This is a genomic window from Streptomyces cyslabdanicus (assembly GCF_052663305.1).
Window position 1 is genome coordinate 1 of sequence record NZ_JBQRUW010000012.1, and the last position, 55,354, is coordinate 55,354.

Here is a 55,354-nt window from a genome sequence, read left to right on the forward strand (position 1 = left end):
CCACGGCCCGGCCGACCTGACCGACCCCGACCGGCGCCGCCCCGCCGGAGCCGGCAAGGCGCCGGCCACCGCACGCCCCGCGCACGGCAACGGAGCCGGCGCCCGCACCACCCGGACGCGCCCGCAAGACGGACATGCCCAGCACACCGTTCCTGGGCAGTGAGCGGGAGTGAGTCCGCTTACTGGCACGCCCCGAACGGTTTTGGGCGCACTGGTCGTCCGCTTTCGCGTCCCGGGCGGCGACATGGATCGTGTCCGTGGTCCGAGCCGGGCGGGCGGAGTCCCTCGTGACCTGGCCTGTGGGAACGGTCAAAGGCGACGGGGAGGCCCTGAACCATCTCGCTGGTGGAGCAGGGGCCCCGCTCGCTGGCACCGCACCCGGCGTCCCAGATCGCACGGCAACGCTACCCCGACCGGCCCAACGCAGCGCAAGGCCGCAAGTCGACGATCACACGATCGAGCTAAAACGACCTCACATATGCTCCCTGACCAGCAGTTGCGAACCCCCGAACCCGTCACCGGTCCCGCCCGCGGCCGTCGACGACGACGTCATCAAGGTGGCCCTGTTCGACTTCGGGTCCGCCGAGCGGACCACCGCCCCGGCGCTGGCGCCGTTCGCCGCCACCCACCAGGTCGTCGTCTCGGGCGAGCACTGGGTCGACGTCATGAACCGCACCGCCGACAAGGGCGCCGCGCTGCGCCGGCTCCAGCGGGACCTGGGGATCACGCCCGCACAGACCTTGGTGTTCGGCGACTACCTCAACGACCTGGAGATGCTGGACGCCGCCGAGTGGTCCTTCGCCATGGCCAACGCCCACCCCGAGGTCATCGGCCGGGCCCGCCACCTGGCCCCCTCGAACAACGACAACGGCGTGCTGCGCACCATCGCGCGCCTGTTGCACCTGCCTCCTGCCCTCGGGGGCTGACCCGCCGGGTGCCAGGAGCCGCGGGAGTCCGGGCCGTCAGCCGGGAGTCGTCTCCTCGACCCGGGTGTCCGGGTCGTCCCGGTCCCCGCGGTCACGGTCGTCCCGGCCGCGCCCGCCGCCGACCCGGCCGCGCAGCCGCCGCCACGCGTCGCCGCAGCGATCGGCGAACTCCACGTAGCGCGCGCCGCAGCCGGGAGGCGGGAACCCCAGACGGTCCTGGAGGCGGTGGAACAGACGGCCGACGTCAGGCACCAGCTCGGGGCGGGGTTCGCCGGCCGCCGCCGCGTCGTCGGCCAGTGTCAGGTGGACACCCCCGGCGTACTGCGAGGACATGTTGTAGAGCAACGCGCCCAGGGTCGCCAGGGCCGTACCCAGGACGACCTCCAGGGTGACGACACCGGTGGCGATGACGAGGGTCCAGCCGAAGGAGGGCCACGCCTCGGGGTCCATCGCGGTCAGCATGGCCCACACGAGCACCGTGCAGACGAGCACGCAGATCCCGAGTCCCAGCAGCACCAGGCAGCTCGTCGCCATCACCGACCAGGGATCGGCCCGCGAGACGCGCATGCGTATCGCGGACGGCCGCGGCTGCGACGCCTGGTGCCGCACGGGCCCGTCCGGGTCCTCGCACTGCTGCGGGGCGGGCTCCTGTCCAGGGGTCTCGGCGCCGCGCTCCTGGTGCTCGGCTGGGCTCATGCCTTGCTCCTCACGGTGGGTGCGACCGCCCGCGCGGCGTGCGTGCGGGGGCCGGGCCGTGGGGCCGTGGTGGCCGGGCCGGCCGTGCGGGGGCGGTGCGGGAATCAGGCTGTGGTGCCGTGGCGCGTGGCCGCGGCGACGATGTGGTGCCGGGTGATACGGCCGATCTCGTGCCAGAACGGCTTCGCCGTCAGGTAGGCGCCCAGCACGGAGAGCACCCCGAGGGAGACGTCGACGCTGATCCGGCCCTGCTTGGCCCAGTAGACGTCCTGGAGGTCCAGCAGGAGGGCGAACTCGTCGCAGATGAGGGCCGTGCCGCAGCCGTAGGCGGCCGCGACGGCGGGGTGCCCGACCGCGCGTTCGTCACCGCGTACGGCGATCAGGCCCACGCCCGCGAGGGTGGCGATGCCGAAGTTGTAGTGGTGCACGTGCTCGCCACCGGCGGAGATGTTGCCCCAGGGCAGCCAGCCACCCCGGATACCGTGCGTGATGAAGCGGACGGTGCCGAAGGTGGTCCCGAAGGAGAACCACGTGATCAGCAACGACCGTTGCAGCGGGGTCAGACGCCGGTCCGCCGTCTCACGCCACCTGCTGACGAGCAGGGGCCGGTCCCGGTCGCGGTGGCCTGCTTCGGTGAGTCTCATGGCTGACCGGCCTCCCACGCCGAACCGGCGCCCTCGACCGGCGTTCGAGCCGTTCCGGACACCGTCACTGGTGTGCGATGTCGACGTTAGGCGCGGGGATCGGGTCCCGCATGCCCGCCGCCGCGGGGCGGGGCCGCTCGGGTGACGGCGGTGCGGACGCCGGCCCGACCGGTGGCCCGCCGCAGCGCGGTGCTCAGCCGCGCTCGTTCACGTTCTCGGCGGCGAACATCCAGCGCTGCTTCTCCAGTTCGGCCGTGATCGAGATCAGCAGGTCCTGGGTGACCGGGTCCGGCTTCTCCGTCGCGTCGATGCGCTCGCGCAGCCGCCTGATGGCCGCCTCCAGGGACTCGACCATGACCTCGACGGCCTCCGCGTCGCGCACCCAGCCGTCCTTCGGGCCGGGCAGGGTGAAGGCCGAGGCGATCGTCTCCGGGCGTCCGTCCGGGGGCACGCCGAGCGCCGCCGCGCGCTCCGCGACGGTGTCGGCGAACTCGCGGGCCGCCGCCACCACTTCGTCGAGCTGGAGGTGGATGGACCGGAACCGCGGTCCCACGATGTTCCAGTGCGCCTGCTTCCCGATCAGGGAGAGCCCGAGAAGTTCCACGAGCGTGCTCTGCAGCGCGTCCCCGGTGACCTGACGGGCCGCGTCGGGGATCGTGCTCTTCACGACAGTCATACGGTGGTTCTCCTTGTGGAGTCGTCGGAGTCGTCGGAGTCGTCGGAGTCGTCCTCGCCGGTCCCGCCCCCGGCCATGCCGCGCAACCGCTCCATGCGGGCGCGAGTGCCCTCGTCGAAAGGAAGCAAACAGCCGCTTGCCCGGGTCGGACGCCCGTGGTCAGCGACCCGGAGACGGCGCTCAGCGCGGTCCGTACGTGCTCGCGGACGCCGGCCCTGGTTTCTCCAGGTGAGACGGGCCTTACGCCCCGCGTTGTCAGGACATAACATCGGTCACCGCATGAACACGATGACGTTCTGGAACATGTCCGGGTGGGGATTCACCGCGCTGGCCCTCGCGTCCCTGCTCGTCGGGTTCTCCAAGACCGCCGTCAGCGGGGCCAACACGGTCAGCCTCGCCGTCTTCGCGGCCGTCCTGCCCGCCCGCGCCTCCACCGGGGTGCTGCTGCCGGTCCTGATCGCCGGCGACGTCCTCGCGGTCCTCACCTACCGGCGGCACGCCCACTGGCCCACGCTGTGGCGGCTGTTCCCGGCGGTCGCGGTGGGGGTGGTCGTCGGCACCCTGTTCCTGGTGTGGGCGGACGACGGGATCGTAGGGACGTCGATTGGGGCGATCCTGCTGCTGATGGCGTCCGTGACGGTGTGGCGGCGGCGCACCGCCGACCGGGGGGAGGAACCGGACCCGGTCGTCGCCCGCCCGGGCCGACTCAGAGCCCGCTCCTACGGCGTCCTCGGCGGCTTCACGACCATGGTCGCCAACGCGGGCGGCCCGGTGATGTCGCTGTACCTGCTGTCGGCGGGCTTCCGCAAGCTGGGCTTCCTCGGCACGTCGTCCTTCTTCTTCCTCGTCGTCAACGTCTCGAAGGTGCCCTTCAGCGTCGGTCTCGGCCTCATCGACGGCCGCTCCCTCCTGCTGGACGCCGCGCTGGTGGTCTTCGTCGTGCCCGGGGCGCTGCTCGGCAAGTGGGCGGTGCACCGCATCAACCAGCGGCTGTTCGAACAGCTGGTGATCGCGGCCACCGTCGTGGGCGGGCTTCAGCTGCTGCTGCGGTAGCCGGTCCCGCGGTCCGGCCGGTCCCTGCGGTCGGCAGGCCGCCCGGTCAGTCGGGTGCGCGGCCCAGCGCCGCGCGGAAGCGGTCGTAGCGTTCCACGTCCGCCACGTCGTCGGAGCGCCGCGGTCGTCCCGCGAACAGGCCCCAGACGCTCGCCATGAACACCGTCGCCAGCGGAATGAGCAGCCATGTCAGAGGGGCCATGGTGCGTCCTCTCCTTCCCGAGTGGATCAGCCGGGTAGGGCGACGATGACATAGATGATCAGCTCTACATATTTACATGACGGACGACTCCGAGCTTTTCGCCGCTTTTCACTCGGAGGGCCCCGCGTCCAGAAAACGGAAGTCCGGAACCCGGAAGGTTTCTTGTCCGGACAATCCGCCCGGGAGGGCCGGGCATGGGTCGGGAGACCCCTGAGTGATCGTTAAGATGAACCGCGGTTGCCGCGATCCGTAAGCGCTGCCCGGCTGCTGCCGCGCCCGCTGCGGGGAGCGGTCGTGAGGGCGGGACTTCGGGGATGTTGAGGGCGGGGCTACAGGTGCTGGTGGCGGGGCGGTACCGGCTGGACACGGTCATCGGACGCGGCGGGATGGGCGAGGTCTGGAGAGGCCTCGACGAGGTGCTCGGCAGACAGATCGCGGTCAAGCTGCTGCTGAACGACGGGTCGGACGCCTCGGCCGAGGCCCGGTTCAGACTGGAGGCGCAGACCTCGGCCCGGCTGAACCATCCGCACGTGGTCGGGACGCTCGACTTCGGGGCCTGGGAGGACCGCTGCTTCCTGGTGATGGAACTCATCGAGGGCGACAGCCTGGCCGGTGAACTGACCGCCGGTGGCCCGCTCACCCCGGAACGGCTGGCCCAGGTGGCCCAGCACTCCGCCGAGGGCCTCGCCGCCGCGCACGCCCAGGGCATCGTCCACCGGGACGTCAAGCCCGGCAACCTGCTCAGCGACCAGCAGGGCACCGTCCGCATCGCCGACTTCGGCATCGCCCGCTTCGTCGACGACCCCTCCGGCGCACTCACCACCACCGGACAGATCGTCGGCACCGGCCTCTACCTGGCACCCGAACGCGCCATCGGCACCCCGGCGAGCGCGGCCTCCGACATGTACTCACTGGGCTGCGTCCTGTACCACCTGGCCGTCGGCTCCCCGCCCTTCGAGGCGTCGACCGCGACCGCCCTGCTCTACCAGCACGTCGACTCCGCGCCCGTACCGCCGCACCAGCGGGGCGCCGCGCTGCCGCCCGCCTTCGAGGCGTACCTGCTCAGCATGCTGGTCAAACGGCCGGAGGAGCGGCCCACGGCCCGGCAGGCCGCGGACTGGTTCGCGGGCGGCGCGTGGCGCGGCGTGCCCGAGCCGCTTCCCCCGGAGCAGTGGGGCGGGGGAAGCGGGCAGCGTCGCGCTCCGAGCCAGCGCGGCACCGCTCCCGGGCACCGTCGTGGCGCCTCCGCACCCGCACCCGCACCCCGACCCGCCCGCGCCGGGGCCGCGCCGGGGACCTCGGGCAGGGACTCCGAATGGAACACCAGCGTGCACCGGGTGCCCGCGCGCCGACCCGGCCTGCGTTCCTCGCTGCGCCGCCACTCCCGTACCGCCGCCCTGGTGGGCGGCACCGTCCTGTTCGTCTCCGCACTGCTCGTCGGGAAGGCGTGGTTCTAGACCGCGCCCGCGCCCGTGGCCACGGTGGCCGGCCCGGGCGGACGGGTGCCCCTGGAGTCCGGACGGCGCGCTGAGTAGCCTCCGGCACATGCGGATCTCCGTCTCCTCGGACATGGCCGAACCCGTCGCCCGCTCGCTGGTCGCCCTGCTGCGCGAGCGCGGGCACGAGGTGGTGACGCACGGTGCGCTGCGTTCCGGGGACGACCCCCAGTGGGCGGCCTGCTCGGCCGCCGCGGCCCGTGACGTCGCCGAGGGACGGGCCGACCAGGCCGTCGTGTGCTGTTGGACCGGCACCGGCGCGTCCATCGCCGCGAACAAGGTGCCGGGCGTACGGGCCGCCCTGTGCACCGACGCCTACACGGCGGACGGCGCCCGCCGCTGGAACGACGCCAACGTGCTGGCGCTCGGCCTGCGGCTGACCTCCGAACCGCTGCTGGAGGAGATCCTCGACGCCTGGTTCGCCGCCGCGCCGAGCGAGGACGCCGAGGACCGCGAGAACGTCGCCCGCGTCGGACGCCTGGACCTGAGGCGGGAGGAGACCGGCGCGGCGGCGAACCAGGGAGACAGGCCCTGAGAAGCCCCACGGGCAACGCCATGCGGACAGCCCCGACGAGATCCGCGAGGAGATCCGCGAGGACAGGCCCCGGCGCGGTCACTGGGCAGGACGGCTCGCCCCGGCAGCTCGTACGACCAGGTCGAGCGGGTCCTGCCGGAAGAGGGCGCGCCCGGCGGCGATCCGTGCCTCGCGTGGCGCGCCCGGCGCCGTGAGGCGGGTCAGGGAGCGCAGCAGGGCGTCTGAGTCGGGCGCGTGGTCGCAGACGCCCAGGGCCGCCATGCGGCGCACGCCCTCCGCCCCGTGTCCGGGCAGCGGGCGGTGGCCGACGACGGGCAGTCCCGCGGCGAGCGCCTGCACGGCGGTCTGCCCGGCCGCGTTGTCCACCAGGGCGGCACACGCGTGCAGCAGTTCCGGCATGTCCGTCACCCAACCAGGGGTGAGGACCCCCGGTGTTCCGGACAGGGCGCGCCGCAGCCGCTCGTTGCGTCCGCAGAGCACGACCGGCAGGAAGCCGTGCGCGGCGAGCAGCCGGGCCGTGCCGGCCAGGCGGCTGCCTGCTCCCCAGGCACCCGCCGAGACCAGCACCGGGGGCCGCCCGCCGCCGTACCGCTCCAGCCGGCGCCGCCACACGGCGGTCCCCGGCCCCGCGGTGAAGAACTCCGGTGCCACGACCGGACCGGCTGCCTCCGCCGCCCGGCCGGTGCCCCGCCGCACCTCCCGGGCGGTCTCCTCCGTGAGGCACACATGCAGGTCGTTGCCCGGGTGCAGCCACTGCCGGTGCGCCGTGAAGTCGACGACGACCACCGCGCTGGGCACCCGCAGCGCCCCGCGCTCCCGGAGATGGCCGGTCAGCTGGGCAGCCAGGTGGAAGACCGGCACCACGACATCGGGCCGCCACTCACCCACCAGGCCCAGCAGCCGCCCGCCGGCCAGCCGTGCCAGCGGGGTGCCGCTCGGGCGCGGCCGGGGGCCGGGCGCGAGGAACAGGTCGTAGATCCCGGCGTAGACCCAGGGGGCTCCGCGGACGACGGCCCGGTAGCAGCCGCGCAGGCCGCTTCCCAAGCCGCCGGGCAGCAGGGCCAGCACGTCGACGACACGGACCTGCTTGCCGGTGGCGCGGGCGCGGCGGGCCAGCTCGGCGGCCACCGTGTCATGGCCCGCCCCCATGCTCGCGGTCACCACGAGCAACCGCTCCGTCTCCGGCGCGGACGTCGGGGCCGGCCGGGCGGGCGCACGGCGCGTCACGGGCTCACGGGCGGCGGGCAGCGGTGGCGGCACTGGCGATTCGGACGACACTGGAAGTGAGTAACCCTCACCCACCGCAGTCAAACGAACGGGCACACCCTTCCGCCCGTCCCACGTTTCGGGAACGGCCCCCGGGATACTTCACCACCCCGGAGGCCGTCCCGTACCGCCGGGGCCGCACCGGCGGCCCTCGGTCCGTCCGATCCTCGAGGTGCGTCCCGATGTCCCACGCCCCCTCCCGCGTACGGTCCGGCTCCGGCACGCCGGTCGAGGCCCCGGTGGCGCCGAGCGCCGCACCCGGCCGGACCGGTGGTGCCGCGGTGCCGGGCGGGGGCGCGCTGGTGACCGGCGCCTCGTCCGGGATCGGCGCGGCCGTGGCACGGCGGCTGGCCGCGGAGGGCGGCTGGCGCCTGGTGCTCAACGGGCGCGACCGCGCACGCCTCGAGGAGGTCGCCCGGGGCACCTCGGCCGTGGCCTTCCCGGCGGACCTGTCCGGCCCGGGCGCCGAGCGGCGGCTGGCGGAGTTCGCGCTCGACAGCGTCGGCCGTGTCGACCTGCTGGTGGCGGGTGCGGGCATCGGGTGGGCGGGGCCCTTCAGCACCATGCCGCAGCCCGCCATCGACGAGGTGTTCGACGTCAACGTGCTGGCGACGCTGCGCCTGGTCCGGCTGCTGCTGCCCCAGATGATCAGTCAGGGCACGGGCCGCGTGGTCATCATCGGCTCCCTGGCCGGCACGGTCGGTGTCCGTGACGAGGCCGTCTACTCCGCTGCCAAGGCCGCGCTGGGCGCCTTCGCCGACGCCGTCCGCTACGAGCTGCGCGGCACGGGGGTCGGCATCAGCCATGTGGTGCCCGGGGTGGTCGACACACCGTTCTTCGACCGCCGCGGAGTGCCCTACCGACGGTCCTGGCCCCGGCCCGTCCCGGCGAGCCGGGTCGCCGACGCGGTGTGGGAGGCGGTGTCGCGGGGCCGGGACGAGGTGTACGTCCCCGGCTGGACCCGGCTGCCCGGCCGGGTACGCGGGGCCGCTCCCGCCCTGTACCGCCGCCTTGCCGCACGATTCGGGTGACGCACGGTGTGAACGCGCTCACCATCGTCCTGGCACTGTTCTCCGCGTGCGCCAACGCTGCGGCCTCGGTACTGATGAGGCGCGCGGCGACGGAGATCCCGGACGGCGGGGGAGGCGGCGACCGGCGCACCGGCCCCGCGGTGGACGAGACGCCGCACGGGCGCGGGAAGGACGGGCCTGCCACCCGGACGGCGGACGGCGAAGGCGGGACGGTCGCCGTGCGCACCCCGCACGCCGTCAAGGTCAGGCGGCGGTTCTGGGTGGCCGGCGCGGCCATGCTGGCCGTGTCCGCGGTGCTGCAGGCCTCGGCGCTGGCCGTCGGGAGCCTGTCGCTCGTCCAGCCCCTGCTGGCGACCGAACTGCTGTTCACGCTGGCGATGGTCAGCATCGTCTTCCGTCGGCGGCCGGCCCGGATCACCTGCTTGTCCTTCCTGGCCCTGGCCGTCGGACTGGCCGTCTTCCTCGGCGCCGCCGCGCCGTCCGCCGGACGCGCCACGGCCGAGGGGGCGCGCTGGATCCCGGTCGGCATCGCCCTGGCCTGCCTGGTGCTCGTCCTGGTCGGGCTTGCGCGGCTGGTCAGGGGCGCACCCCGGGCCGCCGTGCTCGGTCTGGCCTCGGCGGTGCTGTTCGCGGCGACAGCCGCCCTCCTCAAGGAGGTGACGGGCCTCTACCAGCAGGGCCTGGGCGCGCTGGCGTCGAACTGGACACCGTACGCCACGGCGGTCACCGGGCTCGCCGCCTTCGGACTGCTCCAGTGCGCCTTCCGGGCGGGCACGCTCGTCGCCTCCCAGCCCGCCCTCACCCTCGGCGACGCCCTGACGAGTGTGGCGCTGGGATGGGCGCTGTTCGGGGAACACATCGCCCTGGGCGTGCGCCTGGTGCCGGAGGCGATCGGTATCGGACTCCTCGCGGCCGGCACGATCGGCCTGTCCCGTTCCCCCGCCGTGTCGGGTAAGTGGGACGCGGAATCGGCGCCCGACGCGTCCCGCGATCCGGGGAAGGCACAGGCGGAACGCCCGTGAGAAGGGTCGGCGGGTGGCAGGTGGGGCGGCGGCGAGAAGGGCCGGCGGGTGGCAGGGGAAGCACCCGTGAGCAGGGCCGGCAGGTGGCTGGCGGAGTAACGGAGAGGAGAGGTCGGCAGATGGCAGGCGGAGCGTCGGTAAGGCGGATCGGGCAGGTGGCGGGGCCGGGCAGCCGTCCGGCGCGCACCGCGGTGGCGGCCCTCGCGCCGGTGGCCGCCGTCGCGGCCGCCCACATCGTCCCGGCGGCCACCTGGCTGCCCCGCTTCCGGGCCCTGTGCTTCCCCGGCCTCGCCGGGACCGGCCGCCCGGACCACGTCGCACTGACCTTCGACGACGGCCCGGACCCGGCCTCCACGCCGCACTTCCTGGACGAGCTGGACCGGCTCGCCGTACGGGCCACGTTCTTCGTCCTGGGCGAGAGGGTCGCCCGCTTCCCCGGCCTCACCCGGCACATCGCGGACCGGGGACACGAACTCGCCGTGCACGGATGGACCCACAGCCGCCCCTGGCTGCCGACTCCGGCCCGGGACGTACGGGAGACCGTGCGGGCGGCGCTCGTCGTGCGGGACACCACGGGCTGGCGGCCGCGGTGGTACCGGCCGCCCTACGGCATCCTCACCGCGGGCCGCTGGGCCGCCGCCCGGCGCGCCGGTCTGCGCCCCGTGCTGTGGACCGCCTGGGGCCGCGACTGGACGGCGGACGCGACCCCCGCCTCCGTCCGCACGACCGTCGCCGCGGACCTGCGCGGCGGCGGCACGATCCTCCTGCACGACACCGACCACGCCTGCGCCCCCGACTCCTGGCGGACCACCCTCGCCGCCCTGCCCGACCTGATCCGCATCTGCCACCACACCGGCTGGTCGGTCGGCCCTCTGTCCGCACACGACCTGCGCCGATCCGTACGACGCTGAGCCCACCGGGGGCCCCACGCCTCCACGGCGACCAGACACCGGACCCGGCCCGGACGCCTCGTACCCGTTGTCGCCCCTCTACGCTCAATGTCATGTCCTCACACATCCTGGTTCTCGGTGGTACCGCCGAGGCACGTGAGCTGGCCGCGGTGCTCGCGGCGCGGGACGGCGTGCGGGTGACCAGTTCGCTGGCGGGGCGGGTGACGAGGCCGGGGGCGCTGGCCGGGTACGTGCGGGTCGGCGGGTTCGGCGGGGTGGACGGACTGGCCTCCTGGCTGCGTGAGCACCGCGTGGACGCCGTCGTCGACGCCACTCACCCCTTCGCCGAGGGGATCACGCGGAACGCGGCGCTGGCCGCGACGGCGACCGGCGTACCCATGGTGGTGCTGCGCCGACCCGGATGGCGGCCCGGCCCCGGGGACCGCTGGCACCCGGTCGCCTCGCTGCCCGCCGCGGCGGAGCTGCTGCCGCGGCTCGGGTGCCGGGTGTTCCTGACCACGGGACGGCTGGGCCTCGCCGCCTTCGCCCACCTGGCCGAGGCGCACTTCGTCGTACGGTCGGTCGAGCCGCCCGAGCCTCCGATGCCCCCGGACACACACCTGCTGCTTGCCCGCGGGCCGTTCACCGTGGCCGGTGAGAAGGAGCTGCTCAGGGCACACCGCATCGACGTGCTGGTGTCCAAGGACAGCGGGGGAGCGGCCACCGCGGCCAAACTCTCGGCCGCCCGGGAACTCGGGCTGCCGGTCGTCGTCGTACGCCGTCCGCCGCTGCCGCCGGAACTGACCGCCGTGCCGGACGGCACCGTCGTACCGGACGTCACGGCCGTGCTGGAACGCCTCGACCGGGCCGCCCGGCCGGCTTCGCCTACTCCGCCTGCTCCGCCCGGTCCTGCCGCTTCCGGCGCAGCAGATACGTGTCCATGATCCAGCCCTTGCGCTCACGGGCCTCGGCCCGCAGCCGCTCGATGCGCGGCGCGGCCTCGGCGATCGGGCCGGAGACGAGGATCTCGTCCGGGGTGCCTATGTAGGCGCCCCAGTAGATGTCGATGTCCTGGTCGGCGCAGTGCCGGAAGGCCTGGTGGGCGTCGAGCATCACCACCACGTCGTCCACGCCCTCCGGGAACCCTTCGGCCAGCCGCCGCCCGGTGGTGATCTGCACGGGCCGGGCGACCCGGTTGAGCCCCGTGCGGTGCCGGGCCACCAGGGCCGAGACACTGCTGATGCCCGGCACCACGTCGTACGCGAAGTCCACCGCGCCCCGCGCCAGCACCTCCTCGAGGATGGCCAGCGTGCTGTCGTACAGCGCCGGATCGCCCCACACCAGGAACGCGCCGGTCTCGTCCTCGCCCAGGTCCCCCGCGATCATCCGCTCGTAGACGTCCGCGCGTGCGCTGCGCCAGTCGCCGACAGCGGGGGAGTAGGCGGCACCGCCCGCCGCACGGTCCCGCTCCGGGTCGCGCGCCTCCACCACGCGGTACGTCCCCTCCGGTATGTGCGTGCGCAGCATGTCCCGGCGCAGCCGTACGAGGTCCGACTTCGCCTCGCCCTTGTCGAGGACGAAGAACACGTCCGTGTCGCGCAGCGCCCTGACCGCCTGGAGGGTGAGCTGGTCGGGGTCGCCCGCGCCGATGCCGATCACATGAATCTTTCGCACGCACCGAGTCTGCCGTACGGCACTGACAACGCGTCCACGGGTGCCACACCGACCGCTACCGCCACCGCGTACGCCGCGCTCGCCGGCTACCCCTTGCCCCGCCCGCCGGCTACGCCCCTCCGGTGTTCGCGCCGCCCGCCGGCAGTGCCCCCTCCCCACGCAGCCGAGGTGCCCGCTCCGCCGCATCCACGCCACCTGCCCTCCCGCTGTCCACGGCGTCCGCCAGCTCCCGCGCCCACGCCACCACCCCGGGCGCGTCCATGCCGTACGGAGTCCGCTCCCCGGTGTCCGCCACCCACTCCTCCACGGCCCCTGCCCCGCGCCGCAGCAGCCGGGCGCCGCCGATGACGTTGCCCCGGGCCGCGTGGGTGAGCCCCACCGCGAGCTGGGCCAGCCCCCGCCACAGGGCGCGCTCCGCCGGCGGCCCCGACTTCCAGGCGTCCTCGAAGACCTCGTGCGCGTGGAAGGGCCTGCCCGCGTCCAGCAGCGCCTGAGCCTTGGTCACCGTCTCCAGCGGGGTGCGCACCACGCCCTCGGGCTGCCGCGGCACCCCGTCGGCGCCGTACGGCAGGGGCCGCCCGAGCCCGTCCCGGGGCCGCGCGTTGCGCGCCCGCCCCTCGCTGTCCCGGTCCCGCGCGCCGGCCGGCCTGTCGGAGGAAGTGCCGCTCATACGCCGATTGTCCCCGACCCCGTGGCCGTTTTCGGCTTGGCCGCCGAGGTGCGGTAAAGTGACGTTCGCGCGATCACGCGGTTCACCGCAGGAACGCGCACCGGGACGTGGCGCAGCTTGGTAGCGCACTTGACTGGGGGTCAAGGGGTCGCAGGTTCAAATCCTGTCGTCCCGACTGGAGACAGTTGCAGGTCAGGGCCGGGTTCGGAGACATCCGAACCCGGCCCTCGATCATTCTTGGGGACCAGTTGGGGACCGGCGTCCTTGACCGGGGTCAGCGGGTCATGACGATCGGGCTCGGCAGGGAGCGCGGCGCGCGCAGCGCGCTGAGGTGGGCGGAGAGTGCTGCCCCGGCGGCCGTGATCTTGTGGATGTCCGGGTGGAGGTAGCGCTGGGCGGTGGTCAGGGAGCCGTGGCCGGCGATCCTGCGGAGGACGTGCACTTGGACTCCTGCGTCGGCGAACCAGGTCAGTCCGGTGTGCCGGAGGTCGTGGCGGCGCAGGTGTTGGTAGCCGAGTTTGGTGACCACGTCGTCCCAGTGGGTGGCGTCGCGCAGGACGGCGGTGGAGATGCGCCCGCCGCGCGGGCCGGTGAACAGGCGGGCGTCGGGGCCGGCGGACAGGATGCGCTGGGCGACGAGGGGGCGGACCTCCTCGACGATGGGAACCTTGCGGGCCCGCTTGCCTTTGGTGCCCTTGTCGGTCAGCCCGCCGGGTGCGGGTGTGGTCTGGCGCCGCACGGTCCAGATCCACTGGGTGGTGTCGATGTCGTCGACGCGGCAGCCTGAGACCTCGCCGATCCGTGCGGTAGTGCATGCGGCGAAGGTGACCACGTCTCCCCAGCCGCGGTAGTGGTCGTGGGAGGCGGCCATGAGCGCGTCGGCCAGTGCGGCGAGGGTGTCCCAGTCGGGCAGGGCCAGCGCGCGGGTCGAGGAGTTCGTCCTCGGCCTACTTGTAGAGTTTCTGCCAGCCGGTCACCCGGGCGGGGTTGACGTTGATGATGCCGTCTCGGACTGCCTGCTCCATGGCGCGGACCAGGACGGCGATGGTGTTCTTCACGGTCGATCGGCTGTGCTCGTCGGCGATCCAGTTCTGCACGGTGCGGTCGACGACGCCGTTGGTGATCATTCGCACCGCGAGGTGACCCAGGGCCGGGACCACGCGCATCCGCCACCCCGACAGGTAGGGGTCCAGCGTTTTCAACTCGAGGCCGCGCAGGGCGAGGTCCATGTTTGCTTCGCCGTATTCGGCGAGCTTCATGGTGGCCAGCGATGGGCTCAGGCACCGCAGTCCGACTGAGGACCGATCGGACACAGAAGGAAGCGGGGCCCTGATCCACCGACGGTGGATCAGGGCCCCGTGGTCTGTTTCGGCGGCACTCGGTGCGACATGCGACCGGCACCCGGCTGCTGCTGGTGAACGTCCTGTGCCCGTGCGCGATGGCGACGTTGTCGACGAGCAGGGCGTCGCCCCGCTGTCGATCGACGTTCATGGCCAGCGCCAGCCCCATCTGAAACGGGTAGGGGTCGATGACGGCTTCGTCGGCCCGGGCGGGCATCCGTTGCTGGGGGAGTACCTGCTGGTGCGAGGTGGTTGGTGTCGGTACGGGTGCCTGAGTTCTCAATGGATGCACTCCTGCATCCTCGACCTTCGGCGGCACGACCTATGCAGCCGGTGCCTTGAGAACCGCGTGATCACCGATCGCGACAGGGCTGACGATCAGCTCCCCAGGCCCCGGCGGGCCAGCAGCGGCGCGATGTCCGGGGCCCGGCCGCGGACATCACGGAAGGCGTCGAGCGCATCGACGCTGCCCCCTCGTGCCAGCAGATTGTGGCGGAAGCGCTCGCCCTTCTCCCGCAGCGTGAGCCCGTCGTCCTCCTTGAACCACTCGACCGTGTCGGCGTCCAGCACCTCGCTCCAGATGTAGGAGTAGTACCCAGCGCTGTAGTTGCCGCTGAAGATGTGCTGGAAGTAACCCGTGCGGTAGCGCGGCGGGACCGCGTCCATCGCAACGCCGGCCGCGCTCAGCGCTCGGGCCTCGAAGTCCTCGACGCCGCCCGGGTCGGCGCCGACGGCCAGCGAGTGCCAGGCCCAGTCCAGCAGCGCCGCGCCCAGGTACTCGACGGTGCGGAAGCCCTCCCCGAACCGCTGCGCGGCCAGGACCCGCTCGGCCAGTTCGGGCGGCATGGGCTCGCCGGTCTCCCGGTGCCGGGCATAGTTGGCCAGGACCTCGGGCCACACCATCCACATCTCGTTGACCTGCGAGGGGAACTCTACGAAGTCCTGCGGGACCGCGGTGCCCGAGAAGTAGGGGTAGCTCACGTCCGAGAACAGGCCGTGCAGCGCGTGCCCGAACTCGTGGAACATGGTGCGTACCTCGTCGAAGGTGAGCAGCACCGGCTCCCCGGCCGGCGGGCGCGCGATGTTGAGGTTGTTCACCACCACCGGTTGGGTGCCCGCCAGCGTGGACTGGCTGACCAGCTCGTTCATCCACGCGCCGCCGCGCTTGGAGGGCCGGGCGAAGAAGTCGGCGAGGAACAGGCCGAGCGCCCTGCCGTCGGCGTCGGACACCTCGAAGACCCGCACGTCGGGGTGGTAGCCGACCAGATCGTCGCGCTCGGTGAGGGTGATCCCGTATACGAGCCCCGCGGCGTGGAAGACGCCGTCGAAGAGCACCCGGTCCAGTTCGAGGTAGGGCCGCAGTGCGGCGGAGTCCACGTCGTACTCGGCCTTGCGGACCCGTTCCGCGTAGTACCGCCAGTCGGCGGGGTGCAGCGCGGCATGCGGATCGCCTGTGTCCTCGCGCAGCGCCGCGGTCAGCGCCTCGGCCTCCCGCGTGGCGTTGGTGACGGCGGGCTCGACCAGCCGGCCGAGCATGTCGGCGACCGCGTCGGGGGTGCGCGCGGTCCGGTCGGCCACCACGTACGCGGCGTGGCTCTCGTACCCGAAGAGCGCGGCCCGCTCGGCGCGCAGCCGGGCCATCCGGCGCACCAGCGCGGCGTTGGTCTCCAGGCCGCGGCCGAGGGAGGCGGCGAGCAGGCGGCGGCGCACTTCCCGGTCGTTGAGGGTGGCGAGCAGCGGCTGATTGGAGAAGTTCTGCAGCGCGAGTACGTACCCGCCCGAGCCGTCGGCGCGCTCGGCCGCGGCGGCGACCTCGTCGGCGGAGAGCCCGTCCAGCTCGTCGGCGTCGGCCATCGCCGGCGCAGCGGCGTTGGTGTCGGCGAGCACGTTCTGTCCGAACGCGGAGGCGTCGGCGGCGAGTTGCTTATTGATCTCCCGCAGCCGGTCCCGCTCGGCGCCGGTGAGGCGGGCGCCGGCCCGGACGAACCGGGTGTGGTAGCGCCCTAGCAGGCGGTGTGACTCGGAGTCGAAGCCCAGCTCGTCCCGTCGGCTGTACAGGTCCTCAAGGCGGGCGAACAGGCCCGCGTTGAGGTGGATCGCGTCGGCGTGCGCGGCGAGCCGGGGGCTGATCTCCGCCTCGATCGCCTCCAGCTCTGCGTTGCCGTCGGAGGGCACCAGGTTGAAGAACACCTTCGACACCCGGTCGAGCACCGCGCCGGACCGCTCCAGGGCCACGACGGTGTTCTCGAACGTGGGCGGCTCCGCGGCGCCGGCGATCGCGTCGATCTCGGCCAGCTGCTCGGCCATGCCGTGCTCGAACGCCGGCAGGTAGTGCTCGGTGCGGATCGCCGCGAACGGCGGCAGCTGGTAGGGCAGGGTGCTGGGCGCAAGGAATGGGTTATCCGCAATCCCCGCCGTGTCGTCACGCATCGCCATGTGGGGACCCTACGCTCCCCGGCGAGCCGTAATCTACGCGGTTCCGTCCGTTCACCGCCGGCCGTCGCCCAACCCCGCATTGAGCACGGGGGGATGGCCGGCCCGCGGTCTGACGTGTAGGGGCCTGCGCTGCTGCCAAGTGCGTGATCGCGCTTGGCAGCAGCGTCGTTCGTCGGACCAGTGGTATCCCGAGGGGTGTTGTCACAGCGGAGTGGTAGCTATGCCGCATGAACATTGATCACGCTGACCCTGCTGAGCTGGCGGCGCTTCGTGCGGCGTTCGACATCGATGACGGAGGTGAGTCGGCTCTTGGCTGGGAGGCAGTCCATGCCTTCGAGGCGGAACACGGGATCGTGTTGCCTGAGCCGTATCGGACTTTCGTCGCGGAGATAACGGACGGTTCGTACTCCGGGCCGCCAGATTATGGACTGCTGTCGGTAGCGGAGCTGCCAGACGACTGGGGCGATGACGGGCAGGAACGTGACCTGGGCAAGCCCTTTCCACTGACGGAGGCGTGGGTGTGGGAGGATGAATCGGATCCGTCCGAAGATGCCGACGAGATCCTTGAGCAGGTCTACAACCACGGCTCGATCGTGCTGGGCACCGATGGGTGCGCGATGTACTGGCATCTCATCGTGACTGGCCCTCATCGAGGTCACGTCTGGCTCATCACCGACGTCGGGGCTGTACCCTTCGGCGCGCAGTTCGGTCATACCACCGCCGAGTCGGGGTTTGTCGGCTGGGTCCGGCACTGGGCGGCTAACAAGCCCTGGTGCGACGCCACGTGACTCCCTGGGAATGCGGTGGACTGGATGCCTGCCGTGTTCGATCGGGCGGAGTTCGGTGTCCTGCCGCGCCGGTTCGCCGAGGACCTCGCCTTCCTCATCAAGGAAGTCGCCGGATCCCAGGCCACGACGACGACCGAGGTCCGTAACCTAACCGGCCATCCGCCGCGCACGTTCGACGACTTCTGGGCAGACAACCTGCAACCCCTGAGGGCCGTCGCATCACTGGCATCCTGAACACCCTGGACCCCGGGGCGGAGTGACAACCGGCTGTGGAGCCGTACTGTCGTCGAGTGCATTGAACGAGCCCCTGCCGGGGCAGAGAGGGCGCCAACGCGCGTGAACCGTCAATGACTGCGCTCGCGGGCGCGCAACGGCGGTACAAGCCTTCAAACCAAGATCGACCGCATTGCTGGGGGTCAAGGGGTCGCAGGTTCAAATCCTGTCGTCCCGACAGTGATGTCGGATGTTTGCGCAGATCAGGGGCTCTCTTCGGAGGGCCCCTGATGCGTTTGTGCGGCGCGGGACGTGTGCGGAGTATCGTGAGTGACCGCGTGGAAGCAGAGCGTCACCGGCCGAGTGTGGGATTGATCGGCAGTTGCGCGGGCATGGGGGTGTTCTGAACAGCGACCTCATCGAACAGGAATGAGGCCAGGAGCTGTCCCGTAACGGGACCCTGGGTGCAGGAGACGGCGCACGGAGCGGGGGGAGTTTCGATGGGTGAGGTGTGGATCGGCGTCGGAAGGGCCGGGAGTGCCGGTTCGCTGGCCGGATGGCTGCGGCGCGACCCCGGGGTGGCCCGCTCCGGAGTCGAGATCGCCCCAGTCGGCGCGTTACAGCCTCAGGCACCGGCGGGTTCCATGGGCGCCGTGGACACGGTCACCGCACTCGTGGACAGCACCGTCGGACTGGTCGGCCTGCTGGTCGCCGTCGCTGCCTGGCGGCGACCGCACGGGACGCCTCCCCCCACGGTGCGGGTCACCGAGAGCGACGGGACCCTCCTGGAGGGCACCCCCGAGGACGTGCTCAGGGTACTGCGGGCACGCCGGGAGCAAGGCCAGGCCCAGGCCCACGACCTGGACGACAGGCGGGCACCCGAACAGGGCGACGTATGACCACCCGGCTGTCCGACCGTGCGGCCTCCCGGGCGGTCCTGATCGGCGTCGACAGGTACGCCGAGGAGGCCGGTCTTGCCCAACTCCCCGCAGTGGAGCGGAACGTTGCCGCGCTACGGGACGCGCTGTGCGACAACGAGGTGTGGGGCCTGGCGGGCCCGGCGTGCCAGGTGCTCGGCCCGAGATCCGACCTCGGATCCGTTATGCAGGCCATCGACAGCGCCGCGCAGCAGGCCACGGACACCCTGCTGATCTACTACGCGGGACACGGGCTGCTGCATCCCGACCGGCTGACCGAACTGCACCTCGCCCTGCACGACTCCAATGACCACCAGATGTGGCGCTCGCTTCCGTACGCCCATATTCGCGACGAGGTGCGGGCGGCGCACCGGCGACGGGGACTGAAGTGCGCGGTCATCCTGGACTGCTGCTTCAGCGGTGCCGCTGTCGAGGGCGGCATGGGTCAGCGCGAGACGCTGCTCCAACGGGTCTCCGACATCGACGGCGTCTGCGTGCTCACCTCCAGCGCGGCCACCGAGCTCGCCTTCTCGTTGCCCGACGAGGAGCTGTCCGCCTTCACCGGGGCCCTTCTCGGCCTCGTGCGCGCGGGATTACCCGAGGCCGGCCCGGTGCTCGATTTCGGCACCCTGCACGGCTGGCTGCAACGGGAACTGGGCGCGCGCGACCAGCCCCAGCACCCACAGCTCGGTGCGCACAACTCGGGTGAGCGCATCGCCATCTTCCACAATCCCGCGCACCTGCCCCACACCTCGCCGGACGAGGTGCACAGCCCCCACCTCCCGGTGCCGCCCGAGCGGCTGTTCGGCCGCGACCGCGAGCTGCGGGAACTGGCTGCCGAGGCTGCTCGTGGTTCCGGCGCGCTGGTGGTACACGGGCCGCCGGGCGTGGGCAAGTCGGCGCTGGCGGCCGAGCTGCACCGGCGGCTCATGGCAGACCCGTCCCCCAGGCCCGCTGTCGGCGCCGTCGCACCAACCGCCGGACCTCCCCGGCCCCGTGACGCTCCGGTCGTGCTGCTCGACAACGTCACCGACGCCACCCAGGTCGCCCGGGCCATGGGGGCAGCGCCGCACGCGCTGGTCCTGGCCACCAGCCGCTCCTCGCTCACCGAAGTCGCCGCCCGCCGGTACGCGCTGGCCCCACTGGAACCGGGTCACGCGGTGGCGATGCTGCAGGACCTCAGCGGGCTCACCGGACACGACGCGGAACTCACCGAGATCGCCCGGCTCCTGAGCTGCTTCCCGCTCGCCCTGCGCCCCATCGCCGCCCGGCTGCGCCGCACCCCGCCCGACCTTCTCCTGGACGCCATGCGGGAGTCGGAGCGGCCGTTGCAGTACCTGCACTCCGACGACGACCAGGTACGTACGGCATTCACGGTGTCCTACAACGCGCTCACCGCACCCCAGAAACAGGTGCTGCACGACTGCGCCGACCATCCCGGCCCCGACTTCGACCGCTATTCGGCGGCCGCGATGAGCCAGATGCCGCCGGGTATCTGCGGGCTGATGCTGGAGGAGCTGGTGGACGCGGGCCTGCTGCAGCGCACGGACGGGCGCTACGCCTTCCACGATCTCTATCGCAGCTACTCGCACACAGGAGCGGACACGGAGGCCCTGCGGCGCACCTGGCTCTATCTGCACCTGTGCCGTTTCCTGCGGGAGGCACGCGAGAGCGGCGCCACCCGCAAGGCCTGGCGCAGAGCCGCGCTGGCCGAGCTGCGGGCGGCGGCCCGGGCGGCACGCGAGGACAACTGGCACCTGGCGACCGAACTGAGCTGCCAGGTCGCCGACGCCCTGCGTGAGGAGCAGCGGCTCGCAGAGGCGAAGGAGGAGGCGGACGCCGCCTACAGGCATGCGACAGGCCTGCATGACGGCCGGGCCATAGCGCGGGCCCGCGGCTGCCTGGCCGTGCTGGGCGAACGGACCGGCTTCGCGCAACGACCACCGGAATTCGACGTCCCAGCCGCGCGGAAAGGGCTGGCCGGGGAACTCCGCCGCGCCGCCCAGGCGTCCCGCACCTCATCCGAACGCGCAGCCGAACGCGGGCGCCGACTGATGTCCTTGGCCGAGCGCGCGCTGGCCGCCCGCCTGGTCGACGAGGCCCTGCAGTTCCAGGCCGAGGCGTACGACCACCTGGCCCAGGCGGGCGACGCGCGGCTGCTCGCCGAATGCCTGGTCGGTCAAGCCGCGCTGCACTTGTACGTCGGCCAGTACCCGAAGGCGTCTCAGTTCGCTCAGGAAGCCGCCGGACTCCTCGACGAGCAGGGCGACCAGGAGGGAGCCGCACATGCGTACGCGTCTGCCGCCGAAGCGCTGCGCAGGTCCAGCGCTCTGGATGAGGCCGCCCACATGGCCCAACAGGCACTGGACCGCTTCGCCGCACTCGCCGATTCCGCCGACCTCGGCTACGCCTACCGCCTCACGGCCAAGATCGCCTGGGCGCGGGGGCACCACGATCAGGCGCGTCAACTGATGCGAAAGGCCCAGGAAGTGAACCGCGTCTCTCGCGCCGAGGAAGGTCCCTCAACCCACGCCATCGCCCACCCGTCACGCTCCCTGCGCGCCGATCGGTCCGAGCCTGAACCATCGATGCCGCTGCGTCCCTAGGGAATGGGACAACGGACTTCGATGAGCCAGGTCCAGCGGCCCGCTGCTGCCAACCGCGCCTGCCCACACGGCAGTTGACCATCGGCAAAGGATAATGTCCGTTCAGGGCAGGGTTCATGGGATCGTAGGGCGAGGGGGACATGATGCTGGAAGAACTGATCCTGGCCGGGGGAACCACCGTGGTCGGGGCCATGGCCACGGACTCCTGGGCGGTCGCGCGTGGTGGGATCGCGAGGCTGTTCCGCCGCCGGGGAGAGGGCCGGCAGACGGTCATCGAGGCCCAACTGGACAACAACGCGGCCCTCGTCGCGCGGGCCCGCGATGCCGAGCGGGTGCGTCAGAGCCTGCTTCCCGTATGGCAGCTGGAGCTGGAATCGCTGCTGGACGAACACCCGGACGCCGCCGACGAGTTGCGGGAGCTGATCAGCGAGATCCGGGACCGCCTGCCCGACGACCAGCGCGCCTGGGTGCAGAACAACGTCGCCAAGGACGGCGGTCAGGTCTTCGCGGTCCAAGGGGGCAATGTCGTCGTGCACCAGGCTCCCCCCGGACCGGGAGGCGGCGGCGAAGGCGCGCGGTGAGCCGCACGCGTACGGGGTCCCGGCAGGTCATCCGAGTCGAGAACGGTTTCGGCTACGGCGTCGTCGGCGCCGACCTGCATGTCTTCCCCGACCGGGGCCCAATCTATCTGCTCTCCGAGTACGGCCCGGCCTCGGTTCCTGCGGGCCAGGACGCCGCGTGGCTCACCGCCCAGCCCAGCCGCCTGCTCAACGCCCGTTTCCAGGTCGTGGACTTCACCGGTCGCGACCGGGAGCGGACCGCGTTGGCCGCATGGCGGGACGGCGGCGGTCCGCGCCTCTCGGCCACGTGGCTGCACGGTCCCGGCGGGCAGGGCAAGACCCGGCTGGCCGCCCAGTTCGCCGCCGACAGTGCCGCGGCGGGCTGGAAGGTCGTGACGGCCGCCCACGGTTCCGGCACGATCCAGTCGCCCCCGGGAAGCCAGGACCTGCGGATTGACGGTGCCTCCGGACTGCTGCTGATCGTCGACTACGCGGACCGCTGGCCGCTCTCCCACCTGACCTGGCTGTTCAGCAACCAGCTGCTCCACCGTTCGCTGCCGACCCGGGTGCTGCTGCTGGCCCGGTCGGTCGCCCCGTGGCCCGCTGTGCGGTCCGCCCTGGAGGAGGCGGGAGCCGGGACGGGCGACTCGGCGTTGCCCCCACTCGACGAGCGGGGTGGCGAACTCGAGGAGCGGCGGGCCATGTTCGCCGTCGCCCGAGACCGCTTCGCGGCCTGCTACGGACTCGCCGACGCGACCGCCATCGAACCCCCCGACCATCTGAGCGGGCCGGACTTCGGGCTCGTCCTGGCGCTGCACATGGCCGCGCTGGTGGCGGTCGACGCCCACACCCGGGGCAGCCGACCCCCGAAGGACATGGCGGGCCTGTCCGCGTACCTGCTCGACCGCGAACGCCGGCACTGGACCAGGCTCCACGAGAACCGCCTGGAAGGCCTGGACTACGCGACCGCGCCGAGCGTCATGGGCCACGTGGTCTTCACCGCGGCTCTCACCGGAGCCACGTCGTACGCGGACGGCACCGCACTGCTGAACGCCCTGAGCCTGGAGCACCCCGGACGGCTGCTGGCCGACCACACCACGTGCTATCCGGCACAGGAGCCCGGTGCCGTCCTGGAACCGCTCTATCCCGACCGCCTCGCCGAGGACTTCCTCGCCCTGAGCCTGCCCGGGCACGAAGCCACCGGCTATCCCGCCGCCCCCTGGGCGGCGGACACCGTCGGCGTGCTCACAGCCCGTGACGGGGAGGGCGCGCCGCCCGGGTACGCGGCCCGCGCGCTGACGTTCCTGGCCTCGGCGGCGGCCCCGCACCGCTGGCCCCACACGGTCCGGCACCTGGAGGCCGTGCTGCGCGGCGACCCGGCCCTGGCCCTCGCCGCGGGCGGTGCGGCCCTGAGTGCGCTCGCCGCCGTCGACCTCGATCCCGCCGTCCTGGAGGCGATCGACGCGCACCTTCCCCAGCACGGCCAGGTCGACCTCGACGCGGGGATCGACGCCCTCACCCGACGCCTCACCGGCCATCGGCTCGCCGCCACGGACGACCCGGCCGAACACGCCCGACTGCACCAGAACCTCGGGTTCCGGATGACGCGGGCGGGGCACCGGGAGGACGCCGTGGCAGCCACCGAGCAGGCGGTCGGCATCCTCCGGCGGCTGGCCGCCGCCGACCCCGCCGTGTACGAACCCGAACTCGCCACCGCCCTGGCCCAGTTGAGCGAGTGCGCCGTCAGGGCGGATCGCACATGGGCCAGCCGCCGGGCCGCCGAGGAGGCGGTCGGCATCTTCCGGGGACTGGCCGCCACCGACCCCGCGGCCTACGAGCCCGGCCTCGCGCTCTCCCTGTCCCACCTGGGCCACGGCATGTCGCAGGAGCGCAGGCAGGAGGAGGCCCTGAGCACCGTCCAGCGGGCCATGGGGATCTTCCAACGGCTGGCCGTGATCGATCCGGCGGTCTACGAACCGGGCCTGGCCATGACGCTGGCCCAAGCAGCCGTCTGCTCGTGGCGGTTGCGTCGCTGGGCGGACGCCCTCACCTCCGCAGAGCGCTCGGTCGAGATCATCCGACGCCGCGTGGCAGCCGGGCCCGTGTCCCCCGCGTCCGGCTTCACCCGCTCCATGACGGTGGAGGAGTCCGACCTGGCGGTGGCCCTGGGCAACCTGGGATTCTTCCTGTGGGGCGCACGCCGCCGCGACGACGCGCTGGCCGCCCTGCGCGAGGCGGCCGGCATCGAGCGGCGGCTGGCGGCCGTGCACCCGGCTGCCCATGAGCCGTCCCTGGCAGGGACGTTGACGAACCTCGGCACCTACCTCGCGCTGAGCGGACACGGGGCGGAGGCACTGGCCGTCACCGGGGAGGCGGTGGAGATCTGCCGGCGGCTCGCCGCGGGGTCCGCCGCCGAGTTCGAGGAGCCGCTGCGCAAGGCGCGCAAGGCCCACGAGACCGCCCAGGACCGGCTGACCGGCGAGGCACCCCGGTCCTGGACCCTGGAGGAGCACTATGTGACCCTCCTGAACCAGGACGAGGTCTGGCAGGACGCCCAGGACCGCCGCCACCGCCTCGACGACATGGAGCCCCGGTACTGCGGCAACGTGCTGCGCTTCCTCCTTCGGCAGGCCGACGACCTCTTCGGGGCGCTGGTGGACGGACTCGCGGTCTCTCCCGAGGCGCTGGGCCGTTGGGAAGGCGAGGACACCGAGGCATGGCTGGCCCGGCAGCCGCTCGCGGTCGCGCTGCGCCGCCGCTCCGAGGGCAAACCCGCCCGGCCCGGGCTCTGCTACTGCGGCTACCCGATCCAGCCCGGATGGAATCATGATCACTGCTACCCGGGCATCATCGTCGATTGACACACGTGGCCAGTCGGGCCGACAGGGGGAACTCGTGGGGGAGGCGGCCGAGTTCGGCCAGACGGTCGTGGAAGTCGTCCGCGGGCGCTGGGGCGTCGCGCTGCAGGACGACCGGCTCATCGACCGCTTCACAGAACCGGGGTGGAGCTACGAGGAGGAGGTGCCCCGCGCCTGCCCGGAGTGCGACGGGCGCATGTACGCGCTCCGCAGACCGTACGAATCGGGTGGGCGCGTCTACCGCTACGTGGCCGTCGTCTGCCCGGTCTGCCCGGCGGCGTACACTCTCACCGACCTCGGTGTGAAGACCTACGACAAGCTGTGGCCGCGGCCCACGGCGAGGAGGACCTCGGTCCCACGGCCGAAGGCCCCTCGACTGGAGGCCCCACGGCTGAAGGTGACGGAACCGATGCCGGCGGCGAGTGTCGAGGAGGCGCTCCTCGGCCCCTGTCCCGCGGAGCCCGGAGTCACCATCACCCCCCTCACCCCCCTCAGGGTGATCGCCGCATCCCCGGGACCGGCCTGGCCCGCGGACCTCCCGGTGCCCAGGGAGCGTGAGCGGCGCCGCCTGATGTGGTGCAAGGTGACCGACCCGGCCTGGCGACCGTCCGAGGAGGCCGTGTGGGCGGCCGACGACATCCGCGTCATCCTCCCCGAGGGCCCCGCCTTCGACGAGTTGCGCGCGCACCTGACGGCGCGGGGCGTACCGTCGCGCAGCGCCCGGCACTGGATCGAGGGCGAACAGGTCGGCACCGTGACCGACGTCGGCACCACCTCGGGGCTGGTGGCCCATCCGGTCCGCGCGTTCCCCGCCCATGGATCCCCGATGCCGTCCGCGCCCGTCGAGGGCCCCGGGGCCCACGCGGCCCGGGACGCGTTCGAGGCCCAGTGGGACGCCCTGAAGGACCTTCCGGTCGCCGACGACACCCCGTACGTACCGGTGACCGACCTGGTTCCCGAGGAGTGGACCGGTCTGCTGCCGTACCCCACCTTCAATCCCGCCCAGGCGGACGCCGTCCCGGCGGTGATGGAGAGCGACGACCATCTGATCGTCGTCGCCCCGACCGGCGCGGGCAAGACGCCGATCGGCATGGTCGCCGCACTGCGGGCGCATGCCCGCGGGCGCAAGGCGGCCTGGCTCGTCCCCCAGCGGTCGCTGACCGACGAACTCGACCGTGAACTCGAGAACTGGCGGCGGCACGGACTGGAGGTCGTCCGGCTCACGGGCGAGTACGCCGTCGACACCGAACTGATCCGCGAGGCCGACGTCTGGGTCGCCACGACCGAGAAGTTCGAGGCGATCTGCCGGAACGGATCTCTTGGCGGTGCCCTCGCCGAGGTCGGCTGCCTGGTGGTCGACGAGATCCACCTGCTCGGCGATCCGGGGCGCGGCGCCGTGCTGGAAGCGGTGCTCACGCGGGTGCGCGAGGACAGTGCCCTGACCCGCGTCGTCGGGCTTTCGGCAACCGTGGCCAACGCCGGCCAGGTCGCCGCGTGGCTGGGGGCCCGGCTGATCCGGACCTCGTGGCGGCCCACCCGGCTGACCTGGCAGATCCCCATGCTTCCGGCGCCGCGGGACGGCGTACGGTCCACGCAGGCCGTCAAGGCCCGCACGGACACGGCCGTGCGGCTGGCTCGGGCCTTCACCGACGAGGGCGGCAGTGTGCTGGTCTTCTGCAGCAGCAAGCGCGGGGTGCGTGCGACGGCACTCGCCCTCGCGGCCGACCGGGGTGTGCCGACCCGTGGCGTCGACGCGGACGACACGGAACTCGTCGAGCGTCTGTGCGGCGGCGCCGGCGTGGGACTGCACTACCGCGACTGGCCGTTCAAACGCGAGGCCGAACGGGCTTTCCGAGCCCGCGAGATCGACGTCCTGGTCGCGACGTCCACGGTGGCCGCCGGAGTGAACCTCCCCGCCCGCGCCGTCGTCGTGCGCGACGTCCGGCTGGGCCGGAACCGGATCGAAGTGTCCATGGTGCAGCAGATGTTCGGCCGTGCCGGGCGGGTCGGCGCGGGAGAACGGGAGGGCTGGGCCTTCCTGCTGGCGGACGAGACGGAGCGTCCCGAGTGGCAGGCCCGGCTGTCCGCCGGCTACACCGTGCGCTCCCGCATCGGCGACCGGCTGCCCAACCACCTTCTCGCCGAGGTGGTGCAGGGCCGGGTGGGCTCGATGAAGGAGGCCGAGGACTGGTGGACCGGCACGTTCGCCTTCCATCAGGGGCACGACAGCGTCGAACCGCTCCATGACGCCGCGCTCTACCTGGGGGAGGCGGGATTCCTGCGCATCTCCCCGGGCCCTCAGGGCGCGGAGTTCCTGGAAGCCACCGAACTGGGCACGCTGACCAGCCGTTTCATGGTCGATGCCGAACTCGCGCGCGAACTGGCCGAAGGCGTCGGTGGATTGCGGGTGCCGGAGGAGCCGGATCATGCCGAACTCCTCCTGACCGAGCTGCTCAGCAGGCAGCTCCCCGAACTGGCGGAAGCGGCCTTCACCGACCGGGCGCGCGCCACGCTGCGGCGGGTGCTGCACCATCGGGGCCACGCGGAAGGGCTGGAGCACGACCGGGGGCTGCCGGACAAGGACGAGGGGCTGCTGCCGGGCGACCTGGCCCACGCGGTGCTGCTGCTGGTCTCCAGGAGCCCGCGGCTGTTCGCCGCCCGCGGCGGGTACGTACTCGGCATCCCTGCCGACAGTCTGACCGGCATCCTGGACGAGGCCCAGCGCTACCTGGCCTGGCTGGGAGCCCAGGGCGAGCTGGGCACCGTCCACCCGTGGGCGGCCGTCGTGGCCGCGGACCTCGCCGAGCGCGTCCGCTGGCGGACACTCGGGCCCGGCCGCGGTGCCGGGCGGCTGCTGTGGATGTGCGGGCGCATGGCCACGCCGCAACTCGCCGCTCGCCTCGTCCCGCGCATGTGGCGTGCCGCGCGGGACCGGGGCGTGGGCGCCCCGGACTGGTCGGGCGTCACCCCGCCGCGTGACTGCGCGCTCTCACCGGAGCGTTACCGGACCCTGCTGAAACAGCGGGCCACGGGCGCCGCGTTTGCCTCCGGCCCCGGCTCCCCGCGCGTTGAGGCCCCGCATGGTGCGGTGATCTGCCTGTGGGACGGGGCGACGACGGTCCGGTACGCGGCGGACGGCACATCGGCCCCCCTGGACCACCCGCTCACTTACCCCGACGATCCCTCGAAGGGCCGACGGGGGGCAGCGGTCTTCACCCGCGGCGACCGCTTCGCCGCCGGCTGGCTCGCGGTGTACAACGGCGTCGGGTCCGCGGAGGAAGGCTGAGCCCCATGGGCGAACTGGTTGACCACGTTGACGAGCAGGACCGGGTAGTGGGAGTCGTCGACCGGGCCGAGGCGGTTCGCCTGGGCCGGCTGCACCGCATCGCCACGATCGTCTGCCGGGGCGAGAACGGACGGTTCCTCGTCCACCGGCGCCCGGACGACGCGGTCCGCTTTCCGGGCCAGTACAACTGGATGCTCGGCGGTGCCGCCGACGTCGGTGAGTCCTACGAAGAGGCGGCAGCCCGGGAACTGTCCGAGGAGCTGGGCGTCCAGGCCGCCCCGCGCTTCGTTTTCAAATTCCGGTGCGCGGGCGCGATCAGTCCCTATTGGCTTGGATTGCACGAGGTCGTCATCACGACCCCCGTCCGGCCGAATGCCCTGGAAATCGCCTGGCACGACTGGGTCACCGAGAGGGAGCTCGAATCCCTCGTACGACGGCGGCAGTTCGTTGCGGACGCCCGGGAGGCATTCGACCGGTACCGGGACCTGAGCCGGTCGGCCGGACCCTTGCCGGACGCGCGAGGCGCGGGAGGCCGACCGGCAAGGTCCGGGTCAGGCCGGTGAAGTGAGCGGTCCGCCGAAGTGGCGGGCGAAGAAGCGGACCGCGCTGTCGGCCTCGAAACGGGGCAGTTCCTTGTGCCTGCCCGCGTTGGCGTGGAGGGTCTTCTCCTTCGAGGCGAAGGAGTCGAACAGCGCGAGACCGGCCTCGCGCGGGATGTGCTCGTCGTCCCACTGCACGGCGAACTCGATCGGGACGGTGATCCGCTTCGCCTTCTCCACCAGGGCGTCGGGCCAGTGCTGGCCGAAGACCGCGGCCGTGATCCTGGGTTCGACCGCCACCAGGGGCACTCCGATCGCGGTGCCCATGTTGAGGCCGAAGTAGCCGACCGGCCCGTCGGCGCCGATCTCCGGAAGTTCCTGGAGGGCGTCCAGGGTCGCCTGGTATTCGGGCACGGCGAGCTCCGCCAGGTGGGCGTTGTAACGGACGACGATCGGCCCTTCCGGCTCGCCCGCCGCCCTCGCCCGGTACAGCTCGGCGATCTCCTGCTCGTCGTGCGCGCTGCGCGGCCGGTCGCCGTGACCGGGCGCGTCGATGACGGCGACGTGGAAGCCGCACCCGGTCACGAGGCGCTGGGCCCGGCCGGCCATCGCCGGATGCTTCTTGTGGTTGCCGCCGCCGTGGCCCATCAGGATCAGCGGCGCGCGACCGGTGCCGGGAGCCGGCGACCAGAGAACGCCGGGGACGTCGCCCACGGTGAAGTCGCGCTCGACCATGCCGTTCGACGACGACTCGGCGGTGAACTGCAGAGAATGCACAGGTGTTGCCTTTCGGGAGTGCCTTGTTGTCCAGGCGCTCCCGGCGGCACCTACGTCAGTCGCCGACCGTGACGGAAAGGGGGAGCACCCACGTCCATACAGCGTTCATGGGTCTCACCTCCTCGGGCGGCGTCACGGTCACCCGCAAGCTACCAGCCCGATCACCGCCCCGGCGAGCCCTTTTCGCCCGCCCGCGTGGCAGACCTAGGACCAGCGCCCGATGGGCGGACGATCACTTGCTCTCTAGGCTCTTCACCACCCGCCGGTTCATGACGAGCCGCACCGATCAGGAGGCAGCACGTTGTCGGCTGACGCCACGGCTCATATACGCATCGCCCGCCCGTCACGTGACCTTCAAGTGGCGGAACACTTCTGGGTCTCGGGTCTCGGTCTCGACGTCCTCTACCGGCACGCGGCGGACGGTACTCCTGGCCGGCACTCTCTTCTCATGGTTGGCTGGCCCGACGCCGCCTGGCACCTGGAGCTCGTCCACGATCCCGCTGCCCCCATGGATCCGCGCCCGACTCCGGAGGACCTGCTGGTGATCTACCTCGGCGAGCCGGTGCCCGACTCCCTGGTGGAACGGCTCGAACGACACGGTGGGAAGCGGGTGCCCGCTCACAACCCCTATTGGGACACCTGGGGCGTAACCCTCGAGGATCCGGACGGCTACCTGTTGGTGCTGTCCACGCGGACCTGGTCCAACAGGTAGCACATCGGCACCCTAGGCCTTCGCGTCCGGTTTCCAGTCCTGGACGAGGAGTCCGAGGACTACGTCGTCCAGGAACTCGCCCATCACCCAGGCCGCGGAGCGCAGCACGCCCTCGCGGACGAAGCCGTTGCGCTCGGCGGAGCGGAGCATCGCGGCGTTGTCCGACAGGGTCTCGATCTGAAGCCGGTGCAGGCCGCGCACGACGAAAGCGTAGTGGCACAGCGCCGCGACCACGTCGGTGCCGTAGCCCTTGCCGCGGCAGGACGGCAGCAGCCCGAGGCCGATGTGCGCGGACCGGTTGTGGTCGTCGATGTTCCACAGCAACGCACTGCCGACCAGCGTGCCTCCGTCCAGCTCCACCACGGAGAACGGGACGTGCCGTTGCTCCTTGTCGTCCACCACGAACTGCGATTCCTGCGAGCCGGGCGTGATCGGCCGCCACGGCCGGCCCGCGGCGCGCGAGGTGTTGACCACGTCGTCGTAGAGCTCGGCTTCCAGGATCGGGATGTCGTCCTCGTGCCGGGCTCTGAGCCCGATCTTGCTGCCCCTTAGCATGCAAGCTTCCTATCCGACCGGTCCGGCCGGCGGCAAACCATTAAGCGGCAGCCACCGGTTGGCGCGGCGGCCGTCATGGAGCCACGACATGGTGCTACGACCTCGCCAGCAGTTGGAAGTCGAAGGTGTACCGGGACGCGCGGTACACATGGGTTCCGAGCTCGACCGGGCGGCCCGTGTCGTCGTAGGCCGTCCGCCGCATGGTGAGCAGGGCCACGCCCTGCTGTTCGTCGAGCAGGAGGGCCTCCTCGGCGGTGGCCGCGCGGGCCCCGATGGTCTGGCGGGCACTGTGCAGGGTGATGCCCGCCGAGCGCAGCAGGCGGTACAGGCCCGTCGCCTCCAGCCGGGCGGTGTCCGGTTCGAGCAGGACCGCCGGCAGGTGGTTGCGCAGGAACGCCACCGGCCGCCCGTGGGTGCACCGCAGCCGTTCGAGCACCGTGACCTCGCCGCCCTCCGCGAGGCCGAGCGCGGCGGCCACGTCGGCAGTCGCGGGCACGCGCTCGTTGCGCAGCACCCTGGTGGTCGGGCCCTGCCCGGCCGCCTCCAGGTCGTCGTACAGGCTGCTCAGCTCCAGGGAGCGCCTGACCGTGCTGTGCACGACCTGTGTGCCGATGCCGCGCCGCCGTACCAGCAGGCCCTTGTCGACCAGGCACTGGATGGCCTGGCGGACCGTGGGGCGGGACAGGCCCAGCCGCGCGGACAGGTCCATCTCGTTGCCCAGGAGGTTCCCCGGGGTGAGGAGCCCGTGTTCGATCGCGGCCTCCAACTGCTGGGCGAACTGGTGGTACAACGGCACCGGACTGTTCCGGTCCAGGGCGAAGTCCAGGGCGTCGAGCGCACGGACGGACCCGGGACGGGACCGGTCACCGGTCGTCGCCACGGCGGCACCCCCTCAGGGTCGCGCTTGGTGGACACGGGCTCAAGTGACCTGCCTTCATGGTGCGTTCACAGGTGGCGGCGGCGGGCGACCGCCTCGCGGTCGTAGCGCACGCGGGCCCGGACGGCGGCCTCGTGGGCGGCGACCTCGGCCACCGGCACGTCCCACCAGGCCTCGGCCGGGGGAGCGGCCGGGGCGGGACGCTCGACGTCGGTCTCGACGTAGACGCACGTCGGGCGGTCGGAGGCACGGGCCGTACCGAGCGCGACGCGCAGTTCGCCGACCGTCTTGGCCCGCAGCACGTCCATGCCGAGGCTGGCGGCGTTGGCGGCGAGGTCCACGGGGAGGGGCGCGCCGGTGAAGGAGCCGTCGGCGGCCCGGTAGCGGTAGGCGGTGCCGAAGCGCTCGGCGCCCACCGACTCCGACAGGTCGCCGATGGAGGCGTACCCGTGGTTCTGGACCAGTACCACGTTGACGGGCAGGCCCTCCTGGACGGCGGTGACGATCTCCGTCGGCAGCATCAGGTAGGTGCCGTCGCCGACCAGCGCCCACACCGGCGTGTTCGGCGCGGCCTGCTGCACCCCGATCGCGGCCGGGATCTCGTAGCCCATGCAGGAGTAGCCGTACTCCAGGTGGTACTGGCGCGGGGAGCGGGCCCGCCACAGCTTGTGGAGGTCACCGGGGAGGGATCCGGCCGCGTTGATCACCACGTCGTCGTCGCCCACGACCGCGTCCAGCGCGCCCAGCACCTGGCTCTGGGTCGGTACGGCACTGTCGTCACCGGTGCCGAACGCCGCCTCGACCACCCGTTCCCAGCGCTGCTTCCCGGCGCGGTACTCGGCCTCGTACCCGGCGTCCACGCGGTGTCCGGCCAGCGCCCGCGTGAGCGCCGTGAGGCCGGCCCGCGCGTCGCACACGAGGGTCGTGGCGGCCAGCTTGTGGGCGTCGAACGCGGTGACGTTGAGGTTGACGAAACGGACCTCCGGGTTCTGGAAGAGCGTGCCGGAGGCCGTGGTGAAGTCGGTGTAGCGGGTCCCGACGCCGACGACCAGGTCCGCGGTGCGGGCGAGGTCGTCACTGACGGCCGTGCCGGTGTGGCCGATGCCGCCGAGGTCGGCCGGGTGGTCGTGGCGCAGCGAGCCCTTGCCCGCCTGGGTGGAGGCGACCGGGATGCCGGTGGCGTCGGCGAGCGCCTTCAGCGCGTCCTCGGCCCCGCTGTGGTGGACGCCGCCGCCGGCCACGACCAGCGGGCGCCGGGCGGCCCGCACGGCCCGTACGGCGTCGGCGAGTTCCGCCGGGTCCGGGGCGGGACGCCGTACCCGCCACACCCGCTCGGCGAAGAACTCCGCGGGCCAGTCGAAGGCCTCCGCCTGCACGTCCTGCGGCAGCGCGAGGGTCACCGCCCCCGTCTCGGCCGGGTCGGTCAGCACCCGCATGGCGTTCAGGGCGGAGGGGATCAGGGCCTCGGGGCGGGTGATCCGGTCGAACCAGCGCGAGACCGGGCGCAGGGTGTCGTTGACCGACACGTCCGCCTCGACGGGGTGCTCCAGTTGCTGGAGCAGCGGGTCGGCGGCGTGCGAGGCGAAGTAGTCGCCGGGGAGCAGGAGCACTGGCAGGCGGTTGATCGTGGCCAGTGCCGCACCCGTGACGAGGTTGGTGGCGCCCGGTCCGATGGACGTCGTGACCGCCTGCGTGGACAGCCGGCCGCACTGCCGGGCGTACCCGACCGCCGCGTGCACCATGGCCTGCTCGTTACGGCCCTGGTGGTACGGCATGACGTCCTCGCCCGCCTCCGTCAGTGCCTGTCCGAGGCCGGCCACGTTGCCGTGGCCGAAGATGCCCCAGGTGCCGGCGATCAGCCGGTGCCGTACGCCGTCCCGCTCGGTGTACTGGGCGGCGAGGAACCGCACCAGCGCCTGGGCGGTGGTGAGGCGGATCGTCGAGTGGCTCATCGTGACCTCACGGGGAAGGGGCGGTGTACAGGGGCAGGCGGGGATCGACGGGCTGTTCGGGCCAGGTGCCGCGGATCCACGCGTGGTCGGGGTGGTCGCGGATCAGCCAGGCGCGCTCGGGATCCGGTCCCGCCATGACGTTGAGGTAGTACATGTGGTGGCCGGGCACGGCCATCGACGGCCCGTGCCAGCCGTCCGGGATCAGCACCACGTCACCGCCGCGCACCTCGGCCAGCACGTCCGTCTCGCGGCCGTGACCGGACGGGGAGACCCGCTGGTAGCCGAGGCCGGGGGTGCTCCCGTGGCCGGCGAACTCGAAGTAGTAGATCTCCTCCAGGACCGACTCCTCGCCCGGCCGGTGCTCGTCGTGCTTGTGCGGCGGGAAGGAGGACCAGTTGCCGCCCGGGGTGATCACTTCCACCGCGATCAGCTTGTCGCACTCGAAGACGTCCGCGGCCCCGAAGTTGTTGACCTGGCGGGAGCAGGTGCCGGTGCCGCGCAGCTCCACCGGTACGCCGGCGGCCGGACCGTGGCGGGCGGGCAGGCGCCGGGTGCAGCGGGCGCCGGTGAGCGCGAACCGCCCGCCGCCGGAGGACGAGACGGTCACGCGGGTGTCGCGCGGTACGTAGGCGAAGTCGCTCACCCCGCTGAACACGCTCTCGCGGCCGGTCAGTCGGAACGTGTCGCTGCCGAAGTCGTCGTCGGCGTCGACCGTGCAGCCGCCGGCGAGCGGCAGCACGATCCACTCGCTGTCGCCGGTGTCGAAGGTGTGCGAGCCACCCGGCGGCAGCTCCAGCACGCGCAGGCCGGCGTGGCCCCAGCGGGCGGACTCCGGGCTCACGTCCACGGCGTAGGGCCCGGAGAGGGCCTTTCCGGCGGGGAGGTGGTACGGACTGGTCACGAAGATGCCTCCTGTCACGAAGATGCCTCCTGGGGCCGTTCCGCAGGGCCCCGGTCACCCGGTCACCCGGTCACCCGGTCACCCGGTCACTCGGTCACTCGGTCACTCGGTCACTCGGTCACAGCAGGCTCACAGCCGTGTCGACCGCGTTCTCCACACTGCCCGAGGCCGGGTACAGCAGCGACCGGCCGACGACCATGCCCTGCACGGTGGGGAGTTCGAGGGCTTTGCGCCAGCGTTCGTAGGCGCCTTCCTGGTCGTCGCCGATCTCGCCGCCGAGCAGCACGGCGGGCAGCGTGGAGGTCCGCAGGACCTCGGCCATGTCGTCCGGGTCCTCGGTGACGGGCAGCTTCAGCCAGGTGTAGGCGGAGGTGCCGCCCAGGCCCGACGCTATGGCGATGGCGCGGGTGACGGCCTCGGCGGACAGGTCGTTGGCCACCCTGCCGCCCGAGCGGCGCGCGATGAACGGCTCGACGAAGACCGGCAGGCGCAGCTCGGCCATCTCGTCGACGGCCCGCGCGGTGGACTCCAGGGTGGTCAGTGAGCCCGGGTCGTCGTAGTCGATGCGCAGCAGCAGCTTGCCCGCGTCGAAGCGGAGCCGGGCGATGTCGCGGGCGCGGTGCCCGGTGAAGCGGTCGTCCATCTCGAAGGAGGCGCCGGACAGGCCGCCGCGGTTCATCGAGCCCATGACGACCTTGCCGTCGAGCACCCCGAGGAGCAGCAGGTCCTCCAGGACGTCGGCGGTGGCGAGCACTCCGTCGACGCCGGGCCGCGACAGTGCGACGCACAGGCGTTCGAGCAGGTCGGCCCGGTTGGCCATGGCGAGTCCGCGGTCGCCGACGCCGAGCGCGCCGCGCGCGGGGTGGTCGGCGGCCACGATCATCAGCCGGCCGCTGTCGCCGATCAGCGGGCGGCGCACCCGGCGCGCGGCCGCCTCCGCGACGGCCTCGGGGTGCCGGGCGCGGACCGCGGTGAGGTCGGGGATGCTGAGGGTCAAGGCAGGCTCCGTTCAGGCAGTGGCTCGCGCGAGGAGGCCGTCGACCTCCGCACGGGTGGGCATCGCGGAGGAGCAGGCGAGGCGGGAGGCGACGAGGGCGCCGGCCGCGTTGGCGTACCGGATGGTCGTCGTCAGGTCCCAGCCGGACAGCAGGCCGTGGCAGAGCGAGCCGCCGAACGCGTCGCCCGCGCCGAGGCCGTTGACGACCTCGACGGGCACCGGCGGGACCTCGGCCCGGGTGCCGTCCCGGTTCACGGCGAGGACGCCCTTGGGGCCCTGTTTGACGACCGCCAGTTCCACCCCGGCGGCCAGCAGCGCCTCGGCGCAGGCCTCGGGTTCGCGCACGCCGGTGGCGATCTCGCACTCGTCGACGTTGCCGACCGCCACGGTGGCGTGCGCCAGCGCCTCGGCGTAGTACGGGCGGGCGTGGGCGGGATCCGTCCGGGCTGTGTCGTCCCACAGCACCGGGCGCCAGTCGAGGTCGAAGACGGTGGTGCCCGCCCTGTCGCGCGCCGTCAGGGCGGCGAGGGTGGCGGAGCGGCTCGGCTCCGCGCTCAGGCCGGTGCCGGTGACCCAGAAGATCCGGGCCGCGCGGATGGCGCGGAGATCCAGTTCGCCGGTGTGGATCTCCAGGTCCGGGGCCTTGGGCCGGCGGTAGAAGTACAGGGGGAAGTCGTCCGGCGGGAAGATCTCGCAGAAGGTCACCGGGGTCGGGTACGCGGCGACCGGCGTGACCCAGCGGTCGTCGACGCCGAAGCCCTGCAGCGCCTCGTGCAGATACGCGCCGAAGGGGTCGTCGCCGGTGCGGGTGATCACCGCGGTGGAACGGCCGAGCCGGGCCGCGGCGACGGCCACGTTGGCCGCGGAACCGCCGAGGAACTTGCCGAAGGTCTCCACCCGCGCCAGGGGTACGCCGGACTCCAGGGGGTAGAGATCGACTCCGATGCGTCCCATGGTGATCAGGTCGAAGGACTGGGCGGACTCAGCGGACTCAACGGGCTCTGCCATGCGCGACGCTCCTCGAGCTGGGCTGGGGTGCGGACCCCGGGGCGCCCCGCCACGGTGGGGGCGCGGATCCCGGGACCTGCCGCCTCCCAGATGTAGGACCCGGACGGTCCCACTGTCAAGCGTTTGTTCTGACATTCGGACCAGCTCGTGAACGGATGTCTTGACAAAGTATTGACAGCGGGTGCGCCAGGGGATTGGATCCCGTCCCAACCGAAGTTCCCCCGAGTTCCGCCGAGTTCCCCTGAGTTCCGCCGAGTTCCCCCCGAGCTTTTCCCAGCCACAGTGAGGTGCACGAAAGATGGACCGCTCTTCTCGCCGCTCCCGCCGAGTCGCTCCCGTCGTGGCCGTGGTCGCGGTGGCGGCCCTGGCCCTCGCCGGATGTTCCAGCGGTTCGGGCGGAAAGAAGGCCGAGGGGGGCGGGGACGGGGGCGGCGGCACCGCGGGCAAGGCCACCACGCCCCGGATGACGGTCGCGCTGGTCACCCACCAGGCGCCCGGCGACACCTTCTGGGACATCGTCCGCAAGGGCGCGGAGGCGGCCGCGGCCAAGGACAACATCAAGCTCGTCTACTCCGCCGACCCCAACGCCGGCACCCAGGCCAACTTCGTCCAGAACGCCATCGACCAGAAGGTCGACGGCATCGCCGTCACCCTCGCCAAGCCGGACGCGATGCGCGACGTGCTGGCCAAGGCCGAGCAGGCCGGCATACCCGTGGTCGGACTCAACTCTGGCCTGAACGACTGGAAGAAGCTGAACCTGCTGGAGTTCTTCGGCCAGGACGAGTCGGTGGCGGGCGAGGCGTTCGGCAAGAAGCTGAACGAGGTCGGCGCCAAGAAGGCCGTCTGCGTGATCCACGAGCAGGGCAACGTCGGCCTGACCCAGCGCTGCGACGGCGTGAAGAAGACCTTCCGGGGCTCGATCGAGAACCTCTACGTCAACGGCGCGGACAGGCCGTCGGTGAAGTCGACGATCACCGCCAAGCTCAAGCAGGACAGCTCCATCGACCACGTCGTCGCCCTCGGCGCCCCGGTCGCGATGACCGCGGTGCAGTCGGTGGGCGACGCGGGCAGCAAGGCCAAGGTCGCCACGTTCGACCTCAACAAGGAGCTGACCGGCGCCATCAAGAAGGGCGACATCGAGTTCGCCGTCGACCAGCAGCCCTACCTCCAGGGCTACCTGGCCGTGGACGGCCTGTGGCTGTACAAGAACAACGGCAACTACAGCGGCGGCGGAGAGCAGCCGGTGCTCACCGGACCGGCCTTCGTCGACAAGTCCAACGTCGACAGGATCGCGGCGTTCGCCGCGAAGGGCACCCGGTGAGCGACATGTCCGAGCAGGCCGTGCCGGCGGTGGGCACACCGCCGGCTCCCGGCCCCCGGCGGACCGACGGCCGCACCGTACGGCGTTCGCCGGCGCGGAGACTGCTGTCCCGCCCGGAGGTCGGGGTCTTCCTCGGCGCCGTCGCCGTGCTCGTGTTCTTCCTCGTCGCCGCGCCCTCGGTCCGCCAGGGCGGTTCCATGGCGACGGTCCTGTACCAGTCGTCGACCATCGGGATCATGGCCCTGCCGGTGGCGCTGCTGATGATCGGCGGCGAGTTCGACCTCTCCTCCGGTGTCGCCGTGATCACCTCGGCGCTCACCGCGAGCATGCTCAGCTACCAGCTCACCATGAACGTGTGGGCCGGAGTGATCGTCGCCCTGGCGGTGTCGCTGGGGATCGGCGCCTTCAACGGCTGGCTGCTGGTGAGGACCGGGCTGCCGAGCTTCCTGGTCACCCTCGGCACCTTCCTGATCCTCCAGGGCGTCAATCTCGCCGTCACCAAACTGGTCACCGGCAACGTGGCCACCGACGACGTCAGCGACATGGACGGCTTCGACCAGGCCAAGGCCGTCTTCGCCTCGTCCTTCGACATCGGCGGCGTCGAGGTGAAGATCACCGTGGTGTGGTGGCTGGTCTTCGCCGCACTGGCCACCTGGGTCCTGCTGCGCACCAAGTACGGCAACTGGATCTTCGCGGTCGGCGGCAACAAGGAGAGCGCCCGCGCGGTCGGCGTGCCCGTCACCTTCACCAAGATCACCCTGTTCATGCTGGTCGGCTTCGGCGCCTGGTTCGCCGGCATGCACCAGCTGTTCTCCTTCAACACCGTGCAGTCCGGCGAGGGCGTCGGCCAGGAGCTCATCTACATCGCCGCCGCCGTGATCGGCGGCTGCCTGCTCACCGGCGGCTACGGCTCCGCCGTCGGACCCGTCTTCGGCGCCTTCATGTTCGGCATGGTGAACCAGGGCATCGTCTTCGCGGGCTGGAATCCCGACTGGTTCAAGGCCTTCCTCGGTGTGATGCTGCTCGGTGCCGTCCTCATCAATCTGTGGGTCCGGCGCACGGCGACCCGGAGGTGACCGACATGACCAGCGACAAGGCGGCAGTCCACGGCGCCGTCCTCCCCGAATCCCCGCCCCCGGCCGACGGGCCCGTCGCCGAACTGCGCGGCGCCGGCAAGTCCTACGGCAACATCCGCGCCCTGCACGGCGTCGACCTCGCCGTCCACCCCGGGCGCGTGACCTGCGTACTCGGCGACAACGGCGCCGGCAAGTCCACCCTCATCAAGATCATCTCCGGGCTGCACCAGCACACCGAGGGCGAGTTCCTCGTCGACGGCGCACCGGTACGCTTCTCCAGCCCGCGCGACGCCCTCGCCAAGGGCATCGCCACCGTCTACCAGGACCTGGCGACCGTCCCGCTCATGCCGGTGTGGCGGAACTTCTTCCTCGGCTCGGAGCTGACCCGGGGCCCCTGGCCCGTCCGCCGCCTCGACATCGCCCGGATGAAGCGCACCGCGGACGAGGAACTGCGCGACATGGGCATCGTCCTGGACGACCTGGAACAGCCCATCGGCACGCTCTCCGGCGGCCAGCGCCAGTGCGTGGCCATCGCACGCGCCGTCCACTTCGGCGCCCGCGTCCTCATCCTGGACGAGCCCACCGCCGCCCTCGGCGTCAAACAGTCCGGCGTCGTGCTGAAGTACATCGCCGCCGCCCGCGACCGCGGCCTCGGCGTCATCTTCATCACCCACAACCCCCACCACGCCTACCTGGTCGGCGACCACTTCAGCGTGCTGCGCCTGGGCACCCTCGAACTCAGCGCGGACCGCAGCGAGATCGGCCTGGAGGAGCTGACCCACCACATGGCCGGCGGCACCGAACTCGCCGCCCTCAGGCACGAGCTGTCACAGGTCCGCGGCGTCGGCACCGAGGAACTCCCGGAGGCCGAGGACCTCGCGCCGTCCACCGCGCCCGCACCGGCACCCACCGAAGGGAACTGATCACATGGCCCCCGTGCTGGACCGCATCCGGGTCGGCTCCGCCCCCGACTCCTGGGGCGTCTGGTTCCCCGACGACCCGCGGCAGGTGCCGTGGGAACGCTTCCTCGACGAGGTCGCCGAGGCCGGCTACTCCTGGATCGAACTCGGCCCCTACGGCTACCTGCCGACCGACCCGGCCCGGCTCACCGACGAGGTGGCCAGGCGCGACCTGAAGGTCTCGGCGGGCACCGTCTTCACCGGCCTGCACCGCGGCCCGTCGGTGTGGGAGTCCACCTGGGAACACGTCAGCCAGGTCGCCGAACTCACCCGGGCCATGGGCGCACGCCACCTCGTCGTCATCCCCTCCTTCTGGCGCGACGACAAGACCGCCGAGATCCTGGAGCCGCCCGAGCTGACCGGCGAGCAGTGGACGCACCTGACCCGGGGCATGGAACGGCTCGGCCGCCAGGTCAGGGAGACGTACGGCCTCGACATCGTCGTCCACCCGCACGCCGACACCCACATCGACACCGAGGCCCACGTCGAACGCTTCCTCGACTCCACCGACTCCGGTCTCGTCAGCCTCTGCCTGGACACCGGGCACTACGCCTACTGCGGCGGCGACAGCGTCAAGCTGATCGAGACCTACGGCGAGCGCATCGGCTACCTGCACCTCAAGCAGGTCGACCCGGAGATCCTCGCCGAGGTGGTGGCGGACGAGGTCCCCTTCGGACCGGCGGTCCAGCGGGGCGTGATGTGCGAGCCGCCGTCCGGAGTGCCGGCCCTCGAACCCGTCCTGACGGCGGCGCAGGCGCTCGGAATGGACCTCTTCGCGATCGTCGAGCAGGACATGTACCCGTGCGAGCCGGACACACCGCTGCCCATCGCGGTGCGCACGCGCAGGTTCCTCAGGTCCTGCGGCGCCTGACCCCGGCCGAGGAAGGACGACGATGGCCCGGTCATCGACTCTGAACATCGCCGTCATCGGCGTGGGCCGCATGGGCGCCGACCATGTGCGCCGGATCCAGGAGGCCGTCAGCGGTGCCCGGGTGAGCGCCGTCGTGGACGCCGACGCCGAGCGCGCCGAGACCGTCGCGGCCCGCGCCGGCTGCGCCGCGTTCACCGACCCGGCGGACGCGCTGGCCGCGGCCGACGTCGACGCCGTGCTCGTGGCCTCGTCGAGTCCGGCCCACGAGGCGGCCCTGCTCGCGGCCCTCGCCCACGACCTGCCCGTCCTGTGCGAGAAGCCGCTCACCCCGGACCCGGCCTCCGCGCTGCGCGTGCTCGAAGCCGAGCAGCGGCTCGGCCGGCGGCGGATCCAGGTGGGCTTCATGCGGCGCTACGACGCCGAGTACCTCCGGCTCGAACAGCTCCTGCGGACGGGCCGGCTGGGCCGCCCGCTGCTGCTGCACCACCGCCACCGCAACGTGGCCGCCCCACCCGGATGGGCCAGCGAACTGCTCATCAGTGACTCGCTCGTGCACGAGATCGACGTGACCCGCTGGCTGCTCGGCCAGGAGATCACCGCGGTGACGGTCCTGCGCCCCACCCCGTCCTCCCATGCCCCCGACGGCGTCCAGGACCCGCAGTTCGTCGTCCTCGAAACGGACGGCGGAGTCATCGCCGACGTGGAGATCTTCGTCAACTGCGGCTTCGGCTACCAGGTCCGGGCCGAGGCCGTCTGCGAACGCGGCACGGCCCAGGTCGGCGACGGCCACGCCATGGTCACCCAGACGGACGGACGCTGGGGCGGCACCATCGCGCAGGACTACCTCGAACGCTTCGAGGACGCCTACGACCGCGAACTGCGGGCCTGGGTCGACTCCGTCCGCCGGGGCACGACCACCGGCCCCACCGCCTGGGACGGCTGTGCCGCGGCCGCGGTCTGCGCGGCGGGCGTCCGCTCCCTGACCGAGGGCGGCCGGGTGCCGGTGGAGCTGCCCGAACGCCCGGCACTGTACGGATGACACCCGCCGCCCGCCCCGCCCGCCGCGCTACAGTCGGGGCGTACGGGAAGCACGGAACGTCGCGTTCTGCGTGCCGGTGACCGACGCAGTGGCGGGCAACTCCTCGACGGGGAGCGTGATGAGCACAGCTCGTGACCTGATGATCGTCGCCCTGGACGTGGCCCCCAGCCGGTCGCCGGAGCGCGGGGACCTCTCCCTGGCGCTGGCCGGCGCCGAGGCGTACGACCTGCTGCGGGCCGAGCTGCTGGAGCTGGACGGCGATCGGATCGTGCCGCGGCTCGTGCCGGAGTCCGGCGACCGGCTGCTGGACGAGGCCGCCTCCTCGCTGGTGCGCCGGGTGCCCTGTGAAACCCTGGCGGACTGGCTCTGGCGGCGCGGGCGCGGCCTGGCCAGGGCCTATCTGACCGCCCTGGAGCAGGAGGGCCAGGTCACCTGGGAACGCAGCCGCTGGCTGCCCTTCCGGGGCGGTCGCACGGTCCTCAGCGACACCGAGGCACGGCGCCGCGCGGCCTACCGCTGGGCGGCCGACGAGCCGGTGCTGCTCACGCTGGCCGCGGCCGTCGGCATCCGCGACGAGCCGGCCGGTGCGGAGCCGGGCATCACGGACGACGCGGTCCTCACCGTCCTCGCCGCCGTCCACGACGCGGTGATGGAACTGGAGGCGGTACGCCAGCGCCGCGCCATCGAGGACGCCGCCTTCGCGAACGTCTGGCGGGGCGCCTAGGCCCTGTCGTCAAACTCCCGTCTGCCCCGCGACGCCATGCACGTACTCTCGCCGCACCGGGCCCTGACCCAAGTACATCCAGTACGAGGGCCAGGGCCCGGCACTCCCCCAAGCTCTTCGAGCAGGGGGGACCCCCAGAGCACGCACCTGACGCCGCGAGGCCCGCCCTCCGGGCGGACGACGGGAGTTTGACGACAGGACCTAGCCCTTGTCGACGGGCGCTGCCACGCCGACCCTCCTAAGCTGGGGGCGGCGCGGGTCGCCCGCCCGTGCGACCCCGGGGTGCGCAGCGGATTCGGGCGGCGCCCCTCGTCCCCTGCTCGTCCGGGACGGCCGCGGGCCCGTTCCCCCGCGCTTGGAGCCGGCGCATGACGCACCCGTTTCCACGACTGCGACGGGGCGCCGCCCCCGCGGCCACCGCCGAAAGCCTCGTGGTGCCGCCCACTGCCGGGACGGTCAGCGGCGGGGCCGCCAGCGTCGGGACCGTCGTCACCGGGCCGGTCGGCGTCGGGAGCGTCGCCGCTGGGACCGCTACCGCCGGAACCGCCGTCCGCCCCGGTGCCGGCACGGCCACCGCGCATCCGGGGCCGGGCTTCGACCTGTCGGCCCGGGCAACCGCCTCGTGACCGCCCGCTCCAGGAACTGACACCGTGTCCCGGGCCCCGACCACACCTCCGGCGCAGCCGCCCCTGAACGGCCAGACCGCCTGCGGCGCCGGCGCCCACGGCCCGCTGCGCACCTTCCTGCGCACCGAGACCGGAAGCGCCGCCGTGCTGCTCGCCGCCGCGGTCGCCGCGCTGGTGTGGGCCAACGTCGCGTCCGGCACGTACGAGTCGTTCTGGCGCACCCACGTGGCGTTCACCGTCGGCCCGGCCGGGGTCTCCCTGGAACTGCGGGAGTGGATCAACAGCGGGCTCATGGCGCTGTTCTTCTTCGTCGTCGGCCTGGAGGCCCGCCGGGAGTTCGACATCGGGGAGCTGAGAGAACGCAGGCGGCTCGCCCTCTCGGCCATCGCCGGGATCAGCGGCATGGCCGTACCCGTGGCGATCTACCTGGCGCTCAACGCGGGCCACGCCACCGCCCGGGGATGGGGCGCGGCCATGTCCACCGACACGGCGTTCGCGCTCGGCATCCTCGCCGTCTTCGGCACCCGGCTGCCCGGCGGCCTGCGCGTCTTCCTCCTCGGGGCCGCGGTCGCCGACGACTTCCTCGCACTCGCCGTCATCGCCTTCGCCTACAGCGGGACCCTCTACCCGCCCGCGCTGCTCACCGCCTTCGGCGTCCTCGCCGTGCTGATCGCCCTGCGCGTGGCCGGCGTACGGATCTCCGCCGTGTACGCACTGGTCGCCCTGGTCCTGTGGGGCGCGCTGCTGCGTTCCGGCGTCGATCCGGTGGTCGGCGGGCTGGTCATGGGCCTGCTCACCTACGCCCACCCCGCCCGGCGGCACGCCCTGGAACGCGCCAGCCGGCTCTTCCGGCGCTTTCGCGAGCAGCCCACACCCGAGCTGGAACGCACCCTGCGCCGGGGCCTGGCCACCGCGCTGTCGCCCAACGAGCGGCTTCAGCGCACGCTCCACCCCTGGACCAGCTATCTGATCGTGCCGTTGTTCGCGCTGGCCAACGCCGGGCTCCCGCTCGGCGCGGCCCGGCTCGCGGACGCCTTCACCTCACCCGTCACCCTCGGCATCCTGCTCGGTTACGTCCTCGGCAAGCCGATCGGCGTCGTCGGCTCCACCTGGCTCGCCGTGCGGCTGAGCCGCGGCCGGCTGCGCCCGCCGATCGGCTGGGGCGCGATCACCGCGGGCGGCACCCTGGCCGGGGTGGGCTTCACGGTGTCCCTGCTGATCGCGACCCTCGCCTTCCGCGGGACCCGGCTGGAGGAGGCGAAGATCGGCATCCTGGCGACCGTCCTGTGCTCCTTCGCGCTCACCTGGCTGGTGACCGGGGTCCTCTCCCTGCTGCCCCCGCGCAGGCGGGCCCGCGCGCTGCTGGGCCGGGGCCGGGTCATCGTCGACCTCGGCGAGCCCGTCGACCCCGAGCGCGACCACGTCCGCGGGCCGCTCGACGCCCCGGTGACCCTGGTCGAGTACGGCGACTACGAGTGCCCGTACTGCGGACTCGCCGAGCCGGTCGTGCGGGAGCTGCTCGCCGAGTTCGGCGACGACGTGCGCTACGTCTGGCGGCACCTGCCGCTGACCGACGTCCACCCGAACGCGCAGCTCGCCGCCGAGGCCGCCGAGGCCGCCGCCCGACAGGGCCGCTTCTGGGAGCTGCACGACGTCCTGATCAGCCACCAGGGCGACCTGGACCCCAAGGACCTCCTGCGCTACGCCGAGCGGATCGGCCTCGACGCGGACCGCTTCCGCCGGGACCTGCGGGAGCGGGCGGGCGCGCAGCGGGTGGCCGACGACGTGGAGTCGGCCGACCTCAGCGCCGTCTCGGGCACCCCGACCTTCTTCGTCAACGGCCGCCGCCACCACGGCGCCTACGACATCGCCACCCTGTCGACAACGGTCCGCGCCGCCCGCGAACGCGCCGTCCTCGCGGGGGCGGGCCCGCCCACCTGACCACACGGCCCGCGGCGGGCCGCGTCGGCGGTCCGGGCCCGGTGGGTCAGGCGGTTCGTACCTCCTCTACGCGTACCGGGCGGTGCTCGTGGAGGGACAGGGTGCAGGCCTCCGCGATCCAGCCCGCCTCCAGGGCGTCCGCGACCGTGCACGGTGAGGGCAGCCGTCCGGCCACGACCTCGGTGAACGCGGTGAGTTCGGCACGGTAGGCGGCGGCGAAGCGGTCCATGAAGAAGTCGTGCGGGGTGCCGGCGGGGAAGGTCACCCCCGGTTCGACCGAGCGCACCGGCAGCTTGTCGTCCAGGCCGACGGCGATCGAGTCCTCGAAGCCGTGCAGCTCCATGCGGACGTCGTAACCGCGGGCGTTGTGGCGGCTGTTGGAGACCACCGCGATCGTGCCGTCGTCCAGCGTGAGCACGGCCCCGGTAGTGTCGGCGTCGCCCGCCTCCCTGATGTAGTCGGCGCCCCGGTTGCCGCCGACGGCGTACACCTCGGTCACCTCCCGCCCGGTCACCCAGCGGATGATGTCGAAGTCGTGCACCGAGCAGTCCCGGAAGATCCCGCCGGAGCCGGCGATGTACGCGGCCGGCGGCGGCGCCGGGTCGAGCGTGGTGCACCGCACGGTGTGCAGCCTGCCCGGCTCGCCCGCCCGTACGGCGGCGCGGGCGGCGGCGAAACCGGCGTCGAAGCGGCGGTTGTAGCCGATCTGCACGGGCACGCCGCCGCCCTGCACCGCCTTGAGGACCTCGACGCCCTCCGTCATGGTGCGGGCCACCGGCTTCTCGCAGAAGACGGGAACGCCGGCGTCGACGGCGGCGAGGATCAGCGCCGGGTGGGCATCGGTGGCGGCGGCCACGACGACGCCGTCCACCCCGGCGGCCAGTACCGCCTCGGGCGAGTCGGCCACCTCGGCCCCGAACCGTTCGGCGGCGGCCTTGGCGGCGTCCGCGATCGGGTCGGCGACGACGAGCGACTCGACCGCGTCGAGTCCGGAGAGGGTCTCGGCGTGGAAGGCGCCGATCCGGCCGAGGCCGAGGATTCCGATACGCATGGGGGCTGGTGCTCCTTGGGTGCCTGAGTGGTGCCTGTGGTGCCTGTGGTGCCGCGTGTGGTGCGTGTGGTGCGGCGCTACGTCGGTTCGGTCCCGTCGGCCGAGTACGTTCTGATCCTTCTCAGCCTCTCAGCCTCTCAGCTCTCGCGCCGCCCGGCGCCGGCCCGCAGCTCCGTGCGGAGCGCGTCCGGTGTCCAGGCGTTCCACACCCGGTCGTTGGCGCCCGGCCTGGCGAAGTGGTCCCCGCCGCCCGCGCCCGAGGCGCGCTGCTCGGCGATCAGGGCGCGGAAGACGGCGGTGGCCCGGTCGACCACGGCGGTGTCGGGGAAGGCGCCCCGGAACACCGCGATGCCGGGACCCTCGTCCAGGGCATGGACCAGTTCGGCCCGCAGGACGCGGCGGTTCCCGGCCTCGCGCAGCCGCTCGGTGTCGTGGACGAGGACGCCGTGCTCCACCGACGAGGCGTGCGGATGGTCGGCGGGATCGGTCGCCCGCTCGACGAGCGCGCGGAAGGAGCCGAGGTCGCAGTCCTGCTCGGACAGCTAGTGCCGCGGCGGGCAACGTTTGCCCGTCAAGGAGCGGCGTCCGGTGCGTGCTCTCGGTGTGCCGGCCGGAAGTCCTCGTACTGGATGTACTCGGGCTTTCGGCCGGTGCGGCGAGAGGGCGTGCCGGGCGTCGCGACGGGGCAAACGTTGCCTGTCGCGGCACTAGGCACGGCGCTGAACGGGGGTGGAGGACATCGTCGTCCTTATAGCACGTCAGGCAGGGCTGAGCGAGGCCACCGTCGACCGGGTGCTCAACGGCCGCGGCGGGGTGCGGGAGAGCACCGCGCGGGAGGTGCACCGGGCCATCGCCGACCTTGACCGCCAGCGCACCCAGGTCCGGCTGGTGGGCCGCACCTTCATGGTCGACATCGTGATGCAGGCGCCCGAGCGGTTCAGTACCGCCGTACCCGCCGCCCTGGAGGCCGAACTGCCGTCCCTGCACCCGGCCGTGGTGCGCTCGCGCTTCCACTTCCGCGAGACCGGTCCGGTGCGCGAGCAGATCGCCGTCCTGGACCGGATCGCGCGGCGCGGCTCGCAGGGCGTGATCAGAGGTTGATCGCGTACGCCTTGCGCAGCGTCTCGTGCACCGTCCACGTCGTGCGGTCGCCCTCGCGCAGCACCGCCATGTCGCCGGGGCCGACGTGCAGGGTCGGCCCGCCCTCGAACTCGATGGTCGCCGAGCCGCTGACCACCACGAACAGCTCGTCCGCCTCGGTGTCGGTGACGACCCCGGGGGTGATCTGCCAGATCCCGCGGATCTGCCGGCCGTCCTCCGACTCCCAGACCACCTTGCCCCTTACCTCGGGTGTCCCGGAGACGATCTGCTCCGGTTCGAGTGGCTCGGGTACGAGGTCGGCGTCGGGAACGTGCAGAACGAAACTGTGGGTCATGCCGTGACCCTAGCCGGGGCGGGCGGCACCGTAGCGCCGACAGAGTGTGGGGGATCGGTCCCGGTCCCGGGACACTTCGTCGCTTCCAGTGGCGGAGTTCCGCGGCTGCGGGCCGACAGGCGCCTCCCGCTCTTGCGAGCAATATGGCCAACGAAATTGTTGTCAATCCTGTCTCGCTGGATTTAGGTTTGACCGGCACTCACTCTGCCCTGGCCGACCGATGCCACCCCCGTCCCCGCCCCCGCATGACCCCCTGGAGGCAGCAATGGCCCCGCCCCTGCGTGACATCGCCCATATCGGCCACGCCCAGCTGTTCACCCCGGACCTCGACGCCAGTGTCGCCTTCTTCACCGACCACCTCGGGCTCGCCGTCAACGGGCAGCACGGCGACACCGTCCACCTGCGCACCTTCGACGACTACGAGCACCACAGCCTGGTGCTCACCGCCCGCGACCAGCCGGGGCTCGGCCGGCTCGCCCTGCGGACGTCGAGTGAGGAAGCCCTCCAGCGCCGGGTGAAGGCGATCGAGGAGACGGGCCGCCCCGGCCACTGGACCGAGGACGAGCCCGGAATCGGCAGGTTGTACGTCACCACCGACCCCGACGGGCACGAGCACGCGCTCTACTGGGAGAGCGAGCGCTATCGGGCCCCCGACCGGTTGAAGCCCGCGCTGAAGAACCAGCCCCAGGCGAAGCCCAACCAGGGCGTGGGCGTGCGACGCCTGGACCACGTCAACTTCCTCGCCGCCGACGTGCTCGCCAACGCCGAGTTCCAGCAACACGTGCTGGGCGCCCGGCCCACCGAGCAGATACGGCTGGACTCCGGCAGGATCGCGGCCCGCTGGCTCACCTTCACCGACAAGTCCTACGACGTCGTCTACACCGAGGACTGGACGGGCTCCAGCGGCCGGCTGCACCACATCGCCTTCGCCACCGACACCCGCGAGGACATCCTGCGCGCCGCCGATCTCGCCATCGACAGCGGCGTGTTCATCGAGACGGGTCCGCACAAGCACGCCATCCAGCAGACGTTCTTCCTCTATGTCTACGAACCGGGCGGCAACCGCATCGAGTTGTGCAACCCGCTCACCCGGTTGGTGCTGGCGCCGGACTGGCCGCTGATCACCTGGACCGAGGCGGAGCGGGCCAAGGGGCAGGCCTGGGGCCTGCGGACCATCGAGTCCTTCCACACCCACGGGACACCCCCGGTCGACTGAGGCGGAAGGGGGGCACGGGGGCCGCACGCGACTGTGTGCGGCCCTCCCTCGGTGCTGACCGGAGACAGCGCGACCTGATTGTCGCTGAAATTGTTGACGAAAACGTTGACTCTTCTTTCCGGCCTCCTTAGCGTCTGGCGCACCCACGTACGAGAGGGAGCAGACGATGTCCTCCTCCACCGCCCTGTCCAGGCGCGGCAGCAGACTGGCCGCACTGGTCGTCGGCCTGTGTTGGCTGGCCGTGCTCTTCGACGGACTCGACATGTTCGTCTACGGCTCGGTGCTGCCGCACATGCTGGAGCAGAACGCCCTCGGGATCACCCCTGGCCTGGCCGGCGACCTCGGCAGCTACGCCACCTTCGGCATGCTCGTCGGCGCGCTGACCGCGGGCACGGTCGCCGACCGGATCGGCCGCAAGAAGCTCATGGTCGCCTGTGTCGCGCTCTTCTCACTGGCCTCCGGCCTGTGCGCGGTCTCCGGCAGCGTCACGGTGTTCGGCCTCGGCCGGACCATCGCGGGCGTCGGCCTCGGCGGTCTGCTGCCCACCGCGATCAGCATGGTCACGGACTACGCCCGGGGCGGCCGCGGTGCCCTGACCGTCGGTGCCCTGATGACGGCCCACCACGCCGGCGGCATCCTCTCCGCCTACGTCGCCAAGTGGCTCGTGGAGCCCGTCGGCTGGCGTGCCGCGTTCTGGGTCTGCGTGGTCCCGCTGCTGTTCGTGCCGGTGCTCGCCAAGGCCATGCCGGAGTCGCTGAGCTTCCTCGTCGCCAAGGGCCGCGCCGACGAGGCCCGCGAACTGGCCGCCCGCTACGAGGTGGAGCTGCCCGCCGCGCCCGCGCGCAAGGAGGGCACCGACCGCTGGGCCACCCTGGCCGGCCTCTTCCGCGGCGGGGAGTGGATCCAGACCCTGCTGTACTGGCTGGCCTCCTTCGGCGGTCTGCTCCTCGTCTACGGCGTCGCCACCTGGCTGCCCACCCTGATGCGCGGCGAGGGCTACAACCTGGGCTCCGCACTCACCTTCGTCGTCCTGTTCAACCTGGGCGGCATCGTGGGCATGCTCGTCGCCGGTCGCGCCTCCGACCGCTTCGGCGCCCCGCGCATCTCAGCGATCTGGTTCGCGCTGACCGCCGCCGGAGTCTTCCTACTCAGCGTCCACCTGCCGCTGGCGCTGACCTTCACGGTGGTCTTCCTCACCGGTGTGTTCCTCAACAGCGCCCAGACCATGATCTACGCCACGGTCTCCCTCCGCTCCCACTCCGGCAACCGCGCCACCGCCGTCGGCTGGACCTCCGGCATCGGCCGCTTCGGCGCCGTCTTCGGCCCCTGGCTCGGTGGTCAGTTGCTGGCCGCCGACCGCGGCGGCTGGGGTTTCACCGCCTTCGCCCTGGCCGGTGTCTCCTCGATGGTCTTCATCGGCATCGCTGCCCTGCGCGGCTCGAAGCACCCCGCGCAGGGCAGCCCCCGCCAGGACCTCCTGACCGCGAGCTGACACCGCCGCCCCCTGGGCAGGGCGGGACATCACGGGTGGTCCGGTGCGTCGGGGTCCAGGCCGGTGCAGGCCAGTCTCCCCTCGACCTCGGCGCAGGCCTCTACGCCCCGCGGCGAGGAGACGTTGAGCATGGGGCTGGTGTCACTGAGGGTGTCGTCGGCGGCGTAGGTGGCGGACAGGACGTTCCCGCCCATCCGTACGGAGATCTCCCGGGCGACCGCCGTGCGTACCTGCAGCTGGGACCAGGCGGTGCGGCAGGTGGGCGAGTACCGCAGCCGCACGGTGTACGTCGCGCCGTCCACGCTGCTCTGCGTCCGCGCGTCCCCGGCACAGGCCGAGGCGTCGGGCAACGCGCCCTGGCAGGAGGCGCCGTGACAGCGCGGCGACGCCATCACCACCCGGGCGTCCGGAGGCCTGCCGGGGGAGGGCGCCAGGAGGACCGCGGCCATCGCGGTGGCCGCGGCCAGCAGGGTGAGAGCCGTCAGCAGCAGCAGACGTCCCACCCGTGCCCTGGGCGGGTCCGCCGACCCGGCACCGGACTTGGGCTCGGAACCGGGATCGGGTCCGGAGCCGCGTCCGTGCTCGGGTCCGGAGTCGGCGCCGGAGTCGGGGCCGGGCTCGGATTCGGGCTCGGATTCGGATTCGGGCTCGGATTCGGGTCCGGCGACCGCGGAAGGGGATGTGCCGCCGGTGTCCCACAGGGTCAGCGCCGGGGCGGGATCGGCGCCCGCGAGCCGGGCGAGCGCCTCCACGGCCGAGCGGGGTGGATGCTTGGCCCCCGTCAGGTAACGGTGCCAGGCGGACTTGCTGTACGGAGTGCGTGCGGCCAGGGCCGCCAGGCTCAGACCCGTACGGTCCCGCAGCTCGCGCAGGGCAATGGTCAACTGCCCGGGTGACGCTGCCGTTCCTTGGGGTTGCCGCATGCTGCTGCTCCCGACTCCATTCCCGCTTTGGGCGTTTCGCCCCGGTTGTCGGGATGGTTTCCCGGGATGAGGACGCCGACACACCTCGAGTCGACGGCCCGTCCGCGGGCGTGCTGCTCGCGGACGGGCCAGGCGGTTACTTCGTACGCCCGTGACGGTGTGTCAGCACCACGGCACGGTACCCCGGACGCGGACGTAGTGCGCGGAGACGTACCCCCGTACGTGCGCGAGGCGGTACCACTGCCGTGTGCCGCCTACCCAGGACCCCTGGGTCCGGCACTTCAGCGCCACCAGGCGGTGTGCGTGCCGGGCGCCGACCACCCGGTACCGGGTGCTGGGGCCGGAGCGGACGTTCAGCGCCCGGCGGTGCGTGGTCACACGTCCGAGAGGATGGATCGAACGGTGGTGCGTCGCCAACTGGTTGACGTGACGCGCCTCCCGGGCGGGCTCGGGCAGCAGCGAGGGGAGCAGGTGCGGGGCGGCCGCCGACACGGCCGGGCGCGAGCCGGGACCGGCCGGGGCCGCGTCGGCCGCCGTGGGCACGAGCGCGAGCGCCGCGACCGTGGCCAGCACGCCGCTGGTGAGGGTCCGTCGGATCATGGAAACCTCCGGGCTGTCGTTCCTGTGACCACGCGTCGTGATCACACGTCGCCCAGTGTTTCCGCGCCGCGCCCCCGCGATGCCGTCCCCGCGTCCCCCGGGACGGCGGGGACGTCCCCGGGGACGGGACCGGGGGCGTGGCCGCCCGGGTACGGCTGCGGGGACGGGATCCGGCTCTCCGCCCGCCGCCGTGCCGGACTTCCGGGTCCGCGGCAAATTGCTTGAGTAAGGCAAGGATATGGTAAAGTTGTCGACATGGTTACTCCACCGTTGCCCACCGGATCCGTCTCGCCCGAAGTGGCCGAGATCGAGCGCGCGCTGATGCGCATCACCTACCTGGGTACACGGGCCCGGCAGCACGAGAGGCTGATGACTCTGGCCGGGGTGCCGCTGGACCGGGCGGCGGTCGCCCTGCTGCGCCAGATCGCCGACTGCGAGCCGCAGCGGCCGGGGGAGCTGGCCAACCGCCTGGGTGTGGAGGCCTCCCACGTCACGCGCACGGTGCAGCAGTTGGAGCGGTCCGGCCATGTGACCCGGATTCCCGATCCCGACGACCGCCGCGCCCAGCGCATCCAGCTCACCGACCTCGGCCGGGACGCCATACAGCGCATCCGCGAGGTCGGGGCCCGCGGCATGCAGCTCGCCCTGGCCGACTGGTCCCCGGAGGATCTGCGCCGGCTCGCGACGCTCTTCCACCGCATGGTCGACGACTTCCTCGTGTACGCCCAGGACGCCGACAGCGAACAGGAGGCGGCCGAGGCGACCCGGCGCACCCGCTGAGGGGCGTTCCCGGCATCGGGCCGGCGCCGCACGCCATATCAATGGTGGCTTATATAAGTGGTGGGTGATACGTTGTCGCCCATGCACGCGTTCGACGTCCTCGGCGACCCCGTCCGGCGGCGGATACTGGAACTGCTCGCCGACGGCGAGCGGACCTCCGGGGCGGTCTGCGCGACCGTGACGGCGGAGTTCGGGATCTCGCAGCCCGCGGTGTCGCAGCATCTGAAGGTGCTGCGGGAGAACGGTTTCGCGACCGTCCGCCCCGAGGGCGCCCGGCGGCTGTACGCGGTGAACGCCGCGCCGCTCAAGGACGTCGACGCCTGGCTCGACCGGTTCCGCGGCTTCTGGGCCCAGCCCCTGGACGCGCTCGCCACCGAGCTGGCCCGCGGCAGGCGCGAACGCCGGCTGCGCGGTGCCGACGACCCCCCGAGGAGCACCCCATGATCGACGTGACCCAGCAGATCAACGCCGTCGACCGCCGGGTCGGCCGCCGCGTCTTCAAGGCGGCCGAGGCCCGCGTGGTCACGGTGAGCCAGACCTACGACGCCCCGCTTGACGACGTCTGGGACGCCTGCACCAACCCCGAGCGCATCCCGCGCTGGTTCCTCCCCGTCACCGGTGAACTCCGCCTGGGAGGCCGCTACCAACTCAAGGGCAACGCCGGCGGCACGATCGAACGCTGCGACCCGCCCAGGAGCTTCGCCGCGACCTGGGAGTACGGCGACGAGAGCAGCTGGATCGAGCTGCGCCTGACCGCAGAGGAAGGCGGCGGCACCCGCTTCGAGCTGGACCACCTCTTCCGCATCGACGACACCAAGTGGGGCGAGTACGGCCCCGGCGCGGTCGGGGTCGGCTGGGACATGATGCTCGTCGGCCTGACCCTCCACCTGTCGAGCGGCGCTCCGGTCGACTCCGGCGAGGCCATGACCTGGATGGGCTCCGAGGACGGCCGCCGGTTCGTCGCCGCGAGCAGCGACGGGTGGTACGCGGCCAACGTCGCGAGCGGCGCGGACCCGGTCCGCGCACGCGAGGCCGCCGACCGCACCACCGCCTTCTACACGGGCGCCCGGGGATGACCGGAAATCGGCCGCACCCGCCCGCGTAAGGTAAGGTTCACCTGCGCGTTCAAGCGGATCACCGCACGAACGCAGCGGGACGTGGCGCAGCTTGGTAGCGCACTTGACTGGGGGTCAAGGGGTCGCAGGTTCAAATCCTGTCGTCCCGACAGCGATGTCGGATATTTCCGCAGGCCAGGGGCTCTCTTCGGAGGGCCCCTGACGTGTGAGTGGGAGCAGTCTGGGAGCCCTCGTCCGCTCCCCGTGCTCCCATCACTCCCAGCCGTCAACATCGGCGTCAATCGATATTGACCGCCCATCGCCCGATCCGGTCGAGACGGCCGTGCTCCCAGAGCGGCGGGCCTGCTGCTCCCAGCTTTTACTGGTCAAGGGGTCGGCGTGCTCCCAGTCCTTCAAAGGGGGTCGTGTGAACGGGCGACCCCTTGTCCGATTTCGGTGTCCCCTTGACTGCGAGGGCTCCATGACTGAATGGCCAGTGCATCAAGACCTTGAACGCGACGGCCGGGGTCCTTGCAGGTCAGAGGGGTAGCGGTCGGGGTGCTGGGCGTCGCGCGAGTCCCCTTGTCGGCGGGGGAGTGGCGGTACGCGGCGATAACGGGCTGTACAGAGCGGTGCTCGCCGTCCGCATCGGGTCGCTGGTGATGACGACGGCCGTTTCATATCGGTTAGCCAGGCTCCGTGCAGGTTCGAATCCTTCCTCGGACACTCGCTATAGCGATACGGAATCGAGGGCCTCGACCTAACGGCCGCGGTCCTCGTTGCGTTGTCGTAAGCGATGGTGATCCCCAGCGCCTCGTAAAGCGGGCCTTTCTTCTCGGTGTCGGCACCTTGGATGCGCTGCGCGATGCTGCCGAGTCCCTCAGTGATCGCACGGATCTGGTCGGCGGTGAGGGTGATTTCTTCTTCCGGGTGACGGCGGGCAGGCCAACTTTCAGACGAGCCCTCTCTCCAGAGCTTCCCGCCTGATCTCGACGAGTCGTACTCCCCGATCGCCGATAGGGATGCGCCAGAAGTTCCATCCCGGACAGGACTTCGTCTGCAGGACGAATTCTCCCGCTGCGGACAGAGAGCCGAACGTCTTGCCTGAGCCCACCCGGATTCGGCCGTCGTCGAGGACTTGGGACTGGTATTCCTCACCCCATCGCCGACCCACGAGTCGCGCGCGCGGGGGCAACAAGCCCTTGGCGATGAGGTCGGTGACTGCCACGTCGTACCTCGCCCGCGTCCGTGTACGCGACCGGTCGGGGCGCTGGGCTGGGCGCGCCAGGTCACCGAAGGCCGCGGACGGATCCCAAATGATCTCGCACAGGCGCTGGTACAGGTCTTGTCGGGTGCGGATCGCCTTCTTGTCGAACTTCGGGAAAGGGCGCAGGAACCGGTCGAGCTTGTGTTCCCTTACGAACTTGTTGAATCCGGGGTTCCGCTCTCGGTGGTTGGGGTGCAGTGAGCCGGCGAGGTGGTTCTGCCGCTGGTAGTAGTCGACTTTCTGCTCGTAGGGAAGGTCCTGGTAGCTGGCGTTGTCTGACTTACGTAGAAGGAGTAGAGCGCCGAGGCGGTTGCGGTACGAGTCGAACTCGGCGCGGGTACGTGTCTCCGGTTGATACCGGTCGAAGTGGTTGGCCCAGATGTGCTCGATCTCGAAGGGACGCCGACTGTCGAGGTAGCTCCTCATTTCGTCGCCCCGATCGCATGCCGTTTCGACGAATCCGGTGAGACGGGCGAGGAGGTAGCGGACCTGGCGGCTGTTGTTGGAGCGCAGGCCGCAGGTGTTCATGCCGGTGAAGTCGTAGTCGAGCGCGCTGACCTCTTGTGCGAGGATTTCTCGCAGCCTGCTGACGCTGACGCCGCCACGCAGGAGACTGACGAGTCTGACTGCTTCGCGATCTAGGTGTTGCGGGTCAGGAGGTTGATGACGTTTCGCTGATCAGCGGATCTCGTTGTCGGGGTGCTCGCTGTCGTAGGTCTTACGGGCGCGGGCGATGTGGGCCCGGTGTTCGAGTGACCAGTCGGCTAGTGCCTTGACGAGGTGTGTCAGGCTCGCGCCCGTCTCGGTGAGCCGGTAGTCGACCTGGGCCGGCACGGTCGGATACACGGTCCGAAGGACCAGGCCGTCCCGCTCGA

The 55,354-nt window shown here is 72.1% G+C and carries 51 protein-coding genes, 2 tRNA genes and 3 pseudogenes (1 of these 56 cut by a window edge); 32 read left to right on the forward strand and 24 right to left on the reverse strand.

Annotated elements, in window-relative coordinates; translation table 11 throughout:
- Positions 1 to 533 precede the first annotated feature (533 nt).
- Positions 534 to 926 (forward strand): annotated as a pseudogene (locus ACTYVM_RS08440) (HAD hydrolase family protein); the annotation flags it as partial.
- A 36-nt stretch (positions 927 to 962) separates the two neighbouring features.
- Here the strand turns inward: ACTYVM_RS08440 and ACTYVM_RS08445 are convergent.
- The 3 genes from ACTYVM_RS08445 to ACTYVM_RS08455 form a co-directional block, all read right to left on the reverse strand.
- On the reverse strand, positions 963 to 1,622 hold the full coding sequence (locus ACTYVM_RS08445) for a DUF3566 domain-containing protein (RefSeq protein WP_445525293.1): 660 nt from the start codon (positions 1,620 to 1,622) through the stop codon (positions 963 to 965).
- Positions 1,623 to 1,726: 104 nt separating this feature from the next.
- Entirely contained in the window at positions 1,727 to 2,266 is a 540-nt protein-coding gene (locus ACTYVM_RS08450; protein WP_445525294.1) for a hypothetical protein, read from the reverse strand.
- A gap of 193 nt (positions 2,267 to 2,459) precedes the next feature.
- Positions 2,460 to 2,942, reverse strand: a complete 483-nt coding sequence (locus ACTYVM_RS08455; protein ID WP_400027897.1) for a Dps family protein — start codon at positions 2,940 to 2,942, stop codon at positions 2,460 to 2,462.
- Between the two features lie 279 nt (positions 2,943 to 3,221).
- On the opposite strand from ACTYVM_RS08455, the gene ACTYVM_RS08460 reads away from it, so the two are divergent.
- Positions 3,222 to 3,995: a sulfite exporter TauE/SafE family protein gene (locus ACTYVM_RS08460; protein ID WP_445525295.1), complete on the forward strand. Its 774-nt coding sequence runs from the start codon at positions 3,222 to 3,224 to the stop codon at positions 3,993 to 3,995.
- A 46-nt stretch (positions 3,996 to 4,041) separates the two neighbouring features.
- On the opposite strand, the gene ACTYVM_RS08465 is transcribed toward ACTYVM_RS08460, so the two are convergent.
- The gene (locus tag ACTYVM_RS08465; protein ID WP_445525296.1) at positions 4,042 to 4,197 is read right to left on the reverse strand and encodes a hypothetical protein; all 156 of its coding nucleotides are present in this window, start codon (positions 4,195 to 4,197) and stop codon (positions 4,042 to 4,044) included.
- 314 nt (positions 4,198 to 4,511) lie between these two features.
- On the opposite strand from ACTYVM_RS08465, the gene ACTYVM_RS08470 reads away from it, so the two are divergent.
- A complete protein-coding gene (locus ACTYVM_RS08470; protein ID WP_510187045.1) occupies positions 4,512 to 5,654 on the forward strand; it encodes a serine/threonine-protein kinase in 1,143 nt (380 codons plus the stop codon).
- 88 nt (positions 5,655 to 5,742) lie between these two features.
- On the forward strand, positions 5,743 to 6,228 hold the full coding sequence (locus ACTYVM_RS08475; RefSeq protein ID WP_445525297.1) for an RpiB/LacA/LacB family sugar-phosphate isomerase: 486 nt from the start codon (positions 5,743 to 5,745) through the stop codon (positions 6,226 to 6,228).
- A gap of 78 nt (positions 6,229 to 6,306) precedes the next feature.
- Here ACTYVM_RS08475 and ACTYVM_RS08480 read toward each other — a convergent pair whose 3' ends face one another.
- Entirely contained in the window at positions 6,307 to 7,377 is a 1,071-nt protein-coding gene (locus ACTYVM_RS08480) for an MGDG synthase family glycosyltransferase (protein ID WP_510187046.1), read from the reverse strand.
- A 299-nt stretch (positions 7,378 to 7,676) separates the two neighbouring features.
- On the opposite strand from ACTYVM_RS08480, the gene ACTYVM_RS08485 reads away from it, so the two are divergent.
- From ACTYVM_RS08485 to ACTYVM_RS08500, 4 genes are all read left to right on the forward strand, one after another.
- Positions 7,677 to 8,525, forward strand: coding sequence for an SDR family NAD(P)-dependent oxidoreductase (locus tag ACTYVM_RS08485; RefSeq protein WP_445525299.1), 849 nt, complete (start codon positions 7,677 to 7,679; stop codon positions 8,523 to 8,525).
- A gap of 8 nt (positions 8,526 to 8,533) precedes the next feature.
- Complete coding sequence (locus tag ACTYVM_RS08490; protein WP_445525474.1) at positions 8,534 to 9,547, forward strand: DMT family transporter; 1,014 nt, start codon at positions 8,534 to 8,536, stop codon at positions 9,545 to 9,547.
- 119 nt (positions 9,548 to 9,666) lie between these two features.
- Entirely contained in the window at positions 9,667 to 10,458 is a 792-nt protein-coding gene (locus tag ACTYVM_RS08495; protein ID WP_445525300.1) for a polysaccharide deacetylase family protein, read from the forward strand.
- A gap of 92 nt (positions 10,459 to 10,550) precedes the next feature.
- Positions 10,551 to 11,381 carry a cobalt-precorrin-6A reductase gene (locus ACTYVM_RS08500; RefSeq protein WP_445525301.1) on the forward strand — a complete coding sequence of 277 codons (831 nt, stop codon included), beginning with the start codon at positions 10,551 to 10,553 and terminating at the stop codon, positions 11,379 to 11,381.
- On the opposite strand, the gene cobF is transcribed toward ACTYVM_RS08500, so the two are convergent.
- Together cobF and ACTYVM_RS08510 are read right to left on the reverse strand one after the other, a co-directional pair.
- The gene (cobF, locus tag ACTYVM_RS08505; protein WP_445525302.1) at positions 11,323 to 12,111 is read right to left on the reverse strand and encodes a precorrin-6A synthase (deacetylating); all 789 of its coding nucleotides are present in this window, start codon (positions 12,109 to 12,111) and stop codon (positions 11,323 to 11,325) included. The two genes, ACTYVM_RS08500 and cobF, sit on opposite strands and share 59 nt — an antisense overlap.
- A 109-nt stretch (positions 12,112 to 12,220) precedes the next feature.
- Positions 12,221 to 12,781 carry a DUF309 domain-containing protein gene (locus tag ACTYVM_RS08510; protein ID WP_445525303.1) on the reverse strand — a complete coding sequence of 187 codons (561 nt, stop codon included), beginning with the start codon at positions 12,779 to 12,781 and terminating at the stop codon, positions 12,221 to 12,223.
- Between the two features lie 101 nt (positions 12,782 to 12,882).
- On the opposite strand from ACTYVM_RS08510, the gene ACTYVM_RS08515 reads away from it, so the two are divergent.
- Positions 12,883 to 12,956: transfer RNA gene (locus ACTYVM_RS08515), tRNA-Pro, on the forward strand.
- Positions 12,957 to 13,055: 99 nt separating this feature from the next.
- On the opposite strand, the gene ACTYVM_RS08520 is transcribed toward ACTYVM_RS08515, so the two are convergent.
- The 3 genes from ACTYVM_RS08520 to ACTYVM_RS08530 form a co-directional block, all read right to left on the reverse strand.
- Positions 13,056 to 13,652: a site-specific integrase gene (locus tag ACTYVM_RS08520; protein WP_445525304.1), complete on the reverse strand. Its 597-nt coding sequence runs from the start codon at positions 13,650 to 13,652 to the stop codon at positions 13,056 to 13,058.
- Positions 13,653 to 13,728: 76 nt separating this feature from the next.
- A complete protein-coding gene (locus tag ACTYVM_RS08525; RefSeq protein ID WP_445525305.1) occupies positions 13,729 to 14,040 on the reverse strand; it encodes a hypothetical protein in 312 nt (103 codons plus the stop codon).
- A gap of 459 nt (positions 14,041 to 14,499) precedes the next feature.
- Positions 14,500 to 16,557, reverse strand: coding sequence for a M3 family metallopeptidase (locus ACTYVM_RS08530; protein ID WP_445525306.1), 2,058 nt, complete (start codon positions 16,555 to 16,557; stop codon positions 14,500 to 14,502).
- A 227-nt stretch (positions 16,558 to 16,784) separates the two neighbouring features.
- Between ACTYVM_RS08530 and ACTYVM_RS08535 the strand changes: the two genes are divergently transcribed.
- The 8 genes from ACTYVM_RS08535 (at position 16,785) to ACTYVM_RS08570 (ending at position 28,348) form a co-directional block, all read left to right on the forward strand.
- The gene (locus ACTYVM_RS08535) at positions 16,785 to 17,345 is read left to right on the forward strand and encodes an SMI1/KNR4 family protein (RefSeq protein WP_445525307.1); all 561 of its coding nucleotides are present in this window, start codon (positions 16,785 to 16,787) and stop codon (positions 17,343 to 17,345) included.
- A 24-nt stretch (positions 17,346 to 17,369) separates the two neighbouring features.
- Positions 17,370 to 17,579, forward strand: coding sequence for a hypothetical protein (locus ACTYVM_RS08540; protein WP_445525308.1), 210 nt, complete (start codon positions 17,370 to 17,372; stop codon positions 17,577 to 17,579).
- Positions 17,580 to 18,058: 479 nt separating this feature from the next.
- Positions 18,059 to 18,457 carry an effector-associated constant component EACC1 gene (locus tag ACTYVM_RS08545; RefSeq protein ID WP_445525309.1) on the forward strand — a complete coding sequence of 133 codons (399 nt, stop codon included), beginning with the start codon at positions 18,059 to 18,061 and terminating at the stop codon, positions 18,455 to 18,457.
- Positions 18,454 to 21,081 (forward strand): caspase, EACC1-associated type, encoded by a 2,628-nt coding sequence (locus ACTYVM_RS08550; RefSeq protein ID WP_445525310.1) that lies wholly within the window; start codon positions 18,454 to 18,456, stop codon positions 21,079 to 21,081. The genes ACTYVM_RS08545 and ACTYVM_RS08550 overlap by 4 nt, the downstream gene beginning before the upstream one ends.
- A 140-nt stretch (positions 21,082 to 21,221) precedes the next feature.
- Positions 21,222 to 21,662, forward strand: a complete 441-nt coding sequence (locus ACTYVM_RS08555; RefSeq protein WP_445525311.1) for a hypothetical protein — start codon at positions 21,222 to 21,224, stop codon at positions 21,660 to 21,662.
- Positions 21,659 to 24,502 (forward strand): hypothetical protein, encoded by a 2,844-nt coding sequence (locus ACTYVM_RS08560; protein WP_445525312.1) that lies wholly within the window; start codon positions 21,659 to 21,661, stop codon positions 24,500 to 24,502. Before ACTYVM_RS08555 ends, ACTYVM_RS08560 begins: the two co-directional genes overlap by 4 nt.
- Before the next feature lie 34 nt (positions 24,503 to 24,536).
- Positions 24,537 to 27,785 (forward strand): DEAD/DEAH box helicase, encoded by a 3,249-nt coding sequence (locus ACTYVM_RS08565; RefSeq protein WP_445525313.1) that lies wholly within the window; start codon positions 24,537 to 24,539, stop codon positions 27,783 to 27,785.
- A gap of 5 nt (positions 27,786 to 27,790) precedes the next feature.
- Positions 27,791 to 28,348, forward strand: coding sequence for an NUDIX hydrolase (locus tag ACTYVM_RS08570; RefSeq protein ID WP_445525314.1), 558 nt, complete (start codon positions 27,791 to 27,793; stop codon positions 28,346 to 28,348).
- On the opposite strand, the gene ACTYVM_RS08575 is transcribed toward ACTYVM_RS08570, so the two are convergent.
- Positions 28,337 to 29,101, reverse strand: coding sequence for an alpha/beta fold hydrolase (locus ACTYVM_RS08575; protein ID WP_445525315.1), 765 nt, complete (start codon positions 29,099 to 29,101; stop codon positions 28,337 to 28,339). The two genes, ACTYVM_RS08570 and ACTYVM_RS08575, sit on opposite strands and share 12 nt — an antisense overlap.
- A gap of 301 nt (positions 29,102 to 29,402) precedes the next feature.
- Here ACTYVM_RS08575 and ACTYVM_RS08580 point away from each other — a divergent pair, with 301 nt between their 5' ends.
- Positions 29,403 to 29,813 carry a VOC family protein gene (locus ACTYVM_RS08580; protein ID WP_445525316.1) on the forward strand — a complete coding sequence of 137 codons (411 nt, stop codon included), beginning with the start codon at positions 29,403 to 29,405 and terminating at the stop codon, positions 29,811 to 29,813.
- 12 nt (positions 29,814 to 29,825) lie between these two features.
- On the opposite strand, the gene ACTYVM_RS08585 is transcribed toward ACTYVM_RS08580, so the two are convergent.
- The 6 genes from ACTYVM_RS08585 to iolC form a co-directional block, all read right to left on the reverse strand.
- Positions 29,826 to 30,368 (reverse strand): GNAT family N-acetyltransferase, encoded by a 543-nt coding sequence (locus ACTYVM_RS08585; RefSeq protein WP_445525317.1) that lies wholly within the window; start codon positions 30,366 to 30,368, stop codon positions 29,826 to 29,828.
- Positions 30,369 to 30,462: 94 nt separating this feature from the next.
- Positions 30,463 to 31,248 (reverse strand): GntR family transcriptional regulator, encoded by a 786-nt coding sequence (locus ACTYVM_RS08590; protein ID WP_445525318.1) that lies wholly within the window; start codon positions 31,246 to 31,248, stop codon positions 30,463 to 30,465.
- A gap of 65 nt (positions 31,249 to 31,313) precedes the next feature.
- A complete protein-coding gene (gene iolD / locus ACTYVM_RS08595) occupies positions 31,314 to 33,197 on the reverse strand; it encodes a 3D-(3,5/4)-trihydroxycyclohexane-1,2-dione acylhydrolase (decyclizing) (protein ID WP_445525319.1) in 1,884 nt (627 codons plus the stop codon).
- Positions 33,198 to 33,204: 7 nt separating this feature from the next.
- Positions 33,205 to 34,098, reverse strand: coding sequence for a 5-deoxy-glucuronate isomerase (iolB, locus tag ACTYVM_RS08600; RefSeq protein WP_445525475.1), 894 nt, complete (start codon positions 34,096 to 34,098; stop codon positions 33,205 to 33,207).
- Between the two features lie 118 nt (positions 34,099 to 34,216).
- On the reverse strand, positions 34,217 to 35,095 hold the full coding sequence (locus ACTYVM_RS08605) for a Cgl0159 family (beta/alpha)8-fold protein (RefSeq protein ID WP_445525320.1): 879 nt from the start codon (positions 35,093 to 35,095) through the stop codon (positions 34,217 to 34,219).
- Positions 35,096 to 35,107: 12 nt separating this feature from the next.
- Positions 35,108 to 36,103 carry a 5-dehydro-2-deoxygluconokinase gene (gene iolC, locus ACTYVM_RS08610; protein WP_445525321.1) on the reverse strand — a complete coding sequence of 332 codons (996 nt, stop codon included), beginning with the start codon at positions 36,101 to 36,103 and terminating at the stop codon, positions 35,108 to 35,110.
- Positions 36,104 to 36,401: 298 nt separating this feature from the next.
- Here iolC and ACTYVM_RS08615 point away from each other — a divergent pair, with 298 nt between their 5' ends.
- From ACTYVM_RS08615 to nhaA, 7 genes are all read left to right on the forward strand, one after another.
- Entirely contained in the window at positions 36,402 to 37,424 is a 1,023-nt protein-coding gene (locus ACTYVM_RS08615; protein WP_445525322.1) for a sugar ABC transporter substrate-binding protein, read from the forward strand.
- Between the two features lie 5 nt (positions 37,425 to 37,429).
- On the forward strand, positions 37,430 to 38,500 hold the full coding sequence (locus tag ACTYVM_RS08620; RefSeq protein WP_445525476.1) for an ABC transporter permease: 1,071 nt from the start codon (positions 37,430 to 37,432) through the stop codon (positions 38,498 to 38,500).
- A 5-nt stretch (positions 38,501 to 38,505) separates the two neighbouring features.
- A complete protein-coding gene (locus tag ACTYVM_RS08625; RefSeq protein ID WP_445525323.1) occupies positions 38,506 to 39,423 on the forward strand; it encodes an ATP-binding cassette domain-containing protein in 918 nt (305 codons plus the stop codon).
- A gap of 4 nt (positions 39,424 to 39,427) precedes the next feature.
- A complete protein-coding gene (locus ACTYVM_RS08630) occupies positions 39,428 to 40,330 on the forward strand; it encodes a sugar phosphate isomerase/epimerase family protein (protein ID WP_445525324.1) in 903 nt (300 codons plus the stop codon).
- A gap of 22 nt (positions 40,331 to 40,352) precedes the next feature.
- Positions 40,353 to 41,369, forward strand: coding sequence for a Gfo/Idh/MocA family protein (locus ACTYVM_RS08635; RefSeq protein WP_445525325.1), 1,017 nt, complete (start codon positions 40,353 to 40,355; stop codon positions 41,367 to 41,369).
- 118 nt (positions 41,370 to 41,487) lie between these two features.
- Complete coding sequence (locus tag ACTYVM_RS08640; protein WP_445525326.1) at positions 41,488 to 42,093, forward strand: GPP34 family phosphoprotein; 606 nt, start codon at positions 41,488 to 41,490, stop codon at positions 42,091 to 42,093.
- Positions 42,094 to 42,743: 650 nt separating this feature from the next.
- The gene (gene nhaA / locus ACTYVM_RS08645) at positions 42,744 to 44,660 is read left to right on the forward strand and encodes a Na+/H+ antiporter NhaA (RefSeq protein WP_445525327.1); all 1,917 of its coding nucleotides are present in this window, start codon (positions 42,744 to 42,746) and stop codon (positions 44,658 to 44,660) included.
- A 46-nt stretch (positions 44,661 to 44,706) separates the two neighbouring features.
- Here nhaA and ACTYVM_RS08650 read toward each other — a convergent pair whose 3' ends face one another.
- Together ACTYVM_RS08650 and ACTYVM_RS08655 are read right to left on the reverse strand one after the other, a co-directional pair.
- The gene (locus ACTYVM_RS08650; protein ID WP_445525328.1) at positions 44,707 to 45,711 is read right to left on the reverse strand and encodes a Gfo/Idh/MocA family protein; all 1,005 of its coding nucleotides are present in this window, start codon (positions 45,709 to 45,711) and stop codon (positions 44,707 to 44,709) included.
- Positions 45,712 to 45,890: 179 nt separating this feature from the next.
- Positions 45,891 to 46,253, reverse strand: a pseudogene (locus ACTYVM_RS08655) (phytanoyl-CoA dioxygenase family protein); the annotation flags it as partial.
- 187 nt (positions 46,254 to 46,440) lie between these two features.
- Here ACTYVM_RS08655 and ACTYVM_RS08660 point away from each other — a divergent pair.
- Positions 46,441 to 46,803: pseudogene (locus ACTYVM_RS08660) on the forward strand (helix-turn-helix domain-containing protein); the annotation flags it as partial.
- Here ACTYVM_RS08660 and ACTYVM_RS08665 read toward each other — a convergent pair.
- The gene (locus ACTYVM_RS08665) at positions 46,802 to 47,146 is read right to left on the reverse strand and encodes a cupin domain-containing protein (protein ID WP_445525329.1); all 345 of its coding nucleotides are present in this window, start codon (positions 47,144 to 47,146) and stop codon (positions 46,802 to 46,804) included. The pseudogene ACTYVM_RS08660 and the gene ACTYVM_RS08665 sit on opposite strands and share 2 nt — an antisense overlap.
- A gap of 265 nt (positions 47,147 to 47,411) precedes the next feature.
- On the opposite strand from ACTYVM_RS08665, the gene ACTYVM_RS08670 reads away from it, so the two are divergent.
- Positions 47,412 to 48,362 carry a VOC family protein gene (locus ACTYVM_RS08670; protein WP_445525330.1) on the forward strand — a complete coding sequence of 317 codons (951 nt, stop codon included), beginning with the start codon at positions 47,412 to 47,414 and terminating at the stop codon, positions 48,360 to 48,362.
- Positions 48,363 to 48,528: 166 nt separating this feature from the next.
- Complete coding sequence (locus ACTYVM_RS08675; protein ID WP_445525331.1) at positions 48,529 to 49,854, forward strand: MFS transporter; 1,326 nt, start codon at positions 48,529 to 48,531, stop codon at positions 49,852 to 49,854.
- A 29-nt stretch (positions 49,855 to 49,883) separates the two neighbouring features.
- Here ACTYVM_RS08675 and ACTYVM_RS08680 read toward each other — a convergent pair whose 3' ends face one another.
- A complete protein-coding gene (locus tag ACTYVM_RS08680; RefSeq protein ID WP_445525332.1) occupies positions 49,884 to 50,777 on the reverse strand; it encodes a helix-turn-helix domain-containing protein in 894 nt (297 codons plus the stop codon).
- A 162-nt stretch (positions 50,778 to 50,939) separates the two neighbouring features.
- Positions 50,940 to 51,377, reverse strand: a complete 438-nt coding sequence (locus ACTYVM_RS08685) for an SH3 domain-containing protein (protein ID WP_445525333.1) — start codon at positions 51,375 to 51,377, stop codon at positions 50,940 to 50,942.
- Positions 51,378 to 51,632: 255 nt separating this feature from the next.
- Here ACTYVM_RS08685 and ACTYVM_RS08690 point away from each other — a divergent pair, with 255 nt between their 5' ends.
- From ACTYVM_RS08690 to ACTYVM_RS08705, 4 genes are all read left to right on the forward strand, one after another.
- Positions 51,633 to 52,157, forward strand: a complete 525-nt coding sequence (locus tag ACTYVM_RS08690) for a MarR family winged helix-turn-helix transcriptional regulator (RefSeq protein WP_400027964.1) — start codon at positions 51,633 to 51,635, stop codon at positions 52,155 to 52,157.
- Between the two features lie 81 nt (positions 52,158 to 52,238).
- Positions 52,239 to 52,601 carry an ArsR/SmtB family transcription factor gene (locus ACTYVM_RS08695; RefSeq protein ID WP_445525334.1) on the forward strand — a complete coding sequence of 121 codons (363 nt, stop codon included), beginning with the start codon at positions 52,239 to 52,241 and terminating at the stop codon, positions 52,599 to 52,601.
- Entirely contained in the window at positions 52,598 to 53,233 is a 636-nt protein-coding gene (locus tag ACTYVM_RS08700; RefSeq protein ID WP_445525335.1) for an SRPBCC family protein, read from the forward strand. Before ACTYVM_RS08695 ends, ACTYVM_RS08700 begins: the two co-directional genes overlap by 4 nt.
- 75 nt (positions 53,234 to 53,308) lie before the next feature.
- Positions 53,309 to 53,382 (forward strand) — tRNA-Pro (locus ACTYVM_RS08705).
- Between the two features lie 782 nt (positions 53,383 to 54,164).
- Here the strand turns inward: ACTYVM_RS08705 and ACTYVM_RS08710 are convergent.
- Together ACTYVM_RS08710 and ACTYVM_RS08715 are read right to left on the reverse strand one after the other, a co-directional pair.
- Entirely contained in the window at positions 54,165 to 55,007 is an 843-nt protein-coding gene (locus tag ACTYVM_RS08710) for a restriction system modified-DNA reader domain-containing protein (protein WP_445525336.1), read from the reverse strand.
- A gap of 150 nt (positions 55,008 to 55,157) precedes the next feature.
- Positions 55,158 to 55,354, reverse strand: partial view of a winged helix-turn-helix transcriptional regulator gene (locus ACTYVM_RS08715; protein WP_445525337.1) — the 3' portion only. It continues 226 nt past the right edge of the window; only the last 197 of its 423 coding nucleotides appear in the window; the start codon falls outside the window, past its right edge; it ends in the stop codon at positions 55,158 to 55,160.

Coding starts and splice junctions, on each gene's coding strand:
- ACTYVM_RS08445 (WP_445525293.1), bottom strand. CDS start 1,622: ATGAGCCCAGCCGAGCACCAGGAGCGCGGCGCCGAGACCCCTGGACAG.
- ACTYVM_RS08450 (WP_445525294.1), bottom strand. CDS start 2,266: ATGAGACTCACCGAAGCAGGCCACCGCGACCGGGACCGGCCCCTGCTC.
- ACTYVM_RS08455 (WP_400027897.1), bottom strand. CDS start 2,942: ATGACTGTCGTGAAGAGCACGATCCCCGACGCGGCCCGTCAGGTCACC.
- ACTYVM_RS08460 (WP_445525295.1), top strand. CDS start 3,222: ATGAACACGATGACGTTCTGGAACATGTCCGGGTGGGGATTCACCGCG.
- ACTYVM_RS08465 (WP_445525296.1), bottom strand. CDS start 4,197: ATGGCCCCTCTGACATGGCTGCTCATTCCGCTGGCGACGGTGTTCATG.
- ACTYVM_RS08470 (WP_510187045.1), top strand. CDS start 4,512: ATGTTGAGGGCGGGGCTACAGGTGCTGGTGGCGGGGCGGTACCGGCTG.
- ACTYVM_RS08475 (WP_445525297.1), top strand. CDS start 5,743: ATGCGGATCTCCGTCTCCTCGGACATGGCCGAACCCGTCGCCCGCTCG.
- ACTYVM_RS08480 (WP_510187046.1), bottom strand. CDS start 7,377: ATGGGGGCGGGCCATGACACGGTGGCCGCCGAGCTGGCCCGCCGCGCC.
- ACTYVM_RS08485 (WP_445525299.1), top strand. CDS start 7,677: ATGTCCCACGCCCCCTCCCGCGTACGGTCCGGCTCCGGCACGCCGGTC.
- ACTYVM_RS08495 (WP_445525300.1), top strand. CDS start 9,667: ATGGCAGGCGGAGCGTCGGTAAGGCGGATCGGGCAGGTGGCGGGGCCG.
- ACTYVM_RS08500 (WP_445525301.1), top strand. CDS start 10,551: ATGTCCTCACACATCCTGGTTCTCGGTGGTACCGCCGAGGCACGTGAG.
- ACTYVM_RS08510 (WP_445525303.1), bottom strand. CDS start 12,781: ATGAGCGGCACTTCCTCCGACAGGCCGGCCGGCGCGCGGGACCGGGAC.
- ACTYVM_RS08520 (WP_445525304.1), bottom strand. CDS start 13,652: ATGGCCGCCTCCCACGACCACTACCGCGGCTGGGGAGACGTGGTCACC.
- ACTYVM_RS08525 (WP_445525305.1), bottom strand. CDS start 14,040: ATGAAGCTCGCCGAATACGGCGAAGCAAACATGGACCTCGCCCTGCGC.
- ACTYVM_RS08530 (WP_445525306.1), bottom strand. CDS start 16,557: ATGGCGATGCGTGACGACACGGCGGGGATTGCGGATAACCCATTCCTT.
- ACTYVM_RS08535 (WP_445525307.1), top strand. CDS start 16,785: ATGAACATTGATCACGCTGACCCTGCTGAGCTGGCGGCGCTTCGTGCG.
- ACTYVM_RS08540 (WP_445525308.1), top strand. CDS start 17,370: ATGCCTGCCGTGTTCGATCGGGCGGAGTTCGGTGTCCTGCCGCGCCGG.
- ACTYVM_RS08545 (WP_445525309.1), top strand. CDS start 18,059: ATGGGTGAGGTGTGGATCGGCGTCGGAAGGGCCGGGAGTGCCGGTTCG.
- ACTYVM_RS08550 (WP_445525310.1), top strand. CDS start 18,454: ATGACCACCCGGCTGTCCGACCGTGCGGCCTCCCGGGCGGTCCTGATC.
- ACTYVM_RS08555 (WP_445525311.1), top strand. CDS start 21,222: ATGATGCTGGAAGAACTGATCCTGGCCGGGGGAACCACCGTGGTCGGG.
- ACTYVM_RS08570 (WP_445525314.1), top strand. CDS start 27,791: ATGGGCGAACTGGTTGACCACGTTGACGAGCAGGACCGGGTAGTGGGA.
- ACTYVM_RS08585 (WP_445525317.1), bottom strand. CDS start 30,368: ATGCTAAGGGGCAGCAAGATCGGGCTCAGAGCCCGGCACGAGGACGAC.
- iolD (WP_445525319.1), bottom strand. CDS start 33,197: ATGAGCCACTCGACGATCCGCCTCACCACCGCCCAGGCGCTGGTGCGG.
- iolC (WP_445525321.1), bottom strand. CDS start 36,103: ATGGCAGAGCCCGTTGAGTCCGCTGAGTCCGCCCAGTCCTTCGACCTG.
- ACTYVM_RS08615 (WP_445525322.1), top strand. CDS start 36,402: ATGGACCGCTCTTCTCGCCGCTCCCGCCGAGTCGCTCCCGTCGTGGCC.
- ACTYVM_RS08620 (WP_445525476.1), top strand. CDS start 37,430: ATGTCCGAGCAGGCCGTGCCGGCGGTGGGCACACCGCCGGCTCCCGGC.
- ACTYVM_RS08625 (WP_445525323.1), top strand. CDS start 38,506: ATGACCAGCGACAAGGCGGCAGTCCACGGCGCCGTCCTCCCCGAATCC.
- ACTYVM_RS08630 (WP_445525324.1), top strand. CDS start 39,428: ATGGCCCCCGTGCTGGACCGCATCCGGGTCGGCTCCGCCCCCGACTCC.
- ACTYVM_RS08635 (WP_445525325.1), top strand. CDS start 40,353: ATGGCCCGGTCATCGACTCTGAACATCGCCGTCATCGGCGTGGGCCGC.
- ACTYVM_RS08640 (WP_445525326.1), top strand. CDS start 41,488: ATGAGCACAGCTCGTGACCTGATGATCGTCGCCCTGGACGTGGCCCCC.
- ACTYVM_RS08650 (WP_445525328.1), bottom strand. CDS start 45,711: ATGCGTATCGGAATCCTCGGCCTCGGCCGGATCGGCGCCTTCCACGCC.
- ACTYVM_RS08665 (WP_445525329.1), bottom strand. CDS start 47,146: ATGACCCACAGTTTCGTTCTGCACGTTCCCGACGCCGACCTCGTACCC.
- ACTYVM_RS08670 (WP_445525330.1), top strand. CDS start 47,412: ATGGCCCCGCCCCTGCGTGACATCGCCCATATCGGCCACGCCCAGCTG.
- ACTYVM_RS08675 (WP_445525331.1), top strand. CDS start 48,529: ATGTCCTCCTCCACCGCCCTGTCCAGGCGCGGCAGCAGACTGGCCGCA.
- ACTYVM_RS08680 (WP_445525332.1), bottom strand. CDS start 50,777: ATGCGGCAACCCCAAGGAACGGCAGCGTCACCCGGGCAGTTGACCATT.
- ACTYVM_RS08685 (WP_445525333.1), bottom strand. CDS start 51,377: ATGATCCGACGGACCCTCACCAGCGGCGTGCTGGCCACGGTCGCGGCG.
- ACTYVM_RS08690 (WP_400027964.1), top strand. CDS start 51,633: ATGGTTACTCCACCGTTGCCCACCGGATCCGTCTCGCCCGAAGTGGCC.
- ACTYVM_RS08695 (WP_445525334.1), top strand. CDS start 52,239: ATGCACGCGTTCGACGTCCTCGGCGACCCCGTCCGGCGGCGGATACTG.
- ACTYVM_RS08700 (WP_445525335.1), top strand. CDS start 52,598: ATGATCGACGTGACCCAGCAGATCAACGCCGTCGACCGCCGGGTCGGC.
- ACTYVM_RS08710 (WP_445525336.1), bottom strand. CDS start 55,007: ATGAACACCTGCGGCCTGCGCTCCAACAACAGCCGCCAGGTCCGCTAC.